Annotated in this window: 43 protein-coding genes, 2 tRNA genes, 3 rRNA genes and 1 riboswitch (2 of these 49 only partly in view); of the genes, 22 read left to right on the top strand and 26 right to left on the bottom strand. The window is 39.2% G+C overall.

Annotation, left to right across the window (positions count from 1 at the left end; translation table 11 throughout):
• A protein-coding gene (locus ASE92_RS16390) for a capsule assembly Wzi family protein (RefSeq protein WP_056851179.1) crosses the window boundary here: on the top strand, positions 1–1055 show its 3' portion. The gene continues 652 nt to the left of window position 1, outside the view; 1055 of the gene's 1707 nt are visible here — the last part of the coding sequence; its start codon lies beyond the left edge, outside the window; the stop codon is at positions 1053–1055.
• 131 nt (positions 1056–1186) lie between these two features.
• On the opposite strand, the gene ASE92_RS16385 is transcribed toward ASE92_RS16390, so the two are convergent.
• The 9 genes from ASE92_RS16385 to ASE92_RS16345 form a co-directional block, all read right to left on the bottom strand.
• Entirely contained in the window at positions 1187–2281 is a 1095-nt protein-coding gene (locus ASE92_RS16385; protein WP_056851178.1) for a hypothetical protein, read from the bottom strand.
• Between the two features lie 3 nt (positions 2282–2284).
• Entirely contained in the window at positions 2285–4600 is a 2316-nt protein-coding gene (locus ASE92_RS16380) for an SLBB domain-containing protein (protein WP_162237769.1), read from the bottom strand.
• A 184-nt stretch (positions 4601–4784) separates the two neighbouring features.
• Positions 4785–5891, bottom strand: a complete 1107-nt coding sequence (locus tag ASE92_RS16375) for a DUF1972 domain-containing protein (RefSeq protein WP_056851176.1) — start codon at positions 5889–5891, stop codon at positions 4785–4787.
• Positions 5892–7133: a glycosyltransferase family 4 protein gene (locus ASE92_RS16370; protein ID WP_056851175.1), complete on the bottom strand. Its 1242-nt coding sequence runs from the start codon at positions 7131–7133 to the stop codon at positions 5892–5894. It abuts the gene before it with no gap.
• Complete coding sequence (locus ASE92_RS16365) at positions 7130–8041, bottom strand: class I SAM-dependent methyltransferase (RefSeq protein WP_235527382.1); 912 nt, start codon at positions 8039–8041, stop codon at positions 7130–7132. Before ASE92_RS16365 ends, ASE92_RS16370 begins: the two co-directional genes overlap by 4 nt.
• 86 nt (positions 8042–8127) lie before the next feature.
• On the bottom strand, positions 8128–9234 hold the full coding sequence (locus ASE92_RS16360) for a glycosyltransferase family 1 protein (RefSeq protein ID WP_056851173.1): 1107 nt from the start codon (positions 9232–9234) through the stop codon (positions 8128–8130).
• Positions 9227–10636: an O-antigen ligase gene (locus ASE92_RS16355; RefSeq protein ID WP_056851172.1), complete on the bottom strand. Its 1410-nt coding sequence runs from the start codon at positions 10634–10636 to the stop codon at positions 9227–9229. Before ASE92_RS16355 ends, ASE92_RS16360 begins: the two co-directional genes overlap by 8 nt.
• Positions 10633–11550 carry a glycosyltransferase family 2 protein gene (locus ASE92_RS16350; RefSeq protein ID WP_056851171.1) on the bottom strand — a complete coding sequence of 306 codons (918 nt, stop codon included), beginning with the start codon at positions 11548–11550 and terminating at the stop codon, positions 10633–10635. Before ASE92_RS16350 ends, ASE92_RS16355 begins: the two co-directional genes overlap by 4 nt.
• Positions 11543–12853 carry an oligosaccharide flippase family protein gene (locus ASE92_RS16345; RefSeq protein ID WP_157255770.1) on the bottom strand — a complete coding sequence of 437 codons (1311 nt, stop codon included), beginning with the start codon at positions 12851–12853 and terminating at the stop codon, positions 11543–11545. Before ASE92_RS16345 ends, ASE92_RS16350 begins: the two co-directional genes overlap by 8 nt.
• Positions 12854–13011: 158 nt before the next feature.
• Between ASE92_RS16345 and ASE92_RS16340 the strand changes: the two genes are divergently transcribed.
• On the top strand, positions 13012–14403 hold the full coding sequence (locus ASE92_RS16340) for an undecaprenyl-phosphate glucose phosphotransferase (protein ID WP_056851169.1): 1392 nt from the start codon (positions 13012–13014) through the stop codon (positions 14401–14403).
• An 89-nt stretch (positions 14404–14492) separates the two neighbouring features.
• A complete protein-coding gene (locus tag ASE92_RS16335) occupies positions 14493–16100 on the top strand; it encodes a hypothetical protein (protein ID WP_056851226.1) in 1608 nt (535 codons plus the stop codon).
• Positions 16101–16471: 371 nt separating this feature from the next.
• Here ASE92_RS16335 and dxs read toward each other — a convergent pair whose 3' ends face one another.
• Entirely contained in the window at positions 16472–18400 is a 1929-nt protein-coding gene (gene dxs, locus ASE92_RS16330; RefSeq protein ID WP_056851168.1) for a 1-deoxy-D-xylulose-5-phosphate synthase, read from the bottom strand.
• 288 nt (positions 18401–18688) lie between these two features.
• Here dxs and ASE92_RS16325 point away from each other — a divergent pair, with 288 nt between their 5' ends.
• The 3 genes from ASE92_RS16325 (at position 18689) to glyA (ending at position 21262) form a co-directional block, all read left to right on the top strand.
• Entirely contained in the window at positions 18689–18880 is a 192-nt protein-coding gene (locus ASE92_RS16325) for a hypothetical protein (RefSeq protein ID WP_056851167.1), read from the top strand.
• Positions 18881–18954: 74 nt separating this feature from the next.
• A complete protein-coding gene (locus ASE92_RS16320; protein WP_056851166.1) occupies positions 18955–19698 on the top strand; it encodes a ScpA family protein in 744 nt (247 codons plus the stop codon).
• A 292-nt stretch (positions 19699–19990) separates the two neighbouring features.
• Positions 19991–21262, top strand: a complete 1272-nt coding sequence (gene glyA / locus ASE92_RS16315) for a serine hydroxymethyltransferase (RefSeq protein WP_056851165.1) — start codon at positions 19991–19993, stop codon at positions 21260–21262.
• Between the two features lie 279 nt (positions 21263–21541).
• Here glyA and ASE92_RS16310 read toward each other — a convergent pair whose 3' ends face one another.
• Together ASE92_RS16310 and ASE92_RS16305 are read right to left on the bottom strand one after the other, a co-directional pair.
• Positions 21542–22915 (bottom strand): hypothetical protein, encoded by a 1374-nt coding sequence (locus ASE92_RS16310; protein ID WP_056851164.1) that lies wholly within the window; start codon positions 22913–22915, stop codon positions 21542–21544.
• Between the two features lie 53 nt (positions 22916–22968).
• The gene (locus ASE92_RS16305; protein ID WP_056851163.1) at positions 22969–23667 is read right to left on the bottom strand and encodes a ComF family protein; all 699 of its coding nucleotides are present in this window, start codon (positions 23665–23667) and stop codon (positions 22969–22971) included.
• A 1295-nt stretch (positions 23668–24962) separates the two neighbouring features.
• Here ASE92_RS16305 and ASE92_RS16295 point away from each other — a divergent pair.
• The 6 genes from ASE92_RS16295 to ASE92_RS16270 all read left to right on the top strand — a co-directional run bounded on the left by ASE92_RS16295 (position 24963) and on the right by ASE92_RS16270 (position 32238).
• A 16S ribosomal RNA gene (locus ASE92_RS16295) occupies positions 24963–26482 on the top strand.
• Positions 26483–26666: 184 nt separating this feature from the next.
• A tRNA-Ile gene (locus tag ASE92_RS16290) sits at positions 26667–26741 on the top strand.
• Positions 26742–26754: 13 nt separating this feature from the next.
• A tRNA-Ala gene (locus tag ASE92_RS16285) sits at positions 26755–26828 on the top strand.
• A 363-nt stretch (positions 26829–27191) separates the two neighbouring features.
• Positions 27192–30069, top strand: a 23S ribosomal RNA gene (locus ASE92_RS16280).
• Between the two features lie 136 nt (positions 30070–30205).
• Positions 30206–30317: ribosomal RNA gene (gene rrf / locus ASE92_RS16275) — 5S ribosomal RNA — on the top strand.
• Together the 16S, 23S and 5S rRNA genes with 2 tRNA genes alongside form the textbook arrangement of a ribosomal RNA operon.
• A 619-nt stretch (positions 30318–30936) precedes the next feature.
• The gene (locus tag ASE92_RS16270; RefSeq protein ID WP_056851161.1) at positions 30937–32238 is read left to right on the top strand and encodes a leucine-rich repeat-containing protein kinase family protein; all 1302 of its coding nucleotides are present in this window, start codon (positions 30937–30939) and stop codon (positions 32236–32238) included.
• On the opposite strand, the gene rlmN is transcribed toward ASE92_RS16270, so the two are convergent.
• The 3 genes from rlmN to ASE92_RS16255 form a co-directional block, all read right to left on the bottom strand.
• Entirely contained in the window at positions 32235–33290 is a 1056-nt protein-coding gene (gene rlmN / locus ASE92_RS16265; RefSeq protein ID WP_056851160.1) for a 23S rRNA (adenine(2503)-C(2))-methyltransferase RlmN, read from the bottom strand. The genes ASE92_RS16270 and rlmN overlap by 4 nt on opposite strands.
• 88 nt (positions 33291–33378) lie before the next feature.
• A complete protein-coding gene (rluF, locus tag ASE92_RS16260; protein ID WP_056851159.1) occupies positions 33379–34353 on the bottom strand; it encodes a 23S rRNA pseudouridine(2604) synthase RluF in 975 nt (324 codons plus the stop codon).
• A gap of 86 nt (positions 34354–34439) precedes the next feature.
• The gene (locus tag ASE92_RS16255) at positions 34440–35000 is read right to left on the bottom strand and encodes a DinB family protein (protein WP_082455091.1); all 561 of its coding nucleotides are present in this window, start codon (positions 34998–35000) and stop codon (positions 34440–34442) included.
• 153 nt (positions 35001–35153) lie between these two features.
• Between ASE92_RS16255 and ASE92_RS16250 the strand changes: the two genes are divergently transcribed.
• Positions 35154–35897 (top strand): RDD family protein, encoded by a 744-nt coding sequence (locus tag ASE92_RS16250; RefSeq protein WP_056851158.1) that lies wholly within the window; start codon positions 35154–35156, stop codon positions 35895–35897.
• 1 nt (position 35898) lies between these two features.
• Here the strand turns inward: ASE92_RS16250 and ASE92_RS21755 are convergent, their stop codons facing one another.
• From ASE92_RS21755 to ASE92_RS16225, 5 genes are all read right to left on the bottom strand, one after another.
• A complete protein-coding gene (locus ASE92_RS21755; protein ID WP_056851157.1) occupies positions 35899–36225 on the bottom strand; it encodes a DUF2752 domain-containing protein in 327 nt (108 codons plus the stop codon).
• Between the two features lie 5 nt (positions 36226–36230).
• The gene (locus tag ASE92_RS16240; RefSeq protein WP_056851156.1) at positions 36231–36749 is read right to left on the bottom strand and encodes a DUF5684 domain-containing protein; all 519 of its coding nucleotides are present in this window, start codon (positions 36747–36749) and stop codon (positions 36231–36233) included.
• Positions 36750–36835: 86 nt separating this feature from the next.
• Positions 36836–37492, bottom strand: coding sequence for an SGNH/GDSL hydrolase family protein (locus tag ASE92_RS16235; RefSeq protein ID WP_235527381.1), 657 nt, complete (start codon positions 37490–37492; stop codon positions 36836–36838).
• 122 nt (positions 37493–37614) lie between these two features.
• Complete coding sequence (gene lipB, locus ASE92_RS16230; RefSeq protein WP_056851154.1) at positions 37615–38334, bottom strand: lipoyl(octanoyl) transferase LipB; 720 nt, start codon at positions 38332–38334, stop codon at positions 37615–37617.
• Between the two features lie 19 nt (positions 38335–38353).
• The gene (locus ASE92_RS16225; RefSeq protein WP_056851153.1) at positions 38354–39001 is read right to left on the bottom strand and encodes a 4'-phosphopantetheinyl transferase superfamily protein; all 648 of its coding nucleotides are present in this window, start codon (positions 38999–39001) and stop codon (positions 38354–38356) included.
• A 71-nt stretch (positions 39002–39072) separates the two neighbouring features.
• Here ASE92_RS16225 and dcd point away from each other — a divergent pair, with 71 nt between their 5' ends.
• From dcd to purD, 5 genes are all read left to right on the top strand, one after another.
• Entirely contained in the window at positions 39073–39609 is a 537-nt protein-coding gene (dcd, locus tag ASE92_RS16220; protein ID WP_056851152.1) for a dCTP deaminase, read from the top strand.
• Positions 39610–39690: 81 nt separating this feature from the next.
• Complete coding sequence (locus ASE92_RS16215; protein WP_056851151.1) at positions 39691–42381, top strand: TonB-dependent receptor plug domain-containing protein; 2691 nt, start codon at positions 39691–39693, stop codon at positions 42379–42381.
• Positions 42382–42466: 85 nt separating this feature from the next.
• Entirely contained in the window at positions 42467–43228 is a 762-nt protein-coding gene (locus ASE92_RS16210) for an enoyl-CoA hydratase/isomerase family protein (protein WP_056851150.1), read from the top strand.
• 129 nt (positions 43229–43357) lie between these two features.
• Entirely contained in the window at positions 43358–44239 is an 882-nt protein-coding gene (locus ASE92_RS16205) for an SDR family oxidoreductase (RefSeq protein ID WP_056851149.1), read from the top strand.
• 128 nt (positions 44240–44367) lie between these two features.
• Positions 44368–45639 (top strand): phosphoribosylamine--glycine ligase, encoded by a 1272-nt coding sequence (purD, locus tag ASE92_RS16200; protein ID WP_056851148.1) that lies wholly within the window; start codon positions 44368–44370, stop codon positions 45637–45639.
• A gap of 83 nt (positions 45640–45722) precedes the next feature.
• On the opposite strand, the gene ASE92_RS16195 is transcribed toward purD, so the two are convergent.
• Both ASE92_RS16195 and ASE92_RS16190 read right to left on the bottom strand, forming a co-directional pair.
• Positions 45723–46868 carry a TlpA disulfide reductase family protein gene (locus ASE92_RS16195; protein ID WP_056851147.1) on the bottom strand — a complete coding sequence of 382 codons (1146 nt, stop codon included), beginning with the start codon at positions 46866–46868 and terminating at the stop codon, positions 45723–45725.
• 113 nt (positions 46869–46981) lie between these two features.
• Complete coding sequence (locus tag ASE92_RS16190; protein WP_056851146.1) at positions 46982–48163, bottom strand: formimidoylglutamase; 1182 nt, start codon at positions 48161–48163, stop codon at positions 46982–46984.
• Positions 48164–48234: 71 nt separating this feature from the next.
• On the opposite strand from ASE92_RS16190, the gene ASE92_RS16185 reads away from it, so the two are divergent.
• Together ASE92_RS16185 and ASE92_RS16180 are read left to right on the top strand one after the other, a co-directional pair.
• The gene (locus ASE92_RS16185) at positions 48235–49197 is read left to right on the top strand and encodes an NAD-dependent epimerase/dehydratase family protein (protein ID WP_056851145.1); all 963 of its coding nucleotides are present in this window, start codon (positions 48235–48237) and stop codon (positions 49195–49197) included.
• Positions 49197–50498 (top strand): HAD-IB family phosphatase, encoded by a 1302-nt coding sequence (locus ASE92_RS16180; protein ID WP_056851144.1) that lies wholly within the window; start codon positions 49197–49199, stop codon positions 50496–50498. The genes ASE92_RS16185 and ASE92_RS16180 overlap by 1 nt, the downstream gene beginning before the upstream one ends.
• A 76-nt stretch (positions 50499–50574) precedes the next feature.
• On the opposite strand, the gene ASE92_RS16175 is transcribed toward ASE92_RS16180, so the two are convergent.
• Positions 50575–51864 (bottom strand): voltage-gated chloride channel family protein, encoded by a 1290-nt coding sequence (locus ASE92_RS16175; protein ID WP_082455090.1) that lies wholly within the window; start codon positions 51862–51864, stop codon positions 50575–50577.
• Between the two features lie 17 nt (positions 51865–51881).
• Positions 51882–51943, bottom strand: a riboswitch (Fluoride riboswitch).
• 63 nt (positions 51944–52006) lie between these two features.
• Here ASE92_RS16175 and ASE92_RS16170 point away from each other — a divergent pair.
• Together ASE92_RS16170 and ASE92_RS16165 are read left to right on the top strand one after the other, a co-directional pair.
• The gene (locus ASE92_RS16170) at positions 52007–52972 is read left to right on the top strand and encodes a tryptophan 2,3-dioxygenase family protein (RefSeq protein ID WP_056851143.1); all 966 of its coding nucleotides are present in this window, start codon (positions 52007–52009) and stop codon (positions 52970–52972) included.
• A 146-nt stretch (positions 52973–53118) separates the two neighbouring features.
• The gene (locus ASE92_RS16165; RefSeq protein WP_056851142.1) at positions 53119–54183 is read left to right on the top strand and encodes a branched-chain amino acid aminotransferase; all 1065 of its coding nucleotides are present in this window, start codon (positions 53119–53121) and stop codon (positions 54181–54183) included.
• A 92-nt stretch (positions 54184–54275) separates the two neighbouring features.
• Here the strand turns inward: ASE92_RS16165 and ASE92_RS16160 are convergent, their stop codons facing one another.
• The 3 genes from ASE92_RS16160 to ASE92_RS16150 all read right to left on the bottom strand — a co-directional run.
• Positions 54276–54740, bottom strand: a complete 465-nt coding sequence (locus ASE92_RS16160) for a DUF4920 domain-containing protein (RefSeq protein WP_056851141.1) — start codon at positions 54738–54740, stop codon at positions 54276–54278.
• 339 nt (positions 54741–55079) lie between these two features.
• Positions 55080–56456 carry a DNA repair protein RadA gene (gene radA / locus ASE92_RS16155; RefSeq protein WP_056851140.1) on the bottom strand — a complete coding sequence of 459 codons (1377 nt, stop codon included), beginning with the start codon at positions 56454–56456 and terminating at the stop codon, positions 55080–55082.
• A 115-nt stretch (positions 56457–56571) separates the two neighbouring features.
• Positions 56572–57671 carry the 3' portion of an Rne/Rng family ribonuclease gene (locus ASE92_RS16150; protein ID WP_056851139.1) on the bottom strand. The gene runs 451 nt beyond the window's last position, so only the last 1100 of its 1551 coding nucleotides appear in the window; the start codon falls outside the window, past its right edge; the stop codon is at positions 56572–56574.

Genomic DNA, 57671 nt, shown 5'->3' with positions numbered 1-57671 from the left:
CAGGCTTGAGAAATAGTTTAATGATGAGCAATAACGCTTCTGGTTTCAAACATGTTACGTTAAATACAGTAAGGCCAGTTAAGACTTATATTGGTTCATTCGAAGGTCAGATTATAGGAGGGCGATTGGAGTCTTCGGGATTCAGTCCTTTGGAGAATACCACATTATCAAGCGGAACAGTTGTATATGATAAGCCCCGTGAAGATTGGCGTTATTTAGCGGGATTGAACATCAGTTACCAACCAAAATGGGTTCCAGGTCTATTTCTAGGATTTACCCGAACTTTCATGTCTTATGGAAGTGACTTGAACGAGTTGGCCGATTATGTCCCGTTTTTTATTCCTTTTCAAAAAACCAAAATAGGAGAAGGCGCTGGTGATGACGGTAATGCCCGTGATCAGCGAACTTCTCTTTATGGCAGATGGCTTTTTCCAAAGGCACATGCAGAAGTTTATTTTGAGTATGGCTTGAATGATAATTCTTATGATTTCAGAGACTTTATAGGTTCGCCCGATCACTCCAGGGCTTATCTTTTTGGCATCAAGAAAATGGTTCCATTAAAGAAGCATGAAGGAGAGTTTATCCAATTTAATGCAGAGATTACGCAGATGTCTCAAACCATTGATGGAACTTTGCTAAGATATGCAGGAGGTTTCTACTATCATGGAGAGGTCCGTCAAGGCTATACCAATAATGGAGAAGTCTTAGGTGCTGGATCTGGCACAGGCGGAAATCTGCAATCCTTCGAGCTAAGTTGGGTTAAAGGTTTCAAGAAGCTTGGTTTATCTTTTGATCGTTTGGAACACAACCGCGATTTTTATGACAATGCTGGTTTTGCAGCCGCCAAAGGTGGTAGCAGAAGCTGGGTCGATTTTGCTTTCGCTGCAGTTGGTGAATGGAATTACAAAAACCTATTGTTTAATGCCAAGCTCCAAGGCATAAAATCTTTAAATTACCAGTGGAGGCAAAAGGATTTTACGGAGAGCCAATATTATATTCCGCATAATACTGTCTATAACTTTCAAGGGCAGTTAGGGGTTACTTATCGGTTTTAGATTTGTAAATCCACATGTGAAGCGGCTGTAGCTGGAAAGCTCTACTTGTCATCCTGAGCTTGTCTAATCACCTATTCAAATACGCTTTGAGGTGTTTCGACAGGTTCGGTGCCGATAGGTGGCTGGGGGTGCTATTGAGCCTCTAACTCAGGTTTCTTGTTTATTAACAAAATTAAACAAAACAGGGCGCCAATCACAAGGCCGCCTATGGCGATTCCGCTAGCGTACCTCATCCGGTTTTTCTTTAATGGCAGTTCAGGTTCATCTACTATTTGGAAAGTTGGCGTTTCCTGCATCAGCATAGACCTGCTTACTTCCAGGTTTTTAATAATTTCAGAATAGATGGTTTGAAGCACTCTTTTATCGCGTTCCTGAAGCTCAGCCCCTACACCTAAGGTTGCAAACGCCGGGTTTGCATCCAGCATAATCGCATTGGCACCAGCAGCTGCATAGGTTTTTCTATTGAGCAATCTTCCGATACTATCAGCACGGCTTTGAAACCTGTTTACATTAGTCCGTAACCGCTTGGTTTTTGTTTCAATGTAAAACCTGGTCGCCTCATCAATGAGTCTGGTACAAATTAAACTGGCCAGTTCTTCATTTTTAAGTGTTGCTGTAAGTGCAAAGAAACCAAGTTTTTTATCCGGTTTGCTAACAGAAAGTTCTTTTTCAGCAAGTTTTCTGATCATCTCATGCAGCAAACTATCTTGTAACCGGCTGTAATTCCTGGTGTCTGGAGGAAACATGATCGTTTCCTTTTTTACGTTGGTTTTTAAATCTTTCCAATCTGCCTTAAGTTTATAGGCATCTGCATATTTATCGGCCAAAGTATATTTACCTCCACTATCCAAAGGTGTCAGAAGCGTTTGTTTCAGCATTTTTTGGCTGGTGAGCAGCTGAAGCACATTATCTCCTGCAAGTACCCCACTGGTTCCACCAGTTAATCCGCCAATATCAAAGCCCATCTGGCCAGCAAGTGAAGACAGCAATCCACCACCACCCGATTTACCCTCTTCTACAACAAAGGTAAGCTTTGCCGTATAGGTAACTGGCCAAAGGTAAGCCATAACCGCACCTAAGGCACCACCAATTAATCCTATTATCAGAATCCGGATTTTGAACTTCCAAAGGTAATTAAGGTCTTTTTTACGGGCGCTGATCATTTTTGCGAAAGAAAAATCTTCCTCAACCGTAATGTATCTTTTATCGTTTTCAGCAACTGACATAATTTATTTAAATAAGATGGCAATTAAACTTACGATGCCAGTTAATGCAGACGCGATAGTGGTAATCTCTGCGAAGCCCAGTTTGTTTTTGCCATTCTTTTCTGGAATAATGATTTGGCTACCCGCTGTTACTTTTGGATAGTTTTTAATAAACAGGAAGCTCTTTACCGGAGCGTTTATGCCATTAGGATATTTAATATAGGCGCCTTTTAACCTTGCACTCTCGGTAATACCCCCTGCGGCATCAACATAATATTTGAAATTTGAATTTGCATATCTCAATAGTTGTGGGTTATTTACTGCACCATTCACTTCTACAAAAGGTTGGTTTTTGGGAATGAAAAGACTATCTCCAGGCATTAAAATGGTCGCATCTTTGGCCTGTCTTTTTCTTTTTCCTGTTAAATCCATATCTACCCGTACGCCATTTCGGTAAACCTGAGTGTTTTCAAGCGAGCCCATTGGGGTAATCCCACCGGCACGTTTAATAAATTCCATTCCTGTTTCATCTCTTCTTTGCTGCGCATAATCGCCCGGAAATAGTACTTCTCCTTGTACCTTTACATTGCCAATAGAACGATAGTTGACCAAGCGGGGCACATAGATATAATCAAGAGGTTCTAAGAGGAAATTTCCCTCAGAAGTACTCAGTGCCGAATCCAGATTCAGCGTAATGATATTAACCAGCTTATTGGATAAAGTATCGGTCAGATCTTTTACTAATCTGGATATTTCAATTCTATGATTTGCTGCATCATTCTGGAATCCTTTAGCCATGCTTACCACATCTGCAACGCTCATCCCTTTTCTATACTGGAAGGTGCCCGGTGCCCGAACATAACCAGCGATGCTAATGGAGGTTTCATCTCTGAGATCTTTGGTGGAGGTGATAAATACCGAATCTTCTCTCATTAATGCAATATCCTGTGTCTTGCCAGATATTATATTTCCTAAATTAAAGGAAATCATTTCCTTTTCCAGGCTGGGTGTAATCCTTTTAATATAACCGTTTCCTAAGTTAGCATCATCCCGAAGGCCATCGGCTTTGGCAATTAATGATTTAAGGGTAACCCCTTGATTTAATTCAAATGTACCAGGTCTGTATACGGCTCCTTCTATCACCACGCGATTAGCAAAGCGTTCCAATATGGCCCCAAAATAGACTGAATCTGCGTTTTTTAAGGTATAGCGATCAAACATATCTGAAGAAATATCTTTAACGCTTCTTTCCTTTGTCCCAACTTGAGTAACCTTTGCTATTCCTTTATAAGCCAGATCTGCAAAACCTCCGGCATAAGTAATTAAATCGGCCAGCGTTTCTGCGTTTTTAAGCTCATAAGTGCCTGGCCTCTTTACTGCACCGTCTATGGCAACTCTGGTATCATATACCGGTATCCTGATTACATCCTGATCCCGCAGACTTACATTTTCGCTTTGAATTCCCTTTTGAAGAAAATTGTATAAGTCGACGGTTTGAATAACCCGGTTATTTCTAATCAATTCAATTTTACGCAATGAACCACGATAGGTAGGACCACCACTTTGGTATAAGGCATTAAAAAGTGTTGATAAAGATGAAACCGTATAGGTGCCTGGTGTGGCCACGTCGCCAATGATTGTCACCCTGATGCTTCTAACCGTTCCTAAATTGACAGTCAGTTTGGTTTGTCCCGATGATAGCGCTGGATAAGCCTTTGCCATTTTTGCTCTGATTTGACTCGTCGCTTGTTCAATACTTAAGCCATTCACATAAACTAAACCCGCATACGGAATTTTTACAGTTCCTTCGGGGCTCACTTTGGCATTGGTGGTACTTTCGTTTACTCCTGTTAGCAAAATAGCCAATTCATCATCTGGGCCTAAGACATAATTTTTAGGTGTTGCAATTCTAATATTAGGCTCAAACTTGATGTTGGGGTTGCTAAAAAATTCGTATCCATAGATCGGGCTGCTTTTCTTGATCGGCTTTGCTTCGGTGATTCTGGTGGTATCGCGGTTTTGATTTACCTGTGGCTTAGCCGCCGGGGTGCTGGTAGCGGCCGCCTTTGCTGTCTTCCCTCCGGAAGAGAGTCCGGCAAGTCGTTCTTTGTATTTGTCAACTTCAGCCGGATCCATGCCTCTTGCCACAAGTAATTTAATGGCATCGGCTTCAGATATTCCAGAAGCCTCAAATCTTTTTGATATCTCCAGAATTTGTGCATCTGATAACTGTTCAACCCTCACTTTACTCAGATTATCGACAGATATTTGTGCGAATAATGACGTAGTGGCCAATAACATAACCAATAGAAAAGCACAGTAGATAAATTTTAAGCGCATGAATTGAATTTTAATGGTAATATAGCTGCAAATATAAGTTAAAAACTGATGCATCGTTTATGATGAATAGGTTATTTCGCGGTAAAGACCGCTGTACAAAGCCGTTGATTTTATATCACTTATCAATATAGAGCAGTGGAATCAAAGGCCATAATCATGTTTAAAATTTGAAGGAGTAGGCAAACTATTTTTTAATCAACAGTTTCGCCATCTCGTTTTTATAGGCTTGAGTAATTTTTTCCCAATTGTATTTTTCTGTTAATCCTAAGCTCACCTTGTCTTTTAATTCCTGGATTTTTTCAGGTTCAGACTCCATTTTTTCGAGCATGCGACCCACTGAGTCAGCATTCTCCTCAAAGAAAAACCCATATTCACCGTTATTTAACATTTCACGGTTGAAAACAGTATCTAAGGCTAAAATGGCGCAATGGTTAGACATAGCTTTTAACATGGCCGGGTTTGTTCCCCCGTATTTGTGTCCGTGGATATAAGCAAAGGCATTTTGATAGAGTGCCATTAGTTCATCCTGGTCTTTAACATAGCCCAAAAATATGAGGCGTTCATTTTGAGTCGCCTTTAAATCAGAAGCGTATTTGTCATTATAAGGCACATCGCCTACAACAATCATTTTCTTTGTTGATTGAGATTCCAGGAAGCCTTTGATAATTAAATCAGCATTATTGTCTGGAACCAGGCGGCCTACGATAAGATAATAATCTTCTGCTTGAAGGCTGAAGCGATCGATTGAATTTAATGCAGCCTTTTTATAGTCGGGTGCGCCGTAAGCAATCACTGTAGAATCTTTGTTGAATTCCTCCAAATAGACTTGCCTCATTCCTTCGGCGTCGGTAATGATTTTGTCGTAAAGAACGGTAGCCGCTTTTGCTGCCCAGTAGAAGTATTTTGCACCCAGGCCCTGCCATTTTGGTCTTAACCATTCCAGGCCATCTACATTAATCATGGTTTTTTTTCCGGTAATCTTTGGAATCCAACCCATAGGGCCAGCAGCAAGATTGACTACAAGCAATACATCTGCTTTGCTGAAAGTTGCATGTATAATTGAAAAAAAGGAATGGATGATTTGGTTTAAGGATTTTTGCGGAAGCGTTGGAATATAATGAAGGTATATTCCATTTACTTGCTTCGGAAAGGTATTAAAAAGATTTTTTTGACAGTAAATATGCACTTCAACATCTTGCTTAACCAATCTTTCGCTTAACTCTTTTACAAAGGTTTCAAAGCCTCCATACACGTAAGGATAACCCCTAGACCCTATGATTGCAATTCTCATTTATATATCTTGTAATGCAGGAATTATTTTCAATAACCCTTCAAAATAATGCTGTTGGTTAAATAATTTCTCTGCATGTATTTTTGCATTATTCGCGAATTTAGTAATTAAAGCATCATTGTAGAACAATGTATTGATTTTATTTGCTAAATCTACTGCATTCGCGGGCTCAAACAGAAGCCCTGTTTCATTGTGAATTACGGTTTCAGGGATTGCACCAATTTTTGATCCAATTACAGGTTTACCTAATAACATGGCTTCGATGATGGTAAATCCCAAAACCTCATACCACTCCGAGGGGCAAACTAAAAAAGAAGATTTTTTAAGCAGAGCCCAAACCTCTTCTTTGCTTTTTTTACCGAGAAACTCAACATTTGTTAAGTTATTGTCTTGAGCAAATAGCGCCAGTTCATCTTCCTGAGTGCCGTATCCGATGATTTTTAAAATTATTTCTGGGTGAGATTTCATCGCATTTAACAGCGTATGTACACCCTTTATTTTTTCCAGCCTCCCCACATAAATAATATATTTTTGGGCTGTAGCATCAGATAGATTCAGGTTGATCACTTCTGAAAAATCATATCCATGATACAGATGGTGAAGCTTTTCTTTGAAGAAGTTAAACGACTTAAATTTTTCGTACGAAAATTTAGAAGGACAAATAAAATGATCTACATCTTTGTAATAGCCACGCAAATGATGTACATAATTCTCAACCGATGCGGCTATGCTGGGAAGTAAACTGTTTTTCTTACACTTTTTGAGAACAGCGTGATAGAATTTACCACCTTTGCAAGCTTCGCAAATTTGATCATTGCTTACAAACGTACTTTCAGGGCAAATCGGTGTGTAATCGTGTAGCGACCAAATGATCGGGATATTTCTTTTTTTTAAAGTTTTTAAGATGCTAGGCGTAAGGTAATGGTTGATCAGGTTAAGATGGGCAAGGCCAATATCTACCTGGTCAAGTAGCTTTTCCAGGCATTGTTGTGCCTCTTTTGAATAAATACTATTCGACACTATTTTAAAGCCTGCAGTCAGTTTTTTATCTGTGTTTAAGGCTTTATAATTAATATTGCTGATAAAATATTTTTGATAAACAGATGGAAAGTTGCGTTCATCCTGCATAGAAAAGGGGATAACCGTATGGCCATGATCTTCATAAATTTTGGTCATATTTTCTATGTACGTCCAATCCCCTCCGCTTGGAAACCAAGTCCAATTTGCAACTAAAATATTCATTTATCGGATTGCTTAACTGCATATAAACGAATAATGCCACCTTTATTAAACATCGCTGAAAATAATTCGAGCAGTATAGCAAAGGGTAGAACAAGCAAAAGGCTAACCATCAACAACATTGTTTTTTGTTGTTTCAAATCGGCAATCAGGAAACCTTTGTACCCAAACCAGCTAAAAATCGTTTGCACCATTCCAACAATTCCGAGGTGCAGCGAGAAATAGGAGGTAGCTATTATTTTGCAATTATTCTCCTCTACAAGTTCCTGGATCCTTTTTGGTTTGAAGTGACTTAAATGCCTCGGTACATCGAGATGCATCCATCTGTTTCCCGCCCATTTCGATTGCCAGCTATCAAAATTTGGAACTTCGATAACGAGTAAACCTTCATCCTTTAAATTCTCATTAATAAGATTGCTTAGAAAATTATTTGAAAGATGGATGTGCTCCAATACGTGAAACATGGTCAACACATCAAACTGTTTTCCAAAAACGGAACCAACTGTGTAGTATTCTGTGTTAATGTCGAGATCAAAATTTGTTTTTGCATAGGTCGCACGAGGCATAGAACTCTCAATACCTTTTACATTGAAGCCCTTTTGCTTGGCGAAGTGCAAAAATAGTCCCTTTCCTGAGCCGAAATCTAATAAGCTTGCCGGATGGCTATGGACATGCTGTTTTATTTTGTGGAGAACCAGATTGTATTCAGCTTTCTGAATTTTAAAGAAAATGCTTTCCCTGGTATCTCGCACCGTATAATCTTTCTCATCATAGTAAGAGGAGATATCAATTTCATGATCAAAATAGGTGTAATGATGAAGGCATTTGTCACATTCCCTGATCTCGTATTCTTCGCCTGAAATCGTTTTAACCTTAAATAAAATGGTATTTAACTGGGTTTTTTCGTTCAAACAAATGGGACAGGTAATGTTTATCATAATTTATCTCCAGCATATTTCTATATGGATTTTAGCGGGCAAAGTTAGCAAAAAATATGCTACTGAATGCGTTCAAATTCTTGGAGTAAAGATTCGGCCGTTTTCTCCCAGGAAAATAGTTTTAAGCGCTCCCTACCTTTGTTGATTAGCGTTGCTCTCAATAAGTCGCTGTTCAATGCCATTTCAATTTTAGCTGCTATGTCGTCAATGGAAAACGGATCGAAGGTGAGCACGGCTTCGCCACCAATTTCTGGCAGGGCGGTATTATCGGCTACAACTACGGGCAAACTGTATTTGAAAGCTTCTAGTATCGGGATGCCAAAACCTTCGTTAGTAGATGGGAAAACGTATAAGTGCGCATGTTGGTAGATTGCGGCCAGTTCCTGATCTGAAAGATATCCCGGGAAAATGATATCCTGCTCACATTGAGATTCAGCTAGCGCTTTGTTAATTTCCTCACTATCATCACTAAACATTTTGTTCTCTATTTTTCCGGCTAAAACTAGCTTCAAATCTGCATTGCCTCTCTGTTTTACCTTTGCAAAGGCACGAATAAGGGCAGGGATGTTTTTTCGTTTATTCATTACTCCAACATGGAGAATATATTTGCCAAAATGATTTTTTGATGGAGAATCAACGAAAGCTCCAAGAGATTTCGGTCCTTCATAAATTACAGGCATTTTTTCTATTGCGATGTTGGTGTATTTATGAATTTGCTGCCTGGCGTACCTACTGGGTGTGATCACTAAAGGTGAGCGCCGGGCTGCAGGTATTGCTGTTGCCAAGGTAAGTTTAAGCCAGATTTTGTTAAAATGTTCGGGGCTTTCAAAGAAAAATGCATCGTGAAAAACCGGAACGGTTTTATAGCCCAGCTTGATCAGGGGCACTACATTGTCAGTGCAAAAGAGTACATCAACACCCTTAAGCCAGGCTTTAATTGGCAAGCTTACTTGTTTCCAAAACTGATACCTCAAGTGTCCGAGCAGTTTCAGCAGTTTATTGTTACCCAGGTACGGAGGAAACCAGGTATCAAAGAAGTAAAATTGGTATCTTGGATTAGTGTTGTGCTTAAATATTTTGCACAATTCTTCGAGGTATGTTTTGGTGCCTGTTTGTGCAACCTGAAGATCTTTTACGTCAATTCCTATTTTTAATGGCTTAGGCATTGGCAGGTTCAATTTCTGTGGATTTATGTTCTGTAACCGCAACTTTGGTTGAGATAACGCTTACAAACAAACCTGATAGAAACCAGGTAAAATAAGAAATGTAGGATGAAGATTCTATTTCGGATGTTAGCGAAGGAACGATAAAGCCAATCTTAATTAATAATAAAGCAAGGCAGATTTTTTTCTCTTTGCCTTCCAGGCGGTTAAACCATTTAATGCCTTCTTTAATAAAAGAGATATAGATAACGAGATATAGTAGAAGCGCCAAAATTCCGGCTTGAACACCAACAATGATGAACTGATTTTCGCCGCCAATGTTTTCTCCTAATGTGCCCCCAATCCTGCCTGATGATCCTAGGCCGAGTCCGAGTGGGTTTGAAGCGATCGCTAAAGCACCCTGAATCCATTCTACCAAATGACCAACGCTAGAAGGATTACTAAAATTTAAGGTATTGATAATCACCATTTGGATGCCATCATTCTGGTCTTGTTCCTTGGTTAATAAATAGGTGATGTAGATGGCAACGAGTGCCGCTCCGGCATGAACCGTGTTGGTGATAAATTTCCTTTTAGTGATTAATGAATAGGCATAAACTAAGATAAAGTAGCTGGCAAAGGCCGACCTTGAAAACGCAAAAATGATGGAAAATAATGTAGCGCCCAGCGCAATATATCCAAATTTATCGAGTTTTAAGGAGTAATTTTCGGCTGTGTAAAGAGCTGCAAGAACGGATAGCGCAATAATTGTAGCTGATGCGAACTCTAAGGGATTAGCAAAAAAACTGGCAAAACGTTTGTATCCACCCTCAGATTCAAATGTCCAGGTTAGGCCAAAATTTCCACTGGGCTCGAGGTTAAAAAGGTAAAAGTTGTAATCAGCATAACCGGTACTCGTTTGTAAATGCTGGTCATTCAAAACTTCTGTGAACATTACCAATGCTGCCGCAATGGAAACCACTAATACATAATGAAAGTATTTACTAATGTAGATCTCTTCTGATTTAAAAAGACGGCCACAGAAATATACCAGAACAAAGAACGATAAGGTTCTGCAAGCCATTATTCGATCTACGAAACCTTGTTCGCCAATTGGTAAAATGGCATACATAATAGTATATCCGAAAAATCCGATAATCAGGTAATCGATATAATGAAATTTTATTTTTGTTTTTAATTTCCAGATACTAAAACTCAGTACCACTACAATCAAAATTTCTTTAAAAGACTGGAGGTAGATGATAATGTTCCGTAAACCCAGCATAAAGGTTACTGATAATACGGTTGTGTAGATCGACAGGCCGAAAATCAGGAAAAGCATAAAACCCTCCTTCTTTCCTCTAACAATGTCAGACATGGCCAGGGTAAAAGCAAATAAATACACAAGTGGAAATATGATCATCATGGCCAGATGGAACTTAAAGGTGTAAATAATCCCTCTTTTATTCCCTGGTAAAGATAGGCTGCTTTTTTCTTTCTTCCCCTAATAATAAAATAGATGTACAGCGATACGTAATAAAACGAATCTTTAATAAAAATGATCGGGATGAAAACGGGATTTCCATATCTCCGTACGAACCAGATCTTGTTTCTGCAAAGGTAATAATGGATAACCGGACTTAAAGAACCTTCACTATTTTTACTTTTCTGCTGACCAGATACGCCTGCTTCATGATAGATTTTTGTACCTGGAAAATAGTATAAATCCCCTAAATTTTTCAAACGGAATGATAAATCTACATCTTCGTAATAGAGGAAAAACTTGCTATTCAATAAACCGGTTTTTTTAAGCGTTTCGTTTCTCATCAGCATGCAACAGCCCGTTAACCAATCTACTCTTTCGGGAGATTTTAAACCTTGTCTTTTCTCGCTGTTTTTTGAATAAGTAAAACCGAAAATTTTGTTGAAAAATGAACCTCCATTCCAAAGTTTATCTTTTTGATATAAATAGTAAATGGATGGTTGAACGGCGACGGTTTCTGGGTTGTTTTCTAATTGCGCTATTAGTGGGGAAAGAAAGTTTTCGTCAACTTCTGTATCGTTATTGAGTAGAAGCGAGTAGGTATAACCTTTTTCGATGCTGTATCGCAAGGCTGTATTATTTCCTTCTGCAAAACCTAAATTGGTTTTGTTATCGATAAAAATGTGATTTGGGAACTGTTGCTGTAAAATTGGTAAAGAATTGTCGCTAGAGCCATTATCAGCAATGATAATGTCGTAATCGCCTTCATCACAATATTCTGTAATGGAGGATACGCAGCTGATGGTGTGTGCCGGGGTGTTCCAATTCAGTATAATGATAGCTACAGGCTTATGCATTTTTGTTGGATGAACGGTTAATTACATAATTATACATGATTAGGGCACTTCCGTCGATTAAAAGTGTGTAAGCACCAAACCACTTTTGCAATCCCTGCGTAACGAGAAACCAGGAAGTGAAAGCCGATATGCAAAACAATATGAGTGCAATCCTGAATATTGCTAAGGTGTTATTCTTGAGTAGTAAATCGAGCACGTTAAGCACATTTAATGCAGCTAAAAATGGAACAAACGCCATTACCCTCAAATACATGATGGCATCCTGGTTTCGTTCGCCCGAAAGTAAGTGTACGATAAATTCGGGCATGATGAACAATACTAACGATAAAGTTAAAAACATCAACGCGATTAACTTACCCATTTTGGATTTATAGGCTTTCCATGAATAGATGTTTTCCTTATAAAGCTGAGCCGCTTTAGGATAAATGGCATTTGATACCGATATAATAAGAATCCTGGAAGACCCAATCACTTTGTCGCAAATGGAATATGCACCCAACCACAGCGGGTTTCCCCATTTTGCCAGGGAGAAGATCATCAACGATTGCTGTAGATGGACAGAAATATTATTAACAGTAAGGAAAAAATTATCTTTTCCAATTTTTGATAATTCTTCTTTATTGGGTAAATGAAGCGTTAACTTATGTTTTATCATAACATAAATTAACAAAACTGCATAAGCTAGCATACTGGCTGCACCAATAATGAAATTTACCCATTCTGAATCTTTTGTTCCTTTAATAAAGGCCAGTACAGCTAAAATCACTAAAACCTTAGATATAAGGTTAGCTATGTTGTAAATTTTTAACTTTTCAGTGCCCAGGAAAATAAATAATGGGTTTAAAACTTCAGCTAAAACTACAGGAGAGGATAAAAGAATAAATTGATAGTAACGGATGTTAGCCCATTGTAGCGAAAAAATAAGGATAAGGTACAGGATGAATATAATTGTTCTTACCCAAAGTGTACTAGAAACCACCTGGTTTAATTTGGTGTTTTCATTCACATACATGGCCACATCCCTCACACCAGACTGGTTGGTGCCATAATTAACTACAATTGATGATAAGCCAGAAAATGTATTTGCCAGGATAACCATGCCAAATGCTTCAATGCCAATTATTCTGGTGATGAGAGGATACATCAACAGTATGAGCAATATGTTAGAAATTTGAATACTGCTTAGATTAAAGAAATTGGAAACTATTTTAGTTTCCTTTAAACCACTTATAAAATTTGATAGAACTTGCTTCAAAACTTTCTGGAAGATGTTTGGCAAATTTATATAAATAAAATAGAACATGGCATTAAAAATGTTTTGCCAGAGGGCTAGCTTGGCTTGTTTTTTGTTGTTAAGCTTACGAATTTGATGCCGTTTGACGGTTATCTCATTCAAATAACCAACAAATTATCTGTTAACTAAACAAGCTAACTATATTTGCCAAAATCTCTACCACATCAATGATTGAAAGTAACAGTACTTATTTTAAGACGATAAGTATCCTTATAGATCTCGTTCTAGTCAATTTAGCTGGCTATCTCGGATATGCAATTGCTTATGATACTTTCGGGATTGCTGATGGACGGGGGATTAATTTTCTCCATATCCTACTCATTAACTTTGTTTGGTTTAATGTTACTCAGATCACTAAAATTTATCAGGATATGTTTGTTAAGGATGCCATTCCTACTATCAAACAATCCTTGTGGAGCCTTGTATTTTTAGGTGTCATCATCTTCATTTTAGTCGCTTATCTTCGTGACTTTAATGTATCAAGCCGTTTAATAGTTTATGCAGGTCTAATTTTTGCTCCCTTATTTCTTACTGGAAAAATTGTTTTCCTACTTTTGCGACGATCCAGCAGGGCAAAATTGATTAATTACAAAAAGGTGGTTATTGTTGGAGCTGGTCCTTTAGGTTTGGATTTAAAAAATTATTTAGAGGAGCACACCCATTTAGGTTATAAAGTGGTTGGTTTTTTTGATGATGCCGCAGAAAAGCAAAACCTTAAACATGTAATTGGGAAAGTGAATGAGTGCATTGACTATGTGAAAGATAGCAATATCAATGAAATCTATTGCGCATTGCCAGATAGGGCATTGGCTAAAATTGATACGTTAATGCGTCAGGCAGATAAAGCACTTATCCGGTTTAAGCTTGTGCCTGATGTAAAAGACTATTTTAAGAAAAACGTAATGGTTCAATTGTACGGGCACCTGCCTGTTTTAAGCCCGCGTACGGAGCCGCTAGAAATTCTAAGCAACCAGATTATTAAAAGGCTTTACGATGTCGCTTTCTCTATGTTCATCATCATATTTGTAATGAGTTGGCTAGCCCCTGTTTTGGCCATTTTGATAAAAATGGAGTCGAAAGGCCCTGTTTTTTTTAGACAGCTTAGATCGGGTAAAGATAATCAACCCTTTTACTGCTTAAAATTTAGAAGCATGTATATGAACAGCGATGCAGACTCAAAGCAAGCCAGTGCAAATGACGTTAGGGTTACCCGCTTAGGAGCCTTTATGCGAAGGAGAAGTATTGATGAGATGCCTCAGTTTTTTAATGTTTTAATGGGCGAAATGTCTGTTGTGGGTCCTCGTCCACACATGATTCAACATACGGCAGAATACTCTGCACTCATCGATCAGTTTATGGTAAGGCATTTTTTGTTGCCGGGCATTACCGGTTGGGCGCAGGTGAATGGTTTTAGAGGGGAGACCCGTGAGGACGGTTCGATGGAAGAACGCGTAAAATTGGATATATGGTATCTGGAGAATTGGTCGTTATTACTCGATCTTAAAATTACGTTCTTAACCATATGGCAAGTTATTTTCGGGCATAAGAATGCGAATTAGGTAAGTTTAACCCGCATTTAAACTATTTAAAGGAGCGAATCAAATAATTTTCCGTCCTTTGCAAAATCAATCAATTATAAATTATGTTAATGAAGAAAATTTTTACCATCCTCCTTTTAATATTTTTAGCTGGTCGAATTCAAGCCCAATCTCAATACCAACCCTATTCATATCAATTTTACCAAAAGTTAAACAAAGAGGTATACAATACAGATACCCGCTTTCATAGCAGTTTAAAGCCTTTTTTTATTGATGACAGCCTGCTTCTTGCAAGAGGTGAACAACTTTTAAGTGTGGGCATAGATTCTTCTCGTCATTCATGGGTATCTCGAAAGTTATTCAATGAGCATTTATTTGATATTCGTAAACCAGAATTTACCGTGTATGCCGATTTTCTTCCTGATTTTCAAATAGGAAAGGATTTTTCTGGCAAGCAAAATGTATGGTTAAACACACGTGGCTATCAAGTAGGTGGAACAGTAGGTAAGAAATTTTCTTTTTACACCAGCGGCTTTGAGAACCAAGGAAGGTTTGCCAAATATTATACAGATTACTCCCGATCTTTGAACGTCGTTCCTGGACAGTCTTACAATAGAGATTATGGATCTAATGCAGGTAAAATGTCTCTTGATTGGTCGTACGTAACAGCCTTAGTTTCATACACACCAATTAAGTATCTCAATATCACAGCAGGTTACGATAAAAACTTCATTGGAGATGGTTATCGCTCCATGTTATTATCAGATGTTTCTTCACCTTATCCATTTCTGAAGTTAACCGGAAATTTAGGTAATGTTCAATATATGGCATTGTGGGCTTCCATGCAAGATCCTTCCGTTCCAAAATTATCGTACGAAGCGGGAAACCGTAAAAAGGGTGGGGTTTTTCATTACTTAGATTGGAATGTAAATAACCGGTTATCTATTGGGTTTTTTGATTCCATTATTTGGGGACAAACTGATGATTTAGGAAATAAAAGAGGCTTTGATTGGGGTTACGCCAACCCGGTAATTTTCCTCCGCCCTGTTGAGGCTTCAAGTGGTTCTCCTGATAATTCCATGATAGGGCTAACAGCTAAATATAAATTTGCAAAAGAAGTTGTCGCATATGGTCAGTTCTCATTAGATGAATTTGAAGCGAGTAATTTCTTTTCCAGTAATGGAAGTCCACGGAATAAATACGGATGGCAATTGGGGATAAGAGGTACTGACATTTTTAAAATCGAAAATTTAAATTATTTATTAGAGTACAATACTGCTAAACCTTATACCTATACTGGCCGTACCCAAATCGTTAATTATACCTCTTACGCAGAGCCACTTGCTCATCGTTTAGGGGCCAACTTTAGAGAGTTATTAGGAATTGTTAACTACTCCTGGAAAAGATTTGATTTTACTGGCCAATTGCAATATGCAAAATATGGTTTGAGTTTAAATGGTCAGGATTATGGTCGGGATTTGAGTGTTCCATATGCCGAAGCAATCAAACAAACGGGTAACTTTACTTCACAGGGATTACGTACAGATCTTTATTATGCCGAAGGAAGGGTAGCTTATATCATCAACCCAAAGTATAATCTACGCCTAGAGGTTGGGGGCATTTATAGAAACGAAAGTAATTCCTTAGCTAAAAACAATACTGGCTTGATCACTTTCGGATTAAGAAGTTCATTCAGAAATCTTTATACCGACTTTTAGTCTTAAACAATTATTCAACCTTATTTTGTTTAAGCCATATAGTAGTTTTATTTAAGACTAATTAGTTTGCAAATCATATATTAACGTTGAAAGCTTCATAATGAAATGTTTTAAACGCAATCAAGAATAACTTTTAAATTATACAAAAGTTATTCTTGTAAATGGGGAGTAGAAGCAGATTACCTGTAACTTGTTTGACAAAATGCGGTATGTGATAACCTATATAATCTTAATGGTGGAATTATAGGTTATATTAGAAAACTTGAACTGGATTTACCGACTTATTAGCAAAAAAAATGCTAACCAAAAGGGGATAAAGACATATAACATTCTCTATGTTGACTTCACTTGATAGTATTCAGTGCTGAATATTACCCCACCATACTATCCGTTAATCTTTTAGAGCCGACCTTCCTTACTGCCTCAACAATCGAATCTTTATCATAACCACACTCTGCCCAAAGTTCTGGTTGTTCTCCATGTTCGATAAACTGATCGGGAATACCTAACCGAATTACATTTGAATTGTAGCCGTTGTCGGCCATAAATTCCAGCACAGCTGAGCCTATTCCTCCTGGAAGCGATCCATCTTCAACGGTAATAACATGTTTGTATTTGGAAAAAACCTCATGCAACATCTCCTGGTCTAACGGTTTTACAAATCTAAGGTCGTAATGTGCCGGATAAATGCCTTCACTATTAAGTTGTGTACGAGCTTCGACAGCAAAATTACCAACATGTCCAATCGTTAATAGAGCAACGTCTTCACCATCACAAATTTTTCGCCCTTTGCCGATCTCAAGCGCTTTAAATGGTCTTTTCCAATCAGGCATAACCCCGTTTCCCCGAGGATAACGGATTACGAACGGGCCCATGTTCTCTTGTTGAGCCGTATACATTAAGTTCCGTAGTTCCTCCTCGTTCATTGGAGAAGATATGATCAGATTTGGAATACAACGCATGTAAGCAATATCGTAAGCACCATGATGTGTTGCGCCATCAGCTCCGGCTAAACCAGCCCGATCTAAACAGAAAACTACATTAAGTTTCTGTATCGCTACATCATGAATAACCTGATCGTAGGCCCTTTGCATGAAGCTTGAATAGATATTGCAGAAAGGTACTAATCCTTGTGCCGCTAAACCTGCAGAAAAAGTAACAGCATGCTGCTCAGCGATACCAACGTCAAAAGCACGTTTTGGCATGGCTTTCATCATAATATTTAATGATGAGCCTGAAGGCATTGCCGGCGTAATTCCTACTATTTTTTCATTAGCTTCTGCCAGTTCCACCATCGTATGTCCAAAAACATCCTGGTATTTAGGAGGTTGAGGCTTGTCTGGAACACTTTTTTTAATTTCACCTGTAATTTTATCGAATAAGCCTGGTGCATGCCATATCGTTTGGTCTTTTTCGGCCAAGGCAAAACCCTTACCCTTAACTGTAATACAGTGTAATAATTTTGGTCCTGGTATAGCAGATAAATCTTTGATGGTTTGTGCTAAACGTTTAACATCATGCCCATCCACTGGGCCGAAATACCTAAAGTTTAACGCCTCAAATAAATTACTTTGCTTCAAAAGCGTTCCCTTTATACTTTTCTCAATCTTTTTAACATATTTATGTGCATTTGGGCCAAGCTTTGATAAGCCAACCAATACATTCGATATATCATCGCGGAAGCGATTGTAAGATTTTGAAATGGTTATGCTGGTTAAATATTCTTTCAGTGCGCCAACGTTAGGATCAATAGACATACAGTTGTCATTCAGAATCACTAACACATTGCTGTTTTCGATGCCAGCGTGGTTTAAGCCTTCAAAAGCTAAGCCTGCTGTCATTGCACCATCACCAATTACGGCGACATGCTGGCGATCGGTTTCACCTTTCAGTTGTGAAGCAACAGCCATTCCTAATGCTGCGGAAATAGAAGTAGAAGAGTGACCGACACCAAAAGTATCGTATTCACTTTCCGATATTTTAGGGAAGCCACTAATCCCTTTATAGATTCGATTAGTATGAAATAAACCCCTGCGGCCTGTAAGAATTTTATGTCCGTAAGCTTGATGTCCTACATCCCAAACCAGCTTGTCGTAAGGTGTATTTAAAGCATAATGTAGCGCTACAGTTAACTCTACAACACCTAAACTAGAGCCAAAATGGCCACCATTTACACTCACCACATCAATAATGTATTGGCGTAACTCTTGGCTTATTTGTTCTAAGTCAGATTCGCTATATTGCTTTAAATCAGCAGGATAGTTGATTTTAGATAATAGGGGGCCAGCTTTAACTTGCATTCAGATTTGGGTAAAAAACAAGATACAAAGTAAGGTATTTTTGTTTTAATACAAAAGAAAAATCGTCAAGGTTAAGTCCTTACCCACTCAATTACTCCTTAATATGTTAAAATGAAGCGAAAAATGATCCAAAGACTCCTTATAGTTGTAGTATTAATTAGTCTTAATCCTGTTTTTTAGTTTTCGTTTATCTATCTTTGCGCCGCTTATCTCTACCAAACTAGATTGTTAATCGATTTAATTTTTGGAGGAGTTGGTAAACCCCCATATTAGTAAAAAAAACATCCCATGATAAATTTAACGCACTCCACGCCAGTCAATAAACTCAATAAGGTAAAAATCGGCGACGAAATTATCGATGAGTATCATTCACAAGGTAAAGTAGTTAAAATCAAAAAATCAGTAGTTGATAACTTGAAAGAATATCTTTTTCATTTAGATTCTCGCCAAACGATTTATATTCTAACCAACGCTAATTAATTAGTCATTCTTGTTGCTCTGGTGATTATTTTAAAATATTGCCGTCTCCCTGTTTTTGTTAAATTTGTTAACAAATGCAAGCAGAAAATTTTGAGATCAAACTTCCGGTTTTCGAAGGACCATTCGATTTATTATTGTTCTTTATAGAACGGGATGAATTAAACATCCAGGATATTGAGATCGCAAAAATCACAAACGACTTTCTAGCGTACATACACCAACTTTTAGCGCTTAATGTAGAGGTAGCCAGTGAATTTATTTTGGTGGCGGCAACCCTAATGAGGATTAAATCTAAAATGCTATTGCCGAGAATAGAAATTGATGAGGCAGGCAATGAAATTAATCCCGAACAAGATTTAATAGCCCGACTTATTGCTTATAAACAATTCAAATCTGCTGCAGAAGAAATGAAAGTTTTGGAAGATAGCAGAATGAAACAGGAGCGAAGGGGTAATATAGAATATGATCTATCTCTTGCTGCCGAATCCTCTTCTCATCAGGATGAGCTTTTATCACTCGATTTATACAAGTTGCTGACTGTTTACCACAAAACAATGCAAAAATATGAGTTGCGAAGTGAGGAAGTTAAACATACAGTAATCCAATATCCTTATACTATTGAGCAACAAAAGTATTTTATAGCCAATCTACTTGATATTAACAAACAGATTGATTTCGCGGTGGTGCTCAAAAACTCCGAAAATAAGGTGCATTTTGTTTATAATTTCCTGGCCATACTCGAGATGTTACAACAACAACTAGTAGAAATTACGATTGGCAGTGGTTTCAATAACTTTAAAGTAAAATCATCCGCTTAATTTTTTTTGGTTTATTATTCTGTTTTCTGCACTAACGGGCACCCATTAAACCCGACTTAGCGGAAATACTTTTTTGAATGTTTGATCTTTCATATTCATCACAAACAATGACAAAAAAGATTGTAGCGAGGGCGGGAGTAACCTTTAAAAGAATTGCTGCTACTGCTTTCCAAATCCTGTAGCTTCTTTAAAAAAATATATCTGGCAAAAGGGCCAGACTTTCCTCATATCCAGCCTTTACCTTAGAGATTAATTTCTTACTTTTGCAGAAAAAATACAAACCTATATAAGGATGAAACGCGACACCCAAATTTTTGAACTTATTGATAAAGAACTAGACCGCCAAGAGCACGGATTAGAGCTTATCGCATCAGAAAACTTTGTAAGCAAGCAAGTAATGGAAGCTGCTGGTTCTGTGCTAACAAATAAATACGCAGAAGGATTGCCAGGAAAACGTTACTACGGAGGCTGCCAGGTGGTAGATGTTGTAGAACAAATAGCAATCGACAGAGCAAAAGAATTGTTCGGTGCTGCCTGGGTAAACGTTCAGCCACACTCTGGTGCACAGGCAAATGCTGCGGTAATGTTAGCCGTTCTGCAACCTGGTGATAAAATTTTAGGATTTGATCTTTCTCACGGCGGTCACTTAACGCATGGTTCTCCTGTCAATTTCTCGGGCAAACTTTATCAGCCATTATTTTATGGCGTAGAAAAAGAAACCGGTTTGATCGACTATAAAAAACTGGAAGAAGTCGCTTTAGCTGAAAAACCTAAATTAATTATTTGTGGTGCATCGGCCTACTCAAGAGAATGGGATTATGCTTTTATCCGTTCAGTGGCTGATAAAATTGGTGCTTTGGTGCTGGCAGATATATCGCACCCGGCGGGATTAATTGCCAAAGGTTTGTTGGCCAACCCACTTCCACACTGCCATATCGTAACAACAACTACACACAAAACTTTGCGTGGTCCTCGTGGTGGTATGATTATGATGGGAAAAGATTTTGAGAATCCATGGGGTTTGAAAACGCCAAAAGGAGAAACCCGTATGATGAGTAACTTACTTGATATGGCTGTTTTTCCAGGTACTCAAGGCGGACCGTTAGAGCATATTATTGCTGCAAAAGCGATTGCATTTGGCGAGGCTTTAACTGAGGAGTATGGAACTTACATTAAACAAGTTGCTGCGAATGCACAAGCGATGGCGAAAGCCTTTGTTGCTAAAGGTTATGGCATCATCTCAGGCGGTACTGATAATCATTTGATGCTTATCGATCTGCGGAATAAAAACATTACTGGTAAAGTCGCCGAAAACGCGTTGGAAAGAGCAGAAATTACTGTGAATAAAAATATGGTTCCTTTTGATGATAAATCACCATTCGTAACATCAGGTATCCGTGTAGGTACAGCTGCCATTACTTCTCGTGGCTTGAAAGAAACAGAAATGGAAAAGATTGTTGATTTGATCGATCAGGTTTTAACTAATCCAGATGATGAAGCTAACATCAATGCCGTAAAAGCAGAAGTGATTAATTTGGTTAGTGCGTTTCCGCTATATAAATAATATTGTTATTGTAGGCTTTTGGAAGCATTAGCCTTTTAAAGCAGTTACATAAAATGTAGCTGCTTTTTTATTTTAGGCTGCTTTGTATAAATTACCAATTGAGCTATTGGGTATAACTTACGTAGTGTCGAATTTTTATTTTAATATCCTTTACAAACTGATGTAAAAAGTAAAGGGCCGATATCCTTTTGAAGAAATATCGACCCTTACCATCTAAATTAACGCTCTCAATTATATAAACGAACTGGGGCAAAAATTGTTTTAACGAGTTAACAAAAATTACTTTTTTTCATAACAACCCATTGATGAAGGAAAGATCCTCAATGTATTTTTCAAGTCGCGATTGAGATAATTGCTGAAAAATACATCACTACTAAGATTTAGCCCTTTTTTTATCGCAGGACTAGTAGTAAGTAATTCAAAATTTTCTAATCCAGGAGAAATAAAGCCGGGATCCAGATTTAATATATTGTCATTGTTAGCATATGATGTATTCACGGTTTTAATCAAATTATTAAACAGATTGCTTTGTAAAACTGCATTTGTTTTCCTTTCGATTGCGAATTCGTTAATTAGCGATCCCCATATGATGTTATTGGTTAAATTCAAACTTAGGGCGTTGGTCATCCTGGCCGATTGATAATCGGAAAAACTTATAGATGCCGTTTTTCGAGGGAAATTTAAGTTATAGCCAGCGAAAGTATTTTGCTTCAAATTGTAATTGCCGCCTCCAACACCATAAATCAAATAGTTGCCACAGTTGTAAAATAAGTTATTAAAGGCAGTTAGTTCTGAATGATAACCTATATAGCCGGCAACTTGCATATTTTTAATAATGCTGTTGCTTAACAGTAGTTTTGGGGTGCCGTTAACCGAAAGAGAGTCAGACGTTAATCCAACCGAAGCATTTTTAATAGTGGTATAGGAGATTATTCCTGTTCCTGACGCATTCAGATGTATACCTTTCCATTGCCCTGGAACATTAGCGAAAGTGCTTTCCAGTCTGTCACTACAAAAAAGGATAGGTTTATCAATTGTCCCTACGGCATTCAGTCTACCTTCAATGTTTAAGCTGGCATCCGCGTGAAAGTAAATTTTTGCTCCTGGTAAAATAGTTAACGAGGAATTGTTCCTTACCGTTGAAGCGCCGCTGATTATATAAGGTAAATCACTTGTCCATGTTGTATTGGTAATAATGGAAGATGCATTAATAAAAATCGCATTTTGGCCATAAGCAAGCAATTGAATAGTTTGCTTATTTTCATTGGTAGTAAACAATATAGAATCTTGAACAAGGAAAGGTGAAGCTTTGCTGATTGGGTTAATGGTTGCCTTAACAAATAAATTAATAGAATCTCCTGCGTTTACAGTAATATTTTGCTTACTGATACTGTATTCTCCATTAATATTTATGCTGAATGAAGAAGCATTTCCATTGGCCAGGCTAATTTCTGAAATGTTAATCGCCGAATTGTTTTTATTAAGGATTTTTATCCTTTTAACGGTTGATCCAACTGTAGTAAATATGGTATCAAATAAAATGCTATCTGTTGAGAATGTAAGCCTCGCGTTTGGGTCTGTCGTAATGTGTTCATCTTTTCTACAACTCGAAAGACAAATTAAAGTAAAGACTAAAATAAAAATATTACGCATCTTCAAACTTATATATTTTCGGCTGATCGCTTTACAAGTTAATAAAAGGTTTGTTACTCTGCAAAAGCTAGTGCTGCAATACTCACTTTCGCAACACCATTTTTTAGAAGTTCATTTGCACAGGCTTCCAAAGTAGCTCCAGTTGTAATTACATCATCAATTAACAAGATAAGTTTTCGACTTAATTGCTCAGGCTTTACAACCTTAAAAACATCCTGCATATTCTCATATCTGTTGTATCGGCTCTTCTTTGTTTGACTTTCCGTGGCAGCACTTCTAATAAGTTCTGCTTCGCTAAACGGTACGTCTAAAATTTGCGAAATGCCTTCTGCAATATATAAGCTTTGGTTGTAACCGCGTATTCTTAACTTTTTCAAATGCAGAGGTACCGGTATAATCAAATCAATATCCTGATATAAAGGACTAAACTTTAATCTTTCGCCAAGTTTATTTCCCAGCAAAACCCCTACCTCCGTCTTGTTGTTGTATTTTAAATTATGAATAAGATTCTGAACTTTGGAATGCTTCCTGAAATACAACATAGCCATAGCTGCGTTTAAAGATAGTCGTCCCCAAAGTTGCTTGGCTACTCTGTTATCAGCATGAATGTGATAATCGGTAAATGGCAAATCATATAAACATTTTGTGCAAATAAGATGCTCACTATAATATAGAGGTGTACCGCAAGCGTTGCAAGCATTAGGGAACAGTAATCCCATTAAATCATAACCCCAACGTTTTACTGCTAACATTTATCTAATCTATTAAATTTAGTTTTATAATTAGCTAATATATTTGTTAGTACTGCTATATCCTATTAAAGTGCCGCCCGCCCTTTGCTTCAAATCTTCGCCTAAAAAATTCGGTGCTGTTTTTGCCTGCTGCAAGCATGGGTTTTCCAATTCTGACGGCTTTACGTGGCGCAGCGTTTGCAAAAAAAATCACCATATTTCATTCATCAGACCAAAAAATGCGATACCACTCCGGCCTAGTCGCTGCCAGCAAAGCGCCGTCCAGTCTATATGTCCTATATATCTATATGGTTCATAAAACAAAAAGCTCATGGTTGAAGGCCAAAATCACACGGCCGCTGAAGCCAGAACGACGTTTGGGCTGTAAAACCTATATTTTCTATATCTCTATATGGTTCAAAAACCCAAGAAAGCTCACATTTTGCAGTATCAGCTTATCCTGTATCTTCCTGCTTCCCATAGCTCAGCCAGGGTCCTTTGGGTGTGATTTTCCGAAGTGTACACCCGATTGCCCTATTTGTTTTGGCGTTATCCAAAAAATTTCATCCTGAAAAACAGGCTTTTACAATAAAGATCAAAAATGTGATTTTCCGAAGTGTACACCCGATTGCCCTATTTGTTTTGGCGTTATCCAAAAAATTTCATCCTGAAAAACAGGCTTTTACAATAAAGATCAAAAAAAAGGGTGTGGAGTATTTGGCGGGAGCKKATTTTTTTCTACTTTTGCATCCCGCTTCGGAGGAAACGGTTGCAGTGAAAAGATGGATCTGGGGAATGTGGGAGGAGAAAAAGGCAAATAATTTATTTTAAAATAAATTTGCGGAAAAGAAAAAGATCGCTACCTTTGCAGCCCGGTTCGGAAGGAACGGGAAGCCGCCTGRAAAAGYGGWAWATTGAAAAGCAGAAAGAAAACGGGAACGAAAAAATAAAAATTATTTTATTTGGAAGTTGAGAAAAGTTTTCTACCTTTGCACTCCCAACCGAAAGGAAAGGAAAAAAGTCKAGCGGCGGATGTCGCGGAAGACTGGAAACAAAAAGATTGAAACGAGCGGAAACAGGGAAGAGACGATCAAGACTCATGCCCAACTGAAGCGAGCAGATATATAGAGACAAGCCGAGAGGCGATTGTCGATAAGTTCTTAAAAGAGATGTCAATGATGCGTAGTGGGGTAATGAAGTACGAATTCAAGTACAGAGTTCCTTATTACATTTTAAAGTCAATGTCCAACGGACAAAACAAAAGAAGACTATTTTTAACGATAGTTAAAACTGGTCAGAATCTTACAACACATTTTACAATGGAGAGTTTGATCCTGGCTCAGGATGAACGCTAGCGGCAGGCCTAATACATGCAAGTCGAGGGGTAGARGWKGCTTGCWWCYTTGAGACCGGCGCACGGGTGCGTAACGCGTATGCAACCTACCTTCATCTGGGGGATAGCCCGGAGAAATCCGGATTAATACCGCATAAAATCACAGGATGGCATTATCCAATGATCAAACATTTATGGGATGGAGATGGGCATGCGTGTCATTAGCTAGTTGGCGGGGTAACGGCCCACCAAGGCGACGATGACTAGGGGATCTGAGAGGATGGCCCCCCACACTGGTACTGAGACACGGACCAGACTCCTACGGGAGGCAGCAGTAAGGAATATTGGTCAATGGAGGCAACTCTGAACCAGCCATGCCGCGTGCAGGAAGACTGCCCTATGGGTTGTAAACTGCTTTTATTCGGGAATAAACCTATTTACGTGTAAATAGCTGAATGTACCGAAGGAATAAGGATCGGCTAACTCCGTGCCAGCAGCCGCGGTAATACGGAGGATCCAAGCGTTATCCGGATTTATTGGGTTTAAAGGGTGCGTAGGCGGCCTGTTAAGTCAGGGGTGAAAGACGGTAGCTCAACTATCGCAGTGCCCTTGATACTGATGGGCTTGAATGGACTAGAGGTAGGCGGAATGAGACAAGTAGCGGTGAAATGCATAGATATGTCTCAGAACACCGATTGCGAAGGCAGCTTACTATGGTCTTATTGACGCTGAGGCACGAAAGCGTGGGGATCAAACAGGATTAGATACCCTGGTAGTCCACGCCCTAAACGATGAACACTCGCTGTTGGCGATACACAGTCAGCGGCTAAGCGAAAGCGTTAAGTGTTCCACCTGGGGAGTACGCTCGCAAGAGTGAAACTCAAAGGAATTGACGGGGGCCCGCACAAGCGGAGGAGCATGTGGTTTAATTCGATGATACGCGAGGAACCTTACCCGGGCTTGAAAGTTAGTGAATGATCCAGAGATGGATCAGTGAGCAATCACACGAAACTAGGTGCTGCATGGCTGTCGTCAGCTCGTGCCGTGAGGTGTTGGGTTAAGTCCCGCAACGAGCGCAACCCCTATGTTTAGTTGCCAGCACGTTATGGTGGGGACTCTAAACAGACTGCCTGTGCAAACAGAGAGGAAGGAGGGGACGACGTCAAGTCATCATGGCCCTTACGTCCGGGGCTACACACGTGCTACAATGGATGGTACAGAGGGCAGCTACATAGCAATATGATGCGAATCTCACAAAGCCATTCACAGTTCGGATTGGGGTCTGCAACTCGACCCCATGAAGTTGGATTCGCTAGTAATCGCGTATCAGCAATGACGCGGTGAATACGTTCCCGGGCCTTGTACACACCGCCCGTCAAGCCATGGAAGTTGGGGGTACCTAAAGTATGTAACCGAAAGGAGCGTCCTAGGGTAAAACCGATAACTGGGGCTAAGTCGTAACAAGGTAGCCGTACCGGAAGGTGCGGCTGGAATACCTCCTTTCTGGAGTGGAGTTGACTACTCACTGCGCAACATGATATTTCAAAACAAGAGAAACAAAAAAGAAAACACCCAGAAGAAATGACGGTTGTCCAATAACCAAAAGACATCGGCACTGACCACTAGGTAAGCAAAGGAAGCGGTAGCGGTAATATACTAACCCGCAACTATAAGCAACCTAACAGACAGTCCCGTAGCTCAGCCTGGTTAGAGCACTACACTGATAATGTAGGGGTCTCCAGTTCAAATCTGGACGGGACTACTTTAATAATCCTGGGGGATTAGCTCAGCTGGCTAGAGCGCCTGCCTTGCACGCAGGAGGTCAACGGTTCGACTCCGTTATTCTCCACAGTAACAAAACACATCACCGGGATCGGTGACCATCATTGACAGATTGAAAGAAAGAAAAGAAACGCCATGGGGCACATATATATAAGGTATATGAAACGGTTCGAGACCGCGGTTTTTGACTAACGAAGCTGAAACGGAGCTTAGGCAGGGGACAATGAAACCCTCTACCTTTATACCTTCGACCTTCAGKCTCGGTAAAGTTCTTTGACATATTGGAAGAAGTTAAAAAAGAAGAGCAAACAACAATAGGCGACTGTTGTGTTTGTGCTCACCGAACGGAGTAGTAATACGAAGCAAGGTATGAGACATCATGACAAGAGCAAAAAAAGCATACCATATGGCGCAAAAGGCATATGAGTAGAAGAAAGTAATAAAGAGTACACGGGGGATGCCTTGGCTCTCAGAGGCGATGAAGGACGTGATAAGCTGCGATAAGCTTCGGGTATTTGCAAATAGRAATTGATCCGAAGATTTCCGAATGGGGCAACCCGGCTGGTTGAAGACCAGTCACATATAATGAGCAAACCTGCCGAACTGAAACATCTAAGTAAGCAGAGGAAGAGAAAATAACAATGATTTCCTGAGTAGTGGCGAGCGAAAGGGAAAGAGCCCAAACCATCCATGTTACGGCATAGGTGGGGTTGTAGGACTGCAACGTGGCATTAGCAAACAGAAGTGGAATGGGATGGGAAGCCCAGCGATACACGGTGATAGCCCGGTACACGTATAGAATGCTAGTCTAGCAGTATCCTGAGTACCGCGAGGTCGGAGACGCCTTGTGGGAATCTGCCGGCACCATCCGGTAAGGCTAAATACTCCTGAGAGACCGATAGTGAACCAGTACCGTGAGGGAAAGGTGAAAAGAACCCCGAACAGGGGAGTGAAATAGAACCTGAAACCGTGTACTTACAAGCGGTCGGAGCATCCAAGTGGTGTGACGGCGTGCCTTTTGCATAATGAGCCTACGAGTTACTCCTCTCTGGCAAGGTTAAGTGCTTCAGGCACGGATCCGAAGCGAAAGCGAGTCTGAATAGGGCGTATAGTCAGAGGGGGTAGACGCGAAACCTTGTGATCTACCCATGGACAGGTTGAAGGTGCGGTAACACGTACTGGAGGACCGAACCGATAAACGTTGAAAAGTTTCCGGATGATCTGTGGGTAGGGGTGAAAGGCTAATCAAACTGGGAAATAGCTCGTACTCCCCGAAATGTTTTTAGGAACAGCGTGGATATTAAGTTTCATAGAGGTAGAGCTACTGATTGGGTGCGGGGGAGTCAAATCCTACCAAATCCAGACAAACTCCGAATGCTATGAAATATGATCTGCAGTGAGGCGCGGGGTGCTAAGGTCACGCGCCGAGAGGGAAAGAACCCAGACCATCAGCTAAGGTCCCCAAGTTACAGTTAAGTTGAACTAACGAGGTCCGATTGCACAGACAGCTAGGATGTTGGCTTGGAAGCAGCCATTCATTTAAAGAGTGCGTAACAGCTCACTAGTCGAGCGATCGGGCATGGATAATAAACGGGCATTAAATTGTACACCGAAGCTATGGGATTGAAATATATCGGTAGGGGAGCATTCTAGCGGCAGCGAAGGTATCTGGTAATGGGTGCTGGAGCTTCTAGAAAAGCAAATGTAGGCATAAGTAACGATAAGGCGGGAGAGAAACCCGCCCACCGAAAGGATAAGGTTTCCTGATCAACGCTAATCGGATCAGGGTCAGTCGGGACCTAAGGAGAACCCGAAGGGGAAATTCGATGGACAACTGGTTAATATTCCAGTACTTTTTATAACTGCGATGTGGGGACGGAGTAGTGACACTGCCGCGATCTGACGGAATAGATCGTTAAAGACAGTAGGTAATGGAACGGTAGGCAAATCCGCCGATCTAGCTGAAAGTCGATAGTACCGCGAGCCTTCGGGTGAGCGGATAGCGCAGGTAATCAGACTTCCAAGAAAAACCGCTAAGCTTCAGGTTATAAAAACCCGTACCGCAAACCGACACAGGTATCCGGGAAGAGGATTCTAAGGTGCTCGAGTGAATCATGGCTAAGGAACTCGGCAAAATGGCCCTGTAACTTCGGGAGAAGGGGCGCTGGCAGCAATGTCAGCCGCAGTGAAAAGGCCCAGGCGACTGTTTAACAAAAACACATGGCTTTGCAAAATCGAAAGATGAAGTATAAGGCCTGACACCTGCCCGGTGCTGGAAGGTTAAGAGGGGATGTCATCCGCAAGGAGAAGCATTGAATCGAAGCCCCAGTAAACGGCGGCCGTAACTATAACGGTCCTAAGGTAGCGAAATTCCTTGTCGGGTAAGTTCCGACCTGCACGAATGGTGTAACGATCTGGGCGCTGTCTCAGCCATGAGCTCGGTGAAATTGTGGTCCCGGTGAAGACGCCGGGTACCCGCAACGGGACGGAAAGACCCCATGCACCTTCACTACAATTTAACATTGACATTGGATACAGGATGTGTAGGATAGGTGGGAGGCTTTGAAGCGGCGTCGCTAGGCGTCGTGGAGCCAACGTTGAAATACCACCCTTTCTGTATTCGGTGTCTAATCCCGATCATTCGGGAGACATTGTTTGATGGGTAGTTTGACTGGGGTGGTCGCCTCCAAAAAGGTAACGGAGGCTTTCAAAGGTAAGCTCAGTACGCTTGGTAACCGTACGCGGAGTGCAATAGCATAAGCTTGCTTGACTGTGAGACATACAGGTCGATCAGGGTCGAAAGACGGATATAGTGATCCGGTGGTTCTGCATGGAAGGGCCATCGCTCAAAGGATAAAAGGTACGCTGGGGATAACAGGCTGATCTCCCCCAAGAGCTCATATCGACGGGGAGGTTTGGCACCTCGATGTCGGCTCGTCACATCCTGGGGCTGGAGAAGGTCCCAAGGGTTCGGCTGTTCGCCGATTAAAGTGGCACGCGAGCTGGGTTCAGAACGTCGCGAGACAGTTCGGTCCCTATCTGTTGTGGGCGTAGGAATTTTGAGTGGGGCTGACCTTAGTACGAGAGGACCGGGTTGGACTAGCCTCTAGTGAATCTGTTGTTCCGCCAGGGGCATTGCAGAGTAGCTACGCTGGGAATAGATAAGCGCTGAAAGCATCTAAGTGCGAAACTAGCCACGAGATGAGAATTCCATATAGGACCGTAGAAGACTACTACGTTGATAGGCTACAGATGTAAAGCTGGCGACAGCACAGTCGAGTAGTACTAATCATCCGAAGCTTTCAAAGCAAACAGACTGTTGTTTGTTCTTCTAACATAACTTCTTTCAATAATATGTCATTTAGTAGTTGGTACTGAGTACTTGGTAGATAGATTAGATGTCTAAATACTAACGACTAAATACTACATACTATTTAAAAACATTTAGGTGCCTATATCGGTGGTGTCCACCTCTTCCCATTCCGAACAGAGAAGTTAAGCCCACCAGAGCCGATGGTACTGCGGTAACACGTGGGAGAGTAGGTCGGTGCCAAATCTTAAAGCCCAAACAGGGCATTAGCGAGAACCCCTTCAGCAACAGCTGATGGGGTTTCTTCGTTTATTTCGTGGGGAGAAAAGAATAAAGAGCAGCGAACGGAGAGCAACTGTCTTTAAAGAGATGCTACTATTGTTAATTGGGTTTCATGGCTACATCAATCCCAGATCTGTCTGGAGCTGTTGAACCATATAGGGATATATGCCATATAGCTGGGTGGACCCGGTTTTAAGACGTTCTCTGTTTATCAGATAGCAAGGTTCTCGGCATAAAACAGCGGTGTTCMTTGCGTTCATGGTTGAATGGTCTGCAAACCTCCCGGATCTTATTGAACCATATAGGAATATAGGTCATATAGCTGGGTATCCGGTTTTGTATACCTGCGGGAAAGCAGTTCCGGCCTATGAAACACCTTCCCTGGGTTTGATAAACCCGATGGTACGGAAATCCTTTTTGTACCGCTGCCGATCAAAACCGATAGACCCCAAAACAAAAAGATTGGAGAGACAGCGGGGCTGAAGAACAAATCGCTTTAAACCAATGTTTCCAATAAAGCACCTACTTAATATTCATCATTTAGAATGTTTCCGCTATCTTCGCAGTTCATTTCCATTATAAATTGCAAACTTTAACACAACTCATTAACGGCGAACTTTCAGGAGCCACTACTATAAAGATATCTGAAGGGCTCGAGTCGTTTCCTGAGCAGCTTTTTGAGCTTACTGATACCTTAGAATACCTTGATTTATCATCCAATAAGTTAACAGCATTACCGGATGATTTCAACAGATTTAAAAAGCTGAAAGTTTTTTTTGTATCCGAAAATAGATTTGCCATTTTCCCAGCCGTTTTAGGTAAGTGCGATAATCTCCAAATTATTGGGTTTAAGAGTAATTTAGTAACGCATATCCCAAATGACGCATTTCATGCTAATTTTCGGTGGTTAATCCTTACTAATAATCAAATTTCCAGTTTACCAGCATCTATTGGTAAGTGTTCGAAGTTGGAAAAGCTGATGCTAGCTGGAAATAGATTGGCAGCGTTGCCTAAGGAGCTTGCAAATTGCAATAGCCTTGCATTGTTGCGGATTGCTGCAAATAACTTAAATATGTTGCCCGAGTGGTTAGTTGAAATGAAAAGTTTGGCCTGGTTGGCTTTTTCGGGTAACAATATGATAAACCAGAAAGTCGAGTCAGTTGCGGGAGTAAATATTGATCAATTTCAGATTCAACAATTATTAGGAGAAGGTGCTTCCGGCACGATATTTAAAGCGACCAGTATAGATGTGAATAATCAGGATGAAGTTGCGATCAAAATATTTAAAGGAAGTGTTACCAGTGACGGCTTTCCAGAGGATGAGCTGCAAGCTTATTTGGCCGCGGGGCATCACCCTTCGATCGTGAAATTGAAGTCTGTAATTGATTTAGATGAGCAGGGTAAAAAGGGTTTGGTGATGGAGCTGATTCCTGCTCACTTTTATAATCTTGGCAAACCGCCAACTTTAAACAGTTGTACAAGGGATGTGTTTGACGAAGACTTTAAACTCAGTGAGCAGCAATTGTTTGAAATTGCCATTAGTATGGCTTCTGTAGGTGCACATCTGCATGAAAGAGGAATTATGCATGGTGATTTATACGCACACAATGTTCTGGTTGATGATACCGGCAACACATTATTCGGCGATTTTGGAGCGGCTTCACGGTACGATAAACGAGATCTTGCTTTAGCTTTCTATCTGGAGCGAATTGAAGTAAAGGCCTTCGGATTTCTCCTCGATGATTTGCTTTCGCTTTGCCGTGCGAATATTTCTGCTCACGATGCGCTTTGCAAACTTCGCGATTTGTGTTTATCTGAAGATCAACAGCTACGGCCTGGCTTCAATGAGATATTAACTGAATTAACTTTGCTTAGAAATAGCTAGTTGGCAGCTTCTTCTTTTACAGCCAATTGACCACAGGCCGCATCAATATCTTTACCACGACTTCGGCGTATATTTGTATTGATTCCCTGGCTTTTCAAATAGTTTGAAAAAGCATCTATTTTATCGCCTTCAGCGTTAGTGAAGTCAGCAAATGAAATTGGATTGTATTCAATTAGATTTACTTTGCAAGGAATATGTTTACAGAATTTAGCCAAATCCATCGCGTCACTAATCTCATCATTAAAATGGTTGAAAACAATGTACTCGTAGGTTACTGGATTTTTAGTTTTGGCGAAATAATATTTCAAGGCATCGGCCAATGCTTTTAATGAATTTGCTTCGTTAATGGGCATAATCTCATTACGTTTCTTATCATCTGCAGCATGGAGAGAAAGAGCAAGATTAAATTTTGCACCATCATCGCCTAATTTTTTGATCATTTTTGCAATGCCTGCCGTGGAAACCGTAATTCGCTTATAGCTCATGTTTAGTCCATCTGGAGCGGTAATTCGCTCTATTGACTTAAGTACATTAGCGTAATTTAAAAGTGGTTCGCCCATACCCATGTACACAATATTGGTTAGGGGATTATTATAGTTTTGCTTGGCTTGTTTGTCAATCAAAACCACCTGATCATAAATTTCATCTGCATTTAGGTTGCGTTTACGATCCATGTAACCCGTGGCACAGAACTTACAGGTTAAGCTGCAACCCACCTGCGAACTTACGCAAGCGGTCATCCTATCCTCCAATGGGATTAGAACTCCCTCAACGATATTTCCATCAGCTAAACGAAAAGTGTTCTTGATCGTATGATCGTTACTGAACTGCGAGTTGTTTACCTGAACAGCATTAATTGAAAATCCTTCTTCCAGCGTTTTGCGCAAATCTTTTGAAAGATTGCTCATTTCATCAAAAGTAGTGGCTGATTTTTCCCATAACCACTGATAAATTTGTTTTGCCCTAAATGCAGGCTGTTGCAATGCAATTAACTGCTGCTGCAATTGAGGCAAATCCAATGAGCGGATATCGATTTTTTTTTCTGTTACCATTTGTTGCAAAGGTACTTAAAAAAGCTTTTAAGCTGAAAGATCAAAGCAGAAAGCAAACAGCTTAGTTTCAAATTTTACAATTTGCAGGCTATCTGCCTCTTTGTCTGGCGTTTGATTTTCCCGAGGGTTTACCTTTTGCAGGTTTAGAATTTCTATTACTAGCGCCACCTTTTCCAGCGGATTTTGAGGAAGAATGAGATGTGCTTTTTGTTGCTCCGCCCGATTTTGAAATCGGTTTATTAGACTTAAATGGTTTTTTAGGTTGGTCCTGCTTCAACTCGGGGATCTCTTCCCACGAATTAGTTTTCTTTTTGGTGTTCTTTGGTTTTGCCACAGCCTCAGATGAAGATTTTTCGACACTCTTCATGATGCCATTCATTTCTTCTTCACTCAACTCTCTAAATTCACCTGTAGGAATGCCTTTCAGATTGATATTCATAATCCTTGTACGTTCCAACTTGGTTACCTCATAACCAAAATGCTCACACATTCTGCGGATTTGCCTGTTTAAACCTTGTATTAAAATGATATTGAATACAAATGTACTCACTTGACGAACCTTGCACTTGCGGGTGTTTACGCCCAAAATCGGTACACCATTGCTCATCTCAAACACAAAATCTTCGGTTACAGGCTTATTTACCGTAACCACATATTCTTTTTCGTGTTTATTTCCTGCTCTTAAAATCTTGTTAACAATATCACCATTGTTGGTTAAAAAAATCAGCCCCGATGAATCTTTATCTAACCGGCCAATAGGAAATATACGTTCGCTATGGTTGATGTAATCAACGATGTTATCTTTAACATTAGATTCTGTTGTGCTGGTAACGCCTACAGGTTTGTTAAACGCCAATAAAATAAAATTTGATTCTTCTTTCGGTTCAATATTGTGACCATTGACCATGACCTTATCACCAGCAAAAACCTGATCTCCGATTTTGGCTCTTTTGCCGTTGATGAAAACATTGCCCTTCTCGATAAACCGATCTGCTTCACGGCGGGAACACAACCCGCTCTCACTTATAAATTTATTTAACCGGGTTGCAGCATTGTCGTTCATGATGCAATTTTACGGAAATAAATTATGTTATGGACCAATAGTAACCAAAGAACACCAACAAATTATTGGTGTTCTTAATTTGGTTGCTAAAAACTTTGGTCATCCGCACTTGGACCATAACTACCTGGAATAGGGATATCCAGTAGTCTTAAATAAACACCTAATTGCGCCCTGTGGTGAATAATCTGGCTAAAGGCTATGCGGATCATTTCATATTTAGTCAAATCGCCGAGGATTTGATCTCCATTTCGCAAAATCCATTGATTGTTTAACCGTTGAGGGTCGGCATTTTCTAACTCTTGCTTTCCGTTTTGATAACTCTCTTCCAGGAGATGAATCAAATCACCGTTGGTGATTACCTTTTTTTCTTCGTAGGGAGCAGTGGCGAAATCCAAACCATCTGCGGTAATGGCTAAACTTACCCATCCTGGAAGTTCTGCAATATGGCTCGCCAACGATTTCATTTTCATACTTCTTTCGTGAGGTGCCCAATCAAATTTATCTGTAGGGACCAAAGCCAAAAATTTGTTAGTGGTGTTGAATTCTGCCTCGAATTCTTTCAATAATAATTTAATAATATCCATATTTCGTTGTTTTGTTTTTTCTATTGTGTTTAATTCCATCAATAATAAATCTGCTATACTCATGGTTTTTTTGATTTTCTTAAACAAAGAAAGGATGCCAGAGTGACAACCCTATGGCAGTGCAGAATTTTTCTTCAAAAAAAATAGCTTTTATTTCATCTTTAATTTTAAGGGTAAAATAGTCTGATTATCCTTAAAAAAAATTATGTTTGAAAAATGGATAGTATCAGAATTAACACTGCTCAAAATATCGATATTGAATATGAAATTGCAGGTTTGGGTGAGCGAATAGCGGCTAGATGTATAGATTTAGCTGGCTTTGCGATACTATTTGTTGTCGCCTGGATTTTATTTATTATCGGATCTATAAGCGTTTCCGGAACATTAGGTGTGGTGATTTTGATCGTCTACCTGATTATATATGCATTTTACGATTTGGTTTGCGAGCTAACCATGAACGGACAATCTTTTGGCAAACGAGTAATGAAAATAAAAGTGATTAATCTGGATGGAACACAACCAACTTTCGGCCAATACTTAATTAGGTGGTTATTCAGAATGATTGATTTTGGTTTTCCATTGGGTTGGGGGGTAATTGCATTGGCATCTGTAGCGGTAACCGAGAATCATCAACGATTGGGAGACCTACTTGCCAAAACAACATTGATAAAAATGATTCCCCGTACCCAACTCAATCAGGTAGCTTTTAATTTTAGTTTACCAGAGGAATATCAACCTCAATTTAAAGAGGTAATGCATTTAACTGATAGAGATATAGAATTGATCCACGAGGTGCTTACCGGTTATTATCAAACGGGAAACGCAAGCCTAATTTATGCGATGGCTGCAAAAACTAAAGAACATATTTTTGTAAGTGTGCCTGCAGGAATGAACGAATTGCTGTTTTTAGAAACGGTGTTGAAGGATTATAATTATATCACTTCTAAGCTTAGTACCTGATCTAGTTAATGAACATCTTTACAAAATATGAAATCATCACGAAGTTGCCCACGATAATGATCAATACTTTCATGGCTAGATGGTTGTTCTTGATTGGGAACCGATATAATATAGTTACAATTGAAAAGAGAAGGAGTATCGGAACAGTTGGTGGATAGATTGACCAGCTTTTAAGGAAATCGCCTTGGAAGAGCGCCATTAGAGATCTTTGGAATCCGCATCCCGGACAGTCAATTCCTGTCAGTGCTTTGAAAGGGCAAGGTATTAAATGATTTTGCAGCCAATCAACTATGTTGATTAAGCTGCAAAATATAAATGTAATCGTCATCGAGATTAAACTACCGGAGGAGGATTATCATTCGGATTGTTCTGATCGCCAAATGGCTTATTTTGATTGCCGAAAGGGTTATTCGGATTATTGAACGGATTATTAGGATTGTTGAAAGAGTTATTTCCAAATCCGCCATTTTGTGCTTCAGCAGCTGATGGGCCTAAATACCTTGCATCACCGAAACCTAGAATTGGCCAGAAAATATAAGGGAAAATAACCATACCCACTGTAAAGCCTTCTGATTTACCAAAGCTTTTGCTTACCAAGTTGTAAAGCCAAACCATAAATACAATGTTAACACAAGGAATGATTAGCCATAATACCCAGATCATCGGCTTACCTACAATTTCTATCAACACAATAAGATTGTAAATTGGAATGATAGCAGCCCAACCTGGTTTGCCTGCTTTTTCAAATACTTTCCACATTCCAATAACCATCACAACGATTATTGCCAAATAAAAAATAACCATACCTGCACCAATTCCTGCGGCTGCTCCGCTTACTTCGTACTCATCCATAATAAATGTTTTTTTAAGGGTTTTAATTCAAATAGTTAAACTAAAGTAAAATTTTTAATTTAAAAATATAATGAATCGACCTTAAATTATTTCAGAACGGCACTTACTTTTGGACTTAAAGCATCAGCCCATTCGGAATACATTTTGGCACTCGGATGAAGTCCATCATTTGCAACAAGGGATAAATCGCTACTTGCTTTTCTTGATGCAGGCGTGATATTGGTATAGCTAATGCCTGCTGAAATAGTAATCTGCTCATTAACAGCATTAAAACTATCAATTTCTGAAGCGATAACCTGAGGACTTTTACCAGCGTTTTTATCGAATGGAGTTACGCCCCAATCGGGTATAGAGACCACAAATACTTTTGTTTTATCGCCATTTGCAAATAAGTCGGCGGTTTGTAACAATTCTGCAAACTCCTTTTTATATGTCTCGATGGAATTGCCTCGATATTGATTATTCACTCCAATTAATAGTGTAACAAAATCAAATTTCTGTGTGAGTTTAGCCTGCACAATTGCACTTTGCAGGTCGCTGGTTGTCCAGCCGGTGGTGGCTATAATTTTAGGAGTTGCCACATTGATACCGTTATTCTTTAACAAACTTTGCAACTGGAAGGGAAATGATTCACTCTGTTTAACCGATTCGCCGATGGTATAAGAATCCCCAAGAGCGAGATAGGTTCGGCTTTGGCCAGAAGTAGGTATTGTGCTTAGGTTAGGCTGATCGATTTCGGACATATTTGGTTGCTTACTACAAGACGAAGTTAAGAAAGAAAACAAAACGACACTTAATAAAACTTTCATCCTCCAATTTACGCAAATGGCAGATCATCGGTTTCAATTTGGCTATCCTTTTAAAATCAGATCAGATTCATTTTAAAAAGATCGGCGATATGATTTTTCAGCCTCTCTTTTACTTCTTCCATATCAGGTAGATATCCTAGTTCCCTGGCTAAAGAGGTAACGGCTTTATCGTCAATTCCGCAAGGAACAATGTTTTTAAAATAATCGAGCTCTACATTTACATTAAAGGCAAAGCCATGCATGGTAACCCAGCGGCTGCAGCGAACACCCATTGCACAAATTTTTCTGGCTTTTTCGTTATCTGCATCTAACCACACACCGGTATAACCAGTGTAACGCCCAGCTTCGATGCCATAATCTTTTAAAGTAAGGATAACAGCTTCCTCAAGTGTTCGAAGATATAAGTGAATGTCTGTAAAAAAGTTATCCAAATCCAAAATGGGGTAACCCACTATTTGGCCCGGACCGTGGTAAGTAATATCGCCACCACGATTAATTTTATAATAAGTGGCCCCCTTATCTTTTAAGCCTTGTTCATCCAATAATAAATTTTCTGGGTGACCGCTTTTTCCCAAAGTGTAAACATGAGGGTGTTCATTAAAAATAAGATAATTTGGTGTGGGTAACTGAGTGCCATTTACCCTATTCTCGGTTTTTAATGCTACCGTTTTATTAAGCAGTTCTTCCTGCCTATCCCAGGCTTGCTGGTAATCTGTTAAGCCCCAATCAATAAATTGAGTAGGAACTAAAGGAGCGTTTGTAGGTTGATCATTCATGTATAATTCTTAATAACATTTAGGCTGAATGCACAACGTAGCCCAACATATAGCCGTCTTTTGTCCTAAAATAATTTACCGTTAGTTCTCTTGAACCGGAGGGAAGAGCCACGATGGCATTTAATTTTCCTTCATTTTTGAGCTTGAAAGGCTTTATGTGGATATCGCGTTTGAATTCCAAACCTTTCTTTCCATGCCACTTGTAAATGGCTTCTTTGGCGCACCATGCCACATAAAGGCCATCAATATTGTCGCCGATTTGTTTTTGGGCAAGTTCAACATCACTTAAAAATTTATGGCGTATACTTTTTATTTTATGTTTAATCAATTCTATATCCACCCCAACAGCATCTTTTTTGCTGATCATAACAGCCGCATAATCATAAGAATGACTTAAAGAAATTTGATAATCAAAATTGGTTAAATAAGGTTTTCCATCTTCATCAAATTGGCAATCGATATATTCTTTGGTATTCAACATGGTACGAAGAAGAAGTCTTGTACTTAACCAGTGCAATAGCCTTTTGCCATTGTTCAGCGTTGATATAACATCAAGTTCATGTTGCTTAAGCTGAAGGCCAGCCAACATTTCAGCTTCAGTTTCCTCAATTTTCCAGATTGCAAGAACTGAATGCTCATCAACATTTTTATTATAAATTATTGGCATTTATAAAATTGAGATTAGCATGCAAAACTATCTTAATTAATTGATAATTTAGGCCAAAAATACGCATAAAAATGATATTATCTGATAAAAGGATATTAGAAGAAATTGATAAGGGAACAATCATAATCGAGCCCTTTAAAAGAGAAAGCTTAGGTACAAATTCTTACGATGTACATTTAGGTAAATACCTGGCTACCTATAAAAGCCGCGTATTGGATGCCAAGCAGCATAACGAAATTGAGCATTTTGAAATTCCGAAAGATGGGTTTGTATTGCACCCAGGCACACTATACCTCGGAGTAACGCTTGAGTATACCGAAACACATGGACATGTGCCATTTTTAGAGGGAAAAAGCAGCACCGGACGCCTGGGGATTGATATACACGCTACCGCAGGCAAGGGTGATGTGGGCTTCTGCAATACCTGGACCTTAGAAATCTCTGTTGCTCAGCCTGTAAAAATATATGCAGGGATGCCGATAGGTCAGTTGATTTATTTCGTCGTAGAAGGAAATATCGAAACCTTGTATAATACCAAAGGAAATGCAAAATATAATAATAAGACTACCAAGCCAGTAGAAAGCATGATGTGGAAGAACAAATTTTAGCGCTAAAATTCATGTTACCTTCATAAAAATATGCCTCCGGTTTTGTACCTTGAGGCATATTTTTTTACACCCTAGCCACAAATGAAAATCAAAATTACCCTCGCAATCAGTTTTCTCGCACTTATTATTGGTTTTACTGCTTTTAAAATTGATGATGATCCTTTTACCTTGCTTTTAAAAAAGCTCGAGGATTATACAAATAAATACCAACAGGAAAAAGTGTACCTGCATTTAGATAAACCATATTACGCCATAGGCGATGATATTTGGTTCAAAGGATATGTAATCAATGCAAAAACTACTGCACCCTCTCAACTAAGCAAAATTTTGTATGTAGAGTTAATTAATGAAAAAGATTCGGTAAAAAAACTGGTGAAATTGCCATTAATTAGCGGCATCACCTGGGGCGATTTTAAGTTAACAGATTCGTTAGGAGAAGGAAATTATCGAATTAGGGCATACACCAATTATATGCGAAACTTTGGAACTGAATTCTTCTTTGATAAAACCATTAAAATAGGGAACAGTTGGGCAAACAAGGTATTTACCAAAACAGATTACACCTTTACAAAGGAAAATAATGTGGATAAGGTGCAGGCAACCATCCACTTCGAAGATAAAAATGGTATTGCTTATAAGGAGAACGATGTAAGCTACGATGTACAGCTTGATTATCGATCTGTTGCCAAAGGCAAAGTCAAAACAAATCTTTCTGGTGATGCTATAATAAATTTCACCAGCAGCCAGGCGCTTGCCAATAAATCAGGGAAAATTGTGGCCACGCTTACTTTAGAAAATAAGCAGAAAGTGGTGAAAACAATTCCGATCACCTCCACTTCTAACGATGTTGATGTGCAGTTTTTACCGGAAGGTGGTTCGATGATTGAGAATCTTCCTCAAAAGATCGCCATTAAAACTGTGAATGCCAGTGGACATGGAGAAGATGTAAAAGGCTCGATTGTAGACGAAACAGGAGCTGAAATTACCTCATTTGAAACCGCTTATTTAGGTATGGGGAATTTCATTTTTAATGCCCAGTCAGGAAAAACGTATACCGCGAAAGTTAAGTTTAAAGATGGATCCAGTAAAGATTTCAAACTTCCAGTAGCTCAAAAAGCAGGATATGCCATCGCCATTACCAATACTGATACTGCAAAAGTTACGCTTAAGATTATGGCTAGCGAAAGCTTAATTAATGGTAGCGAACTAAAAGTTGTGGCACAACAGGGTGGAAATGTTTTTTATGTTTCTAAAGCCAAAATGGATAAACAGGTTTTGGTTGCCAATATCCCGAAGAAAAATTTACCAATTGGCGTAATACAGTTCACTTTATTTTCTACTAACAACCAACCTATAGCCGAACGTTTAATCTTTGTAAACCATAAGGTTGATTTAATTGATCTAAACCTGAATACATCGGCCGTTTCGACCACCAGGAAGGGAAAATCCTCTTTTAGTTTTGATGCCACTAACCAAAATAAGCCGGTATTAAGTGTTTACTCTGTCGCTGTTACCAACGCTACTAAAGTAGCTCCTGACGAAGATAACGAATCAAATATCCTTTCATCGCTTTTATTAACTTCAGATTTAACCGGATATATTGAAAAGCCAAATCATTACTTTCTAAATGATGATGTTAAAACCATGAAAGAACTGGATAATTTGATGTTAACGCATGGCTGGAGCAGATTTTTATGGCGAAATGTAGCAGCGGGAACAGGGCCAGCAATCACTTACAAGCCTGAAAATTCGCTTAGCATCAGTGGAACGGTTACCAAAGGTGGCAAGCCGGTTCCGGGGGGTAAGGTAATGATCATGGCATCTAAAGGAACATTTTTTATTTTAGATACGGTTACCAATGCAGATGGAAGGTTTGTGTTTGATAATCTAAATTTTCCTGATAGCACTAAATTTGTGGTTCAGGCAAGAACCAAATCAGAACGTAAGTTTGTAGATATTAATTTGGATGTAGTACCAAACCAGATCGTAACCAAAAACAAAAATACAGGAGATGTTGAAGTAAATGTGAACAATTCTTTGATGAAATATATTAAGGAAAGCGACAATTATTTTAATGAAATGACACGGTTAGGTTTGCTGGAGAGAACCATAAAATTAGAGGAAGTGACCATTACTGAAAAAAGAAACCCGGCAAAAAATTCTGCTAATTTAAATGGTGCAGGACGAGCAGATTATATTATGACTGCTGATGATCTTTCTACCTGCATAACTTTGTCTCAATGCTTACAAGGGCGTTTGCCTGGAGTGATTTTTCAGGGCGGAATTCCCTATCTGATGCGCAGCCAAAATACCCCAATGTCGATTGTTTTAGACGGGATGCGGGTTGAGGCCGACTTTCTTGATAATATCGTTCCTTCAGATGTAGAATCAATTGAACTTTTAAAAAGCATTGGAAATACCGCTATTTATGGTTCTCAAGGAGGCGGCGGCGTTATCGTCATCACAACTAAACGTGGCGGAGGAACGGCAAACTACAATAGGTATGCACCAGGAGTGGTAACCCTTAGTCCGCGAGGGTTCTCTGTTTCGAGGGAGTTTTATTCTCCAAAATATGATGCAGGCACAAATAGTAACCGGGCAGATTTAAGGACAACCATTTATTGGAATCCACAAGTTGTTGCTGAGACTGATGGTAAAGGAAAATTTGAATTTTATAATGCCGATGAGCCGGGGCAATACCGGGTGGTAATGGAAGGCATTGATGCTTTTGGCCATTTAGCCAGAAAAGTTTACACTTATGAGGTGAAATAAAGAAAAATAGATAAATTTGAATATTATGCAAGCATAGCTTATAGTTTTGCCTGATACGGTCAATATTTACATTTTGAAATTTAATATGGAAACAATTAAAGTAAGCGTTAGCGATAGGTTAGCAACAATTACATTGAGCAGGGGAAAGTCTAACGCATTAAATGGACAACTGATCACCGAGCTAGATGACATGCTTAAAAATATCTCTGCTGATGACAATATTGGCGGAGTAATTTTAGCTGGAACGGCTCCATTCTTTTCAGCAGGTTTAGATTTAGTAGAACTTTACAACTATAATGAGGAAGAAGCAAAAGATTTTTGGAAACTGTTTTTAAATTTCACTGCTAATCTTGTCGCCTTTAAGAAGCCGATTGTTGCAGCAATAAGTGGGCATAGTCCTGCCGGAGGATGCGTTTTGGCACTTGCTTGTGACTATCGTGTTATGGCAGAAGGGCAATATATAATCGGTTTAAACGAAGTTCCGGTTGGAATCATTGTTCCTAACAGCATTTTTCAGATGTATGCCTTTTGGTTGGGTAAAGCTGAAGCAACCCGTAGCTTATTGACAGGTAAACTTTACAACCCGGAAGAAGCGCTTAAGGTTGGTTTGGTGGATGAGCTGGTGAAGAACGAAAGCCTGCTTACCGCGGCAGAACGAAAGATTAAAAAGTTCATGGAATTGGAAAGTAATACCTGGTCGCAGAGTAAACTAAATATCCGCGAAGAATTAATCGCAGCGGTGTCTGCAGATCAATCTGCATCTCTCGAAAAAATGCTTGCACAATGGTGGGCGCCCGCCACACGTCATATTTTGAAAACGATTATTGAAAGCCTGCAGAGAAAATAAAGCAATTTTTAGTTGGCGGTTTTGTTCTGACGGTTGAACTATGCTTCAACTGTCGCAATTCAATAGTATTTCAACTGAATAATATAGCAATTAACTAATCACGATATTAAACCCACTAACCAAAATATTATGCTCAACTACAATTCTCCTATGCTTCGAGAAGATGCGCTGAAAGGCAAAACCATTGTAATTACAGGTGGTGGTACTGGCTTAGGAAAAGCAATGGGAATCTATTTTCTTAAGTTGGGAGCAAATCTTGTTATTACAAGTCGCAAGCAGGAGGTTTTGCAAAAAACAGCCGACGAGATGGAAGAAAAAACTGGTGGTAAAGTTTTGGCCGTTGCCTGTGATGTAAGAGATCCCGAACAGGTGGACAATGTATTAGCAAAAACTTTAGAGCGATTTGGTTCGGTAGATGTGCTCTTAAACAACGCTGCTGGTAACTTCATTTCTCCTACAGAAAGATTGTCGGCAAATGCATTTTCATCTATTATCGACATTGTTTTAAAAGGAACAGTGAATTGCACCCTGGCTTTTGGGAAACATTGGATCAAAGAAAAGCAAACAGCGACAGTTTTAAATATTATTACTACTTATGCGTTCACTGGTTCGGCTTATGTGGTGCCATCGGCTTGTGCAAAGGGTGGTGTATTGGCTTTAACCCGATCATTGGCGGTAGAGTGGGGCAAATATGGCATCCGCACCAATGCGATTGCACCGGGTCCTTTCCCAACAAAAGGAGCGTGGGAGCGCTTATTGCCTGGTGATTTAGCTAAAAAATTCGATTTCAAAAACCGTGTTCCATTGAAAAGAGTTGGAGAACACCAGGAGCTGGCAAATCTTGCTGCTTTTTTAGTGAGCGATTTTTCGGGCTACATTAATGGCGAAGTGATTACAATAGATGGTGGCGAGTGGCTGCAAGGCGCCGGCCAAATGAATGGATTGGAAGCCATTCCTAATGAGATGTGGGATATGTTGGAACAAATGACCAGAAGTGCCAAAGGGAGTTAAGAAGATTAAAGTCAAAAGTGCTTGTGGGTAGATTTGTTCGCCAAGTCACTAAGTTCCCTAATATCAACAGATCAACTTTACAACATTTCAATATTCAATTTTCCAACACTAATCCTATCTTTGCCGATATGAATATCTTACTTTTAGGTTCAGGCGGCAGAGAAAGTGCATTTGCCTGGAAAATGAGCCAGTCCTCGCACTGCGATAAATTGATTATTGCACCAGGAAACGGTGGTACAGGGGTTTATGGTACCAATATCAACATCAACGTAAATGATTTCGATTCGATAAAAAAGGTAGTTATTGCAGAAAATATCGAACTCGTTGTGGTTGGTCCAGAAGAACCCTTAGTAAATGGTATTCACGATTTTTTCTTAGCTGACGCGTCGCTTGCACATATTCCGGTAATTGGACCTAAAAAAGAAGGAGCTATTCTGGAAGGAAGTAAAGATTTTTCCAAGCAGTTTATGGAGCGTCATGGCATCCCAACCGCAGCCTCAAAATCTTTTACACCCGAAACATTAGAGCAAGGTTTGGCATACTTGGAAAAGCATGCTTTGCCTGTAGTTTTAAAAGCTGATGGTTTGGCAGCAGGTAAGGGCGTTCTAATTTGTACCGAAACCGTTGAAGCACAAGAAGAATTAAAATTGATGCTTGGTGGTAAATTCGGTGCCGCTGGCGCAACAGTTGTTATAGAGGAATTTTTGAGCGGCATTGAGCTTTCCGTTTTTATTTTAAGCGATGGCGAAAACTATGTAACCCTTCCTTCCGCCAAAGATTATAAAAGGATCGGGCAAAACGATACAGGTTTGAACACTGGAGGTATGGGTTCGGTTTCTCCGGTTCCGTTTGCTACTCCAGAATTTTTGCAAAAAGTTGAAGAGCGAATCATTAAACCTACAGTAGAAGGTTTAAAGAAAGATAATATCGATTACACGGGTTTCATTTTCTTTGGATTAATCAAAGTAGGTGATGATCCTTTCGTAATCGAATACAATGCCCGAATGGGCGATCCGGAAACGGAAAGTGTTATTCCACGCATCGAAAATGATTTGGTAGAACTATTTATGGCCACAGCGAATAAACAGTTGAACCAGGTTAAGCTTGTAATCTCTGAGCAAACTGCGGCCACAGTAATGATCGTAGCTGGTGGTTATCCAGGAGAATATTTGAAAGGCAAGGCGATTTCGGGGATTGAAAACTTGCGTCATTCAAATGCTTTTCACGCTGGTACCTTGCTTGATAATGATGTGGTAAAAACCAACGGCGGTAGAGTGATTGCGATCACAAGCCTACAGAAAGATCTTTTTACTGCGCTGCAATCTGCTACTGCCGATGCAGGTAGAATTTACTTCGATGGCAAATACTTTAGAGAAGATATTGGTTTTGATTTGATATAGTTCATCACAAAAAAAAGCCGCAGATTTGCAGATTATTTATTTAATAAAATCTGCAAATCTGCGGCTTCGTTATGAAGTGGAATCTATTTCGATTTGCTTCCCAAAAGTTCCTGAAGCTTGTCTTGCAATGCCTGCTCTCTTAAACCTTTAGCAATAATTTTTCCGGTTGGATCTATTAAAAAGTTAGCTGGAATTGAACGAATGCCATAAAGCTGGGCAACTTCATTGTTCCAGAATTTCAGATCAGAAACATGAGTCCAGGTTAACTTATCATCTGCAATGGCTTTTAACCAGGCAGCTTTTTTACCAGGTTGATCTAACGAAACACCTAAAACGGTAAAACCTTTATCTTTAAATTTATTATAGGCTAACACTACATTTGGATTTTCCTGGCGACATGGCCCGCACCAAGAAGCCCAAAAATCAACCAAAACATATTTTCCTTTAAAATCAGACAACTTAACAGGTTTGCCTGCGGTATCTGCTTGGGTAAAATCCATAGCCATTACACCCACAGCGGTTTTTCTCCCCGCATCGAACATTTGGGTAAGTTGTTTTCCGTTTGGAGTTGCCTTCAATTCTGGAGATAGCGCTGTAAATGCCTTTTCAGCCGCAACAGCTTGTTCCGGATCACTCGCTAATTGACCAATCGCACTCAAACTGATGTATGATTTCGGGTTATTCTGTGCGAAGTTTAATAAAAGCGGCGGAAGCGCTTCTGATTCTTTCTCAAATTTCTCTCTTAACTTAGTCATTAAGGCTTCATCCTTTTTCTGCTCTGGAGTAAATGCTCTGTATTCAGCATCTATAGCCATTAACCTATCATTAACTGGTTTGGTTAAAGCTTTTAATTTCCTGGCATCATCATTCACTGGAGAACCAACAATAGCAGCGTTTTTCAACGAATCTGTAGCTGTCAAATTAATATTTCCTGGTTCTACGTAGATAGATAAACCATCTAATTTTTCCCCTTCCGCAGGACGGGTAACGTAGGGATTTTTGTTTAAATAAAGACTTCCCTGTGCAGGATTTTCAACCGTACCTTTAAAAGAAAATGCTCCATTTACAACCGTTGTAGAATCGGTAATATTTTTTCCATCGCCCTGATAAATCAGATAAACTTTACTACCAGCTTTTAATCCTTTTATATTTCCGTTTAGTGTAAACGGTTTTTGCGCCAACGCTGCTAAAGGCAATAAGGCCAGCGCAGATAATAATATTTTTTTCATTAATGAGATTTGTTTTTTCAAAAGTAGTGATATATATAGCTAGAACGCAATTGCTTGTGTAAAATTATGGTAGCGTTGAAGTGTGTTTGAACTTCTACAAATTATCCATTGGATTAGGATAACTTCTGAAAAGTACGCCACCATAAATCGGGCATTTCGCCGCTTACTGCAGTCTGGTAATCATCATAACGGCAAGGTACGAGGTGGTAACGTTCGTTTTTCGATTGGCCCGAAGGATATGGAACCTGCATCCACCAGCGATCTGATTTTTTGCTTTTCACGAAAACCATTTCACCAGAACCATCTTTCAAACTGGTTCTGTAAATCATAAATTGTGATTTTGGTGTAAGTGGGAAATCCTTTTTACGGGCATAAAAACCATCTACAAAATACCAGATCATCTGCGCCAGCAAAAACGCGGTTTGGCCATTATTATCGTAGGCCGGGTTAAATTCGTAAAAACCAATTGAAGTCAATTTATCGTTCATGCCGGCATAACGGGCAATTCGGCAGGCTTCTTCACCGTCGAAACCATTAGGTGTAGTGTTCGCATTTGCTGCAGCATCAGCCGATCGGATGGCACCCAGATCAAAACTGATCATGTTCGCATTGCGGATAATGGGCTCTGTCAACGTGATGTCCTGAGCAAATTCTCCAAGACGGTGAACATCAAAATAAAGCTTGTCCATCACACTCAGGCTTTCTTGATTTACAAAATAAGTTTGATAACCAATGTTGCTGTAATTGAAAAGATAGTTGGGTTGATGAAGAAAAATCTTATTCAGATAACAGTCTGATCTTGTTTCGATTCCAAGGGTATCATCGTCGCCAATATCGAATTGATTGTCGATAATTACCAGATCCACCTTTTGCTCTAAATCTTCATAGCCTAAATATTGGGCATAGGTTAAATCCTGGCCGCCGCCGATAATAATGGGAATGATGTCTTTTTTGATCAAATCAGACACCACCATTTTGATGGCAATGTAAGTATCGGCAACCGTTGCGCCATGCTTGATATTTCCTAAATCGACAATTCTACTGCTGAAAGACCCTTCATTAAGTTTGTAAAATTTCTCCCTGAAATAATCGGGTGCCAACGCACAGCCTTCATTATTTACTGCCCCCCTTCCATCTAACACACCAATAATGGCCAAATCGTAAGTATTCTCTTCAAAATCAGGAAACGATTCGGTAAAAATGTGTGCTTTTAAACCTAGCTGGCTTGTTAAAAATCCTTGCTTTGGTGTAAAACTATCAGGGTTTATTGGGGAAAAGAAATCCGTTAATGACATATATTTAAAACTCTCGGCTCAAATATCTATTTTTGAATGCGTATTTCCACATATAGCTCGAAAAAAATAAAATGATACTGGTAACCGGAGGAACGGGATTTTTAGGGTCTGAATTATTAAAACAGTTAACCGATAAGGGTTTAACCGTACGAGCGCTGAAACGTGAAAATTCAAAAATTCCGGTTATAATTAAAGACAATCCATTAATTGAATGGGTTCTGGGTGATATAAATGAACCCGCTGACCTGGAAGAAGCCTTTGAAAAAGTAACTCATGTTTATCACTGTGCGGCTTTTGTATCTTTAAGTGCTAAACATAAAAAACAATTGTTCCATGTCAATATCGATGGAACTTCAAACATTGTAAATCTCTGTGCCGAAAATAATTGCAGGCTTTTACATGTGAGCTCAGTTGCTGCTTTAGGAATAGCAAAAAGAGGGAATAAAATTTCTGAAAAAGACTTTTGGGAATATGATTCTAAAGCACACGCTTACGGGCTATCGAAGTATGAAAGCGAGATGGAAGTGTGGCGTGGAATTAACGAAGGTCTCGATGCCGTAATTGTAAACCCATCGGTAATTATTGGGAAGAATGCCGGTTTTGAAGGCAGTGGAGCCATCTTCAAATTAGTAAAAGATGGATTTCCTTTTTATACAAACGGCGCCTCTGGTTTTGTTGATTTAGAAGATGTAGTAAAAGCGATGATTTTGTTGATGGATGCTGAAGTTTCAGGAGAGCGCTACATTTTATCATCTGAAGATATTCATTACAAAGATTTATTTACACAGATAGCAATAGGTTTTGGAGTAAAGCCGCCAACAAAGGAAGCAAAAGCATGGATGCTTGGTATAGCCTGGCGAGCATTGAAATTTACATCCTTTTTCACCAGAAATGAACCATCAATAACTAAAGACACTGCTAAAAGTAGTATCACTTTAAGTTATTATAATAATAATAAAGTGATTGAGCAAACCGGAATCGTTTTTAAACCACTGGCTCAAAGTATAACAGAAATTACCCAACACTTAAAATAATGCCCAAACAAAAAGCGTATTACATTATCGATTTCGACAGTACTTTTACCCAGGTAGAAGCACTTGATGAACTTGCTAGAATCTCTTTAAAGAACCACCCAGATAAAGAGGCGATTTTCCAGAAGATTGAGGATTATACCAATTTAGCCATGGAAGGCAAACTTTCATTTTCAGAAAGTTTAGCGCAACGTGTGAAATTGCTGGAGGCAAATGAGGATCATTTGAAACAACTAATTAAACATTTAAAAAAGAAAGTTTCTACCTCATTTTCGCGTAACGCAGAATTTTTTAAAAAGCATGCTGATGATGTTTTAATCGTTTCTGGCGGTTTTAAAGAATTTATTACACCAGTGGTGAGCCAGTATCACATCAAAAAAGAAAATATTTATGCCAATACTTTTGTAACCACTGGTGATGGAAAAATTATAGATTACGATCATGCGAACCCTTTAAGTGAAGAAGGCGGAAAAGTAAAGTTATTGCAGCATTTAAAATTAGAAGGGGAACTTTTCGGTATTGGCGATGGTTATTCAGATTTTCAGCTGCGGGAAAGTGGGCTGATCAATAAGTTTTTCGCCTTTACAGAAAATATTGCCCGTGAAAGCATTGTTGCCAAAGCCGATCACGTGACGCCAAGTTTTGACGAATTCCTCTATGTGAATGATTTGCCAAGAGCAATTTCTTACCCCAAAAACAGGATTCTTTGTTTAGTTATTGGCGATGTTGATCCACTAACACTTTCTATACTGAAGAATGACGGCTTGTCCATCAGGCATAAAACTTCTTTCGAAGAAAAATATGTAAAAGATGTAGGCATTATTGTTCTGGCAGATGGCGAAAAGATTGATAAAGAACAACTAAAAAGCGCTGCTAAACTTAAAACAATTGGTTATTTAGGGAGCGCAAAAAATAAAATCGACTTTGATGTTTGTACAAAACAAGGAATTGTAGTTTTCGATGATCCGAAAAACAATCCCCGAAATATCGATTTTATTCCAAAACGGGTAGCTGATTTTATGAATACCGGCGCTACTTATTTAAGTGCCAATTTTCCGAATTTGCAGTTGCCGAAAATCGATAAATCGCACCGATTAATTCATATCCATAAAAATGTTCCAGGCATTATGGCCAAAATTAATACCGTGTTCGCCAAACATGATATCAACATTGTAAGCCAGTTTTTAATGACAAACCCCGAAATTGGATATGCAATTACCGATATCAATGCTGAATACGATAAACAATTATTTAAATCACTCAAAAAGATTGAGCACACTATAAAATTTAGGGTGTTATATTAATTCAACGATTTGACCTTTATCAATGGTTTAAGTTTTGACAACTTTGCTAGGGCTTAAGAAAGAAAGTTGTCAAAGCTTACCTCAAAAACTGATGTCTTTTTAACAACAAATGTTTTGGGCTACCAATAGCTTGCGAACGATAGATGCCAGTATGCCCGGAAAATAGATAGGCTACAACGCAAGCAAGAGCAATGTATATTCCAGATGCTACACCAAACAATTCTACTCCCATAAAAATACAAGCCAATGGTGTATTTGCTGCGCCAGAGAAGACGGCGACGAAACCTATTCCAGCTAATAATCCGATAGGTAATGGAATAAAAACACTCAAGAAACTACCTAATGTTGCGCCAATGAAAAATAATGGGGTTACTTCTCCACCTTTAAAGCCACAACCTAAGGTTAATGCCGTTAAAAAAAGTTTGATGGCAAACGTATAATAAGGTTCCTGTTGCGTAAATGATTCAGAAATTACGGGAATTCCTAATCCTATATATCTTGTAGTATCCAAGAAATAGATAATGACAATTAAAGTCAACCCACCAAATACTGGCCTTAAAGGCGGATACTTTATTTTACTGAACAAGTTAGAAAAGCCATGGTTTAAGGCGGAGAAAGATCTGGCCACTAAGCCAAAAACAATTCCAACACCCAACGATAGTAACAGATTAATGGCATCCATTTGTGGCACAACACCAATGGAATAATGAGTGTGGCCAACTCCCCAAGCTTTGCATGCATAATCGGCAATTATAGCGGCTAAAAACGAAGGCAAAATTGCAGTGTACACTAAACTACCAACCACGAAAACCTCTAGGCCGAAAATTGCACCTGCTAATGGCGTCCCGAATACCGACGCAAAGCCAGCACTAATTCCGCAGATGAGAATAATTTTTCTGTCGCGTGGCTTTAACTTAAATAGCTTGGTAAACTGATCGGCAAAAGCACCTCCAATTTGTACAGCAGTTCCTTCTCTTCCTGCCGATCCTCCAAATAAATGAGTAATAATCGTTCCGGCAAAAATTAATGGTGCCATAATTAATGGAATTACCTTTTTGGGTGACTGTAATTCTTCAATTAAAAGATTGTTTCCTTTAACAACATCCTTGCCCCAATAATGATATGCTAAGCCAATTAAAAGACCTGCAACTGGTAAAAATGAAATGATCCAAAGGTGGCTTTCTCTGAAATTCGTTGCCCAATTTAAGGATACTAAAAATAGGGCAGATGCAGAGCCAACTATTGCACCAATTAGAGCTGCTATTAAAAGCCATTTTGAAGTGCTCAATAATACTACTCCAAAATCCTTTTTAATAAAGGAATTGATAGACAGAAGGAATGCTTCTGTTGGTTTTTTAACAGGCATTAGAATTCAATTTAAATAAAATTGTAGGAGTCATCAGCCTGTTTGGCGGTTTTGGCGGTACCCCATCGCCATTGTTCAAATGTATAAATTTTAGCAATTTCTTCCAAAATCTTTAACACCTTTGTAAAGCTAACTTAGAATAATGGATTTTACACCTGAAATAAAAGATAAACTTCATCAGCTACAAGAAAAATATACAGCCATGGGGCAGGATATGGCTTCTTACCTGGATGGGTTGCTATATGCCGATTTTCTCACCTATTGGGATTACATCCATTTGGATACGCTGCTAAGTTTACAAAGTCCAAAAACGCCGTTTCCTGATGAAGAGATTTTCATCATGTACCATCAAATTACTGAGTTATATTTTAAGCTGGCCTTGCATGAATGCAGGCAAATTGCTGAACATGAAAATTTAACTGTCGAATTTTTTACTGCTCGTGTTAAAAGAATTAATGCTTATTTTAATGCATTGACTACTTCTTTCGAGGTGATGGTGGATGGCATGGAGAAAGAACAATTTTTGAAGTTCAGAATGTCATTATTGCCTGCTAGCGGTTTTCAATCCGGGCAATATCGAATGATTGAGATTTGTGCAACTGATTTTATTCGTTTGGTTGATAAAAGTAAACGCGAAGAATTAAGCACTGCTACTATCGAAGAACAGTTCGAACATATTTATTGGAAGTTTGGTGCTACTGAGTTGTCATCGGGTAAGCAAACTTTAACATTAAAGCAATTTATTAAAAAATATGCCGCTCAGTTTTTACAGCTGGCTAAAAATAGATCACTTACAAATTTCTCGGCTTTGTATCATCAGCTGTCAGCAAATGGTGCTGATGTTTCTGCGCTTGCAGAAGAATTGCGTAAGCTCGATTTATATGTCAATGTAAAGTGGCCATTGTCGCACTATAAATCAGCAGTGCGTTATTTAGAAAAAGATCCGATTGATGTAGCCGCAACCGGCGGTACCAACTGGCAGAAATATTTGCCTCCGCGTTTTCAAAAACGAATTTTTTATCCTTTTTTATGGAGTGATGATCAAATTGGAGAATGGGGCAAAGGCTGGGTGCTTAGTGTACTCAAAACACTCAAAAACAAAGATTAATATCAGAAAATACTATTAAAAAAGCTCGTTTTTTGCTAATTTGCGTCAATTAGAAAATGATAGATGGAGTGACTGATAGAATGAGTGAATTTTCGATTCGCAAATCATTCAATCATTCAAAATTCTCTCATCCCAAAATTTAAATTATGACCGAGACACTAGATATAAAAATCACCAAAGCTGATCAGACTCGTTTGACAGTGACAGATTTTTCTCAATTACCATTCGGTAAAGTTTTTACCGACCACATGTTTACCGCCGATTACGAAGATGGCGAATGGAAAAATTTACAGATTATTCCTTACGGACCTATTCCGATGAGTCCAGCAATTTCTGCCCTTCATTATGGTCAGGCTATTTTTGAGGGTTTGAAAGCTTATCGCCAACCCGATGGAAAAATTAGTGTATTCCGTGCTGACAAAAACTTTGAGCGTTTTAATAAATCTGCAGCGAGAATGTCTATGGCTACTATTCCTGAAGAAATATTTATGCAGGGATTAGCAGCCTTAATTAATGTTGATGAGAAATGGGTGCCGAATCAGGAAGATTATGCGCTTTACATTCGTCCGGTTATGTTTGCTACCGATCCTTACTTAGGCGTGAGAGCATCGGATACTTACAAGTTTGCCTTATTAACAACGCCTACCGGCCCTTATTATAGCTCTGCTTTACAAGTTAAAATTGAGACGGAATTTACCCGTGCCGATGAAGGTGGAGTTGGATTTGCAAAAACCGCTGGAAATTACGCCCGTTCACTTTATCCCTTTGAGCAAGCCAAAAAAGAAGGGTTTGATCAATTAATCTGGACAGATTCAGTAACTCACGAATATATTGAAGAAGCTGGCACTGCCAATTTGATCTTTGTAATCAATGGAAAGTTAGTTACACCTTCCATTCGTAGTACGGTATTGGATGGCGTTACACGAGATACAATTATTAAATTGGCCAAAGATGCAGGCATCGAAGTGGAAGAACGTAGGGTCTCTGTTGCAGAGGTGATCGAGGGTATTAAAAATGGTACTTTAACTGAAGCTTTTGCTGCAGGTACCGCGGCTACAGTGACTCACGTTGGTGTAATTGGTTACAAGGGCGAAACTTACCAATTATCAGACCCATCAACAAGGCATATTTCTAATGGAATAGCTAAGAAATTAAATGATATTCGATATGGCTTAGCGCCAGATGAATTTGGGTGGAACTGGGTATTATAAATCTAATCAAGTATAAAAAAGCCTCGAAAATTTAAGTTTTCGAGGCTTTTTTGTTAAGCTTGATTTTAATCTTTGCTCCTTAATCTTAATTCTTATTTATCTAAGATCACAACACCTTTAGCTTCAAAAGCCAATTCCTTTTTAGGGTCAGTAATTTTAGCGACTTCTTCTGGCGATTTTTTAGCATCTTCAGCATAGTGACGTAACGTCTCTACCGAAATGGTTTGCTTTTTTGCTATACCATCCAGAACAACATTTTTGCCAACAATATCCATTGGCATGAAGAATGCATAATCTTTAAAGGTTACCCTCATCGGATCGCCGTTTGGCATTTGCAAAGTCATCCAACATCCTTTTTTCTTACAAACATCAACCACTTTACCTTCAATCTTCATGTCGGCAGTTTTTTTGTCGCCCATGGCAGCTTCCATTTTGGCAGCGGGTTTCACATCGCCAGGCTTAACTTCTTCGCCAAATTTCTGACCTGTGTATGCAGTTTGTGCAAAGCCGATTGCTGCAAATAAGCAGAAGCCCAGACTTAAAATGATCTTTTTCATTATTTTAATTTTTAAGATTTTTTGCAGTTTCCTATCTGAACCAAAGTTATTTAAATTTTCCTCAATAGCGAAAGCAAAAAAAATCCTCGTTAGCTCTCACTAACGAGGAAAATCATCCCTATTGTTATAGATCACATCCCATGATGTACAACATATTACCTTAGGCAAATGTTAATCCAAACTACCAGTGTATAAGTAGGTGTTCTTTATTGTGCTGATAGTCAATTATTTATTAGGTTTTAGGGGCCTTTGCCAAAAAAATATCAGCTGTGGAAATGGGTAAACAAATCAACTATCTAAATAAATCTGTAGAAAATATTCCCCAACATTTGAGTGTATCTAGCCGAATATCATTCCAAAAACTTCCTCAATTTTGCTTACTGCTTTAATTTCCAGGCTATATTTAGCAATATCAATACCTTTTAAATTGTATTTAGAAATATAGATCGTTTCAAAGCCCAGTTTATCTGCTTCTGCTATTCGTTGTTCTATTCTATTTACTGCTCTTATTTCACCAGATAAACCAACCTCAGCGGCAAAACAGTTTTTGGATGATATTGGAATATCTTGTTGTGATGAAATGATGGCTATTAAGACTGCCAAATCGATTGCAGGATCTTCGACCCTGATTCCGCCAGCAATATTTAAGAATACGTCTTGCGTACTCAGCCTAAAACCACAACGTTTTTCAAGTACGGCTAAGAGCATATTCATCCTCTTGGTGTCAAAGCCAGTTGCAGATCTTTGCGGGGTTCCGTAAGCTGCAGCGCTCACCAATGCCTGTGTTTCTATCAACATGGGCCGGGCGCCTTCCAACATAGCAGAAACAGCAATTCCACTAAGCTCTTCATCTCGTTGCGATAAAAGAATTTCTGATGGATTGGAAACCTCTCTCAAACCACTTCCTTGCATTTCATAAATCCCAAGTTCTGCTGCGGCTCCAAAACGATTTTTGATTGAACGTAAGATGCGGTAAACATGATGTCTGTCGCCCTCAAACTGCAATACGGTATCAACCATGTGTTCGAGTATTTTTGGTCCGGCAATGGCACCATCTTTTGTAATGTGGCCGATTAGAAATACGGGAACCCCAGTTTCTTTCGCAAAGCGTAAAAGCTCTGCAGTACATTCCCTTACTTGCGATACACTTCCTGGAGTAGAATCGATGTGAGAAGAATGCAGCGTTTGGATGGAGTCTACCACCAAAATTTCTGGCTCCAAAATTTCTATCTGCTTAAAAATATTCTGGGTAGATGTTTCTGTCAGGATATAGCAATCAGCAGATGGACTTTCTTTAATTCTTTCTGCCCGCATTTTTATTTGCTGCTCGCTTTCCTCTCCAGAAATGTACAGTATTTTTTTGCCTTTCACGTTCAGTGCCAATTGCAGCATCAGGGTTGATTTCCCTATCCCTGGTTCTCCCCCGATAAGCACCAATGATCCTTCTACCAAACCACCGCCTAAAACGCGGTCAAGCTCCTTATCACCAGTTGCAATTCTTCTTTCAATGGATGATTCAATCTCATCAACTTTGCTGGGTTTACTCAATTTTCTTGAGCTGGTTTCGGTTTTCCAGGTGGGTACTGATGTTGTATTTTTTTCGATAACTTCTTCTACAAAGGTATTCCATTGGTTGCATGAAGGGCATTTACCCAACCATTTCGCCGATTCGTAGCCGCAGCTCTGACAGAAGTATGCTGTTTTAGTTTTTGCCAAGTGAATTTTGATTTTAGATTTACGAATTTAAGTGTTAAAGCCCGCAAAAGCTAAATCACTTTTAAACAAAAAAGCCTGAACTTTTAAAGTTCAGGCTTTGAATAAATGTTTTGAGTTATAATTTTATCTCTTCATCTTTTGATGAGATAAAGTGGAATTCGTTTAGATAATACGATGATTGTGCTTTTACTTTGATCCACTGGCCATATTTAAAGAACCAACGCCGCTGTAAATTAAAAATCCCTTTCGTTATATATGCTTCTATGTAAGGATGAACGCAAAGGGTTACGCCTTTTTCATTCTGTTCACGTAAAATATAATTTAGGTTATTTTCAATATCATCCATTAAAACGATACTCGCCTTAATTTCTCCAGTACCTCCACAGGCTGGACATTTTTCTACCGTAACAATATTCATCTCCGGACGAACACGTTGTCTGGTGATTTGAACCAAACCAAATTTACTTGGAGGTAAAATGGTGTGTTTCGCTCTATCCAATAACATCAGCTCACGCAAATAATCGAATAGCATTTTACGGTTTGTAGGCTTGTGCATATCGATAAAATCGATTACCACAATGCCGCCCATATCACGCAAGCGCAATTGACGGGCAATTTCTTTAGCCGCCTCTTTGTTTACCTGTAAAGCATTTTCCTCTTGGTTTTCTTTACTGGCAGTACGGTTTCCACTGTTCACATCTATCACGTGAAGTGCTTCGGTATGTTCTACAACTAAGTAGGCTCCACCCGGTAGGTTGACTGTTTTTCCGAAAGCATTTTTAATTTGCTTTTCTATCCCAAAGTGATCGAACATGGGTTCTTTCTGCTTGTAAAGCTTCACGATTTTTTCCATTTCTGGAGAAATATCATGTACATAAGAACGAATATCGTCGAAAAGCTCTGGTGTGCTCACGTAAACGTTTGTAAAATCAGGATTAAGAATATCACGAATTAACGTAGAAGATCTGTCCATTTCGCCCCAAACTCGCTTTGAGGGCTCTGTTGAAGGCACTTTTTTAATGAAGTTTTCCCATTTAGCAATCAAATCCAAAAGATCTTTTTGCATTTCGGCAACTCCGCGGCCTTCAGAAACGGTTCTGATAATTACTCCAAAATTTTGAGGCTTAATACTTTCAATAATCTTTTTTAAACGATTACGTTCGGTATTACTTTTAATTTTTTTTGATACAGATATGGTATTGGAGAATGGCACCA

This window comes from Pedobacter sp. Leaf41 (genome assembly GCF_001422545.1).
Lineage (GTDB): Bacteria > Bacteroidota > Bacteroidia > Sphingobacteriales > Sphingobacteriaceae > Pedobacter.
The sequence above is the reverse complement of the archived record's forward strand: the minus strand, read 5'-3'. Positions and strand labels throughout refer to the sequence as shown.

Excerpts from the sequence above, each read along its gene's own strand:
- ASE92_RS16240 (WP_056851156.1), bottom strand. The coding sequence starts at position 36,749 with ATGGATGAGTACGAAGTAAGCGGAGCAGCCGCAGGAATTGGTGCAGGT.
- ASE92_RS16225 (WP_056851153.1), bottom strand. The coding sequence starts at position 39,001 with ATGCCAATAATTTATAATAAAAATGTTGATGAGCATTCAGTTCTTGCA.
- rluF (WP_056851159.1), bottom strand. The coding sequence starts at position 34,353 with ATGAACGACAATGCTGCAACCCGGTTAAATAAATTTATAAGTGAGAGC.
- ASE92_RS16205 (WP_056851149.1), top strand. The coding sequence starts at position 43,358 with ATGCTCAACTACAATTCTCCTATGCTTCGAGAAGATGCGCTGAAAGGC.
- ASE92_RS16310 (WP_056851164.1), bottom strand. The coding sequence starts at position 22,915 with ATGCGTAATATTTTTATTTTAGTCTTTACTTTAATTTGTCTTTCGAGT.
- ASE92_RS16175 (WP_082455090.1), bottom strand. The coding sequence starts at position 51,864 with ATGCCTGTTAAAAAACCAACAGAAGCATTCCTTCTGTCTATCAATTCC.
- ASE92_RS16350 (WP_056851171.1), bottom strand. The coding sequence starts at position 11,550 with ATGCATAAGCCTGTAGCTATCATTATACTGAATTGGAACACCCCGGCA.
- ASE92_RS16325 (WP_056851167.1), top strand. The coding sequence starts at position 18,689 with ATGATAAATTTAACGCACTCCACGCCAGTCAATAAACTCAATAAGGTA.
- rlmN (WP_056851160.1), bottom strand. The coding sequence starts at position 33,290 with ATGGTAACAGAAAAAAAAATCGATATCCGCTCATTGGATTTGCCTCAA.
- purD (WP_056851148.1), top strand. The coding sequence starts at position 44,368 with ATGAATATCTTACTTTTAGGTTCAGGCGGCAGAGAAAGTGCATTTGCC.
- ASE92_RS16170 (WP_056851143.1), top strand. The coding sequence starts at position 52,007 with ATGGATTTTACACCTGAAATAAAAGATAAACTTCATCAGCTACAAGAA.
- ASE92_RS16250 (WP_056851158.1), top strand. The coding sequence starts at position 35,154 with ATGGATAGTATCAGAATTAACACTGCTCAAAATATCGATATTGAATAT.
- ASE92_RS16190 (WP_056851146.1), bottom strand. The coding sequence starts at position 48,163 with ATGTCATTAACGGATTTCTTTTCCCCAATAAACCCTGATAGTTTTACA.
- ASE92_RS16355 (WP_056851172.1), bottom strand. The coding sequence starts at position 10,636 with ATGATGATCATATTTCCACTTGTGTATTTATTTGCTTTTACCCTGGCC.
- ASE92_RS16185 (WP_056851145.1), top strand. The coding sequence starts at position 48,235 with ATGATACTGGTAACCGGAGGAACGGGATTTTTAGGGTCTGAATTATTA.
- ASE92_RS16385 (WP_056851178.1), bottom strand. The coding sequence starts at position 2,281 with ATGTCAGTTGCTGAAAACGATAAAAGATACATTACGGTTGAGGAAGAT.
- ASE92_RS21755 (WP_056851157.1), bottom strand. The coding sequence starts at position 36,225 with ATGACGATTACATTTATATTTTGCAGCTTAATCAACATAGTTGATTGG.
- ASE92_RS16235 (WP_235527381.1), bottom strand. The coding sequence starts at position 37,492 with ATGTCCGAAATCGATCAGCCTAACCTAAGCACAATACCTACTTCTGGC.
- ASE92_RS16335 (WP_056851226.1), top strand. The coding sequence starts at position 14,493 with ATGAAGAAAATTTTTACCATCCTCCTTTTAATATTTTTAGCTGGTCGA.
- ASE92_RS16215 (WP_056851151.1), top strand. The coding sequence starts at position 39,691 with ATGAAAATCAAAATTACCCTCGCAATCAGTTTTCTCGCACTTATTATT.
- ASE92_RS16320 (WP_056851166.1), top strand. The coding sequence starts at position 18,955 with ATGCAAGCAGAAAATTTTGAGATCAAACTTCCGGTTTTCGAAGGACCA.
- ASE92_RS16375 (WP_056851176.1), bottom strand. The coding sequence starts at position 5,891 with ATGAGAATTGCAATCATAGGGTCTAGGGGTTATCCTTACGTGTATGGA.
- ASE92_RS16305 (WP_056851163.1), bottom strand. The coding sequence starts at position 23,667 with ATGTTAGCAGTAAAACGTTGGGGTTATGATTTAATGGGATTACTGTTC.
- ASE92_RS16340 (WP_056851169.1), top strand. The coding sequence starts at position 13,012 with ATGATTGAAAGTAACAGTACTTATTTTAAGACGATAAGTATCCTTATA.
- ASE92_RS16165 (WP_056851142.1), top strand. The coding sequence starts at position 53,119 with ATGACCGAGACACTAGATATAAAAATCACCAAAGCTGATCAGACTCGT.
- ASE92_RS16370 (WP_056851175.1), bottom strand. The coding sequence starts at position 7,133 with ATGAATATTTTAGTTGCAAATTGGACTTGGTTTCCAAGCGGAGGGGAT.
- lipB (WP_056851154.1), bottom strand. The coding sequence starts at position 38,334 with ATGAATGATCAACCTACAAACGCTCCTTTAGTTCCTACTCAATTTATT.
- ASE92_RS16180 (WP_056851144.1), top strand. The coding sequence starts at position 49,197 with ATGCCCAAACAAAAAGCGTATTACATTATCGATTTCGACAGTACTTTT.
- ASE92_RS16360 (WP_056851173.1), bottom strand. The coding sequence starts at position 9,234 with ATGCCTAAGCCATTAAAAATAGGAATTGACGTAAAAGATCTTCAGGTT.
- ASE92_RS16210 (WP_056851150.1), top strand. The coding sequence starts at position 42,467 with ATGGAAACAATTAAAGTAAGCGTTAGCGATAGGTTAGCAACAATTACA.
- glyA (WP_056851165.1), top strand. The coding sequence starts at position 19,991 with ATGAAACGCGACACCCAAATTTTTGAACTTATTGATAAAGAACTAGAC.
- ASE92_RS16195 (WP_056851147.1), bottom strand. The coding sequence starts at position 46,868 with ATGAAAAAAATATTATTATCTGCGCTGGCCTTATTGCCTTTAGCAGCG.
- dcd (WP_056851152.1), top strand. The coding sequence starts at position 39,073 with ATGATATTATCTGATAAAAGGATATTAGAAGAAATTGATAAGGGAACA.
- ASE92_RS16345 (WP_157255770.1), bottom strand. The coding sequence starts at position 12,853 with ATGTTCTATTTTATTTATATAAATTTGCCAAACATCTTCCAGAAAGTT.
- ASE92_RS16255 (WP_082455091.1), bottom strand. The coding sequence starts at position 35,000 with ATGAGTATAGCAGATTTATTATTGATGGAATTAAACACAATAGAAAAA.
- ASE92_RS16160 (WP_056851141.1), bottom strand. The coding sequence starts at position 54,740 with ATGAAAAAGATCATTTTAAGTCTGGGCTTCTGCTTATTTGCAGCAATC.
- ASE92_RS16380 (WP_162237769.1), bottom strand. The coding sequence starts at position 4,600 with ATGCGCTTAAAATTTATCTACTGTGCTTTTCTATTGGTTATGTTATTG.
- dxs (WP_056851168.1), bottom strand. The coding sequence starts at position 18,400 with ATGCAAGTTAAAGCTGGCCCCCTATTATCTAAAATCAACTATCCTGCT.